Origin of the sequence: Rhizobium cauense, assembly GCF_019511525.1 — a bacterium.
Lineage (GTDB): Bacteria > Pseudomonadota > Alphaproteobacteria > Rhizobiales > Rhizobiaceae > Rhizobium > Rhizobium cauense.
Genome location: NZ_JAEUAT010000021.1, coordinates 1 through 56550 on the forward strand (window position 1 = coordinate 1; position 56550 = coordinate 56550).

The window sequence follows — 56550 nt, forward strand, 5'->3', positions numbered from 1 at the left end:
GAGCAATCTTACGGCGTTCGTCCAATCCAATCTGAGAGTAGGTGCGCTTCATTGCATCGTCCTTGCAATTGATAACCCATTGGGATCATTAGCAAGTCGCACTTCATTCTAGAACCCACCGGCTACAATACAAATGTCGGATAAGATAGGTTATGGAACAATAAGATTAATCTCAGGCGGCCGGCAGCTTCGCCATGATGACGCCTTCCCCCTCATGGAAAGGTCTTCTCTTTCAGCTTGTTACCAACCGATTCTCATGCGAACAGCGAAACTCATTCGCCCTTGACGGTCGCGAATACGACGCTCGCGTCGCTGACGATTGCAACATGCGCATAAGCCGCCTGGCCCGCCGCGACAGCATCGCCGCGCATGATAGCCGTCACGATCACGTCGTGCTCGTCATAGGATTTTGCCAGTCGGCCGGGCAAACGGAACTGCGCGCGACGAAATGGTGCCAACCGTGCACGAGTCTGGGTCACCAACTCGTAGATGTGATCATTATGCGCGCCGCGATAGAGCCGCGAATGGAACTCGGTATTGTGCGCCGCGTATTCTTCGTTCGCGCCGGCGTGGACGAGCTTTGCCGAACTCCGATGCAAAAACTCCAGTCCGCGTCTTTCGTCGATCGTCATGCGTTCAGCCGAAAGCCGCGCGCAAATGGCCTCGAGTTCCGACATGGCCTCGAACATCGAGTGAAGATAGGCTTCCGTCACATTTGCCACGGTCGCGCTGCGGTTCGGTTCGCGATCCACCAACCCCATCGCACCGAGCTCGCGCAACGCTTCACGCACCGGTGTTCGCGACACTTGGAAACGTGCCGCCAGTGAAATCTCGTCCAGTTTCTCGCCCGGCAGCAATGCTCCCGTGACGATCATATCGGCCATCGCGCGGACCATTTGTTCAACGGTCGTGCCGGCCCTTACCACTTGTCTGCGCTTGAGCTGATTCACGTTCTGCCGATTTCCCTAGATTGCATACAAATTCGTTCTGTACTCCGAGAAGTCAAATAGTTTCGTCTTTTTATTGGCTTTCAGGCGGATTTTCAGCTCTGCAGACCATCACCAAAGTCGATGTATGCCTAAATATAACCCTCTGATTATTTTTCGACCAACAGCTCACCAAAACTGCATGCAGTTTGCGCAACGCAAATCTGGTTCGATATTTTATTCAATGAAATCAGATCTATAAAACTTGGCACGCTCATTGCATACAGTTTTTTCGTGACGTTTTTCGAACCGGCCCTGGCCGCAAGGAGCATTCCGATGACCAAACTCCTTTCCATGAACCGCCGCCATTTCCTTCAGGCTTCCGCAGCCGGCGCACTCGCCCTGACGCCGGGCCTGCTGCCAGGCCGGGCCCTCGCCCAGACCGCTGTGGCTGTCGGCTTCATCTACGTCGGCCCCAAGGACGACTACGGTTACAACCAGGCGCATGCCGAAGGTGCTGCCGCACTGAAGGGGCTGCCGGGCATCACGATCGTAGAAGAGGAAAATGTCCCGGAAACCGTCGACGTCCAGAAGACCATGGAGTCGATGATCAACCTCGACGGCGCAACGTTGATCTTCCCGACCTCGTTCGGATACTTCGACCTCCATATGCTGGCAATGGCTGCGAAATACCCCGATGTCCAATTCCGTCATTGCGGCGGTCTCTGGCAGGAAGGCAAGAACCCTGCGAACACCGGTTCGTACTTCGGCTATATCTTCCAGGGTCAGTATCTCAATGGGGTTGCGGCCGGCTACACGTCGAAGAGCAAGAAGATCGGCTTTGTCGCCGCCAAGCCCATTCCGCAGGTGGTGCAGAACATCAACGCGTTCCTGCTCGGAGCACGCTCGGTCGATCCTTCAATCACCTGCCAGGTTATTTTCACGGGCGAATGGTCGCTTGCCGTCAAGGAAGCCGAAGCAACCAATGCGCTGATTGACCAGGGTGCAGATGTGATCACCTGCCATGTCGACAGCCCGAAAGTGGTCGTCGAAACGGCCGCCGGTCGCGGGGCTTTCGTCTGCGGCTATCACGCCAACCAGAGCCCGCTGGCACCTGAAAAGTATCTGACCGGCGCTGAATGGGCCTGGGGCAACGTCTACGCCGATTTCGTCAAGAAGGCTCAGGCCGGCGAAAAGCTCGGCAACTTCGTACGCGGCGGCCTCAAGGACGGTTTCGTCAAGATGAGCCCGCTTGGACCTGCGGTGCCGGCCGAGGGACGTACGAAGTTCGATGCCACGCTTGCAGAGATGAAGACCGGCAAGTTCTCGGTGTTCAAGGGACCGATCAAGGACAACAAGGGCAATGTCGTTGTCACGGCAGACAAGAGCTATGCCGAAGATGCGATCGAACTCGAGAGCATGGCCTACCTCGTGGAAGGCGTCGTCGGATCCACGGCCTGAGCCAGAGAGAGAAGCGTCATGACAGTCGAAGCGAACACGTCTGCAATAGCAATGGCTTCCCGACCATCGCCGGCGTTTAGGCCCATCCTTGAGTGGATCGCGCGGCGAGCGGAACCTGTCGTTATCAGTTTCGGCGCGATCCTGGTCGGTCTGGCGCTTTTCTCCATCTTCATCGTGCTTATCGGCAAATCGCCGATTAGCCTGTTCCAGCTGATGTACACGGGTGGATTCGGTAGCTGGTTCTCGATTCAGAACAGCCTAAGCAGGGCGGCCCCACTGCTTCTGACCGCGCTTTGCGTCGCACTGCCGGCCCGTCTGGGGCTGGTTATCATCGGCGGCGAGGGCGCGGTGGTGCTGGGTGGTGTCGCCGCCGCGGCAGCGGCGCTGCCATTCGTCGGAACGCTGCCTGCCCTCTTCGTTCTGCTTCTTATGGCGGCGGCGGCGATGATCGTCGGCGGCGTCTGGATCGGGCTGGCCGGCTTCCTTCGTCACTACAGGGGCGTCAACGAGACCATTTCATCTCTGCTTCTCGCTTATATCGCGATCGCTCTGATGAACCAGTTCGTGGAAGGGCCACTCCGCGATCCAGCAAGCCTGAACAAACCCTCCACAGCCCCCCTGCCCGCCGAATACATGCTCGGAAAGATACCCGGAATGGACGTGCATTGGGGACTCGCCATTGGCGTGATCGCATGCATTGTCTCCTGGGTGCTGATCGAAGTCACAAGCTATGGCTTTGCGGCGCGTATCGCGGGCGGCAATGTTCGCGCAGCACAGATCCAGGGGCTGCCGGTCGGCCGCCTGGTCGTCGGTTTCACTGCAATCGCCGGCAGCTTTGCCGGTCTTGCCGGAATGATCGAGGTGGCTGCAGTCCAAGGTAGCGCAAATGCCTCGCTGGCAGCGGGCTACGGCTACACGGGCGTCCTCGTTGCCTTCCTGGCGCGACACAATCCACTGGCGATTATTCCTGTCGCCATTCTGCTTGGCGGCATCGATGCGTCGGGTGGGCTGATCCAGCGCCGTATGGCGTTGCCTGACGCGACGGTTCTGGTGCTGCAAGGAACGCTCTTCGTCGTGATCCTTCTCTTCGAGACGTTCTACGGCCGCTTCAAGTTCTTCAATCCCGACCTCTGGAAAAGGAGCGCATGATGGAAGCGAGCGGCATCGGCATATGGGGCGTCCCACTCGCCATATTCGCGGGCGCGATCCGCGTTTCGACACCCTTCATCTTCGTCAGCCTCGGCGAGGCCATCACCGAGCGCTCCGGCCGCATCAATCTAGGGCTCGAAGGCACGTTGGTCTTCGGCGCCATGACCGCGTACGCGGTGGCGGTGCTCAGTGGTTCACCCTGGCTCGGTGTGCTGGCGGCCATGGGCACCGGCGCAGTTTTCGGCCTGATCCACGGATGGATCTGCAAATGGCCCAAGGTCAACGACATCGCGATCGGCATCGCCATGATGCAATTCGGTCTTGGACTTGCCTTCTTCCTTGGCAAGCCCTTCATCCAACCAGCTGCACCGCGCCTGCCGTCGATCCCGCTCGGCGCTTGGTCCGGCCTTCCCCAGGTTCAAGCGGCCCTGAACATCAATGTGCTTTTCATTCTGGGCGGCGCACTTGCCATCTTTCTGTGGTGGGCGTTCAGAAATACCAGGATCGGCCTCGTGCTGCGCGTTGTCGGTGACAGCACCGATGCGGCTCGCGCGATGGGAATAAACCCGGATCGTGTCCGTCTTCTGGCGACAGCAGTCGGCGGGTCACTGGCTGCCGTCGGCGGTGCTTACCTATCGCTCTATTATCCCGGCTCCTGGAACGAAGGGATATCTTCTGGACAGGGCCTGATGGCGGTGGCGCTGGTGATCTTCGCGCGCTGGAACCCGATCGGCTGCTTCCTGGCGGCCCTTCTCTTCGGTGGCGCAGGTGCGCTTGGCCCTGCCCTGCAATCGGTCGGCGTCACGCAGGGCTACTACCTGTTCTACGCGGCTCCCTATGTTCTGACGCTCGTCATCCTCATTGCCACATCCTCGCCTACCCGTTCGCTTGCCGGGGCCCCCGGCGCATTGTCGCTCACGAAATAAAGGATCTGCCATGAATGGTCTCGGCGGTCTCAACAAATCCGAACATGGCGTCGGCATTGGTCTTGTTCAGCTTCAGCTTCCCGTCACACTCACCAAGGACGACCTTGCGAGGCAGACGCAGGTAATTGTTGACCTCGTCGGCAAGGCCCGCCGTAACCAGGCAGGTATGGATCTTGTCGTCTTCCCGGAGTATGCGCTGCATGGCCTGTCGATGGACATCAACCCCGAGATCATGTGCTCGCTCGACGGACCTGAAGTTGCGGCCTTCAAGAACGCCTGCCGCGAGCACCGCATCTGGGGCTGCTTTTCGATCATGGAGTTCAATCCAGATGGGATGCCGTACAACTCTGGCATCGTCATCGACGATAGCGGCGAACTGAAGCTTTATTATCGGAAAATGCATCCATGGGTACCCGTCGAACCCTGGGAGCCGGGCAATTTGGGCATTCCGGTGATCGAGGGACCGAAAGGCGCGAAACTCGCACTCATCATCTGCCATGATGGGATGTTTCCCGAAATGGCGCGGGAATGTGCTTACAGGGGCGCCGAGATCATGATTCGGACGGCGGGCTATACAGCCCCGATCCGCGACAGTTGGAAGTTCACCAACCAGTCAAACGCCTTTTGCAACCTGATGGTCACGGTCAATGTCTGCATGTCCGGTTCAGACGGCACGTTCGACTCCATGGGCGAAGGCATGATCTGCAATTTTGACGGCGTGATCATCGCTCACGGCGCATCCGGGCGCCCGAACGAAATCATCACCGCTGAAGTCCGCCCTGACCTCGTGCGCGAGGCGCGACGAAACTGGGGCGTCGAGAACAACATCTACCAGCTCGGCCATCGCGGTTATGTCGCCGTGACCGGCGGCGCCGGCGATGCCCCTTACACCTACATGCACGACCTAATTGCGGGCCGCTACCGTTTGCCGTGGGAAGATGACGTCAAGGTCGTCGATGGCACGTCCTGCGGCTTCGAAAAGCCGACGCGGCTCTATGGCGAAACTTTCAAGCTTGCAGGCGAATAGGAGAAGACGATGGATACGATGGATACGATGGTCGAGACCAAGGGACACTACATCAATGCCGATCCATACGCCTGGCCCTATAACGGCGCATTGAGACCCGACAACACGGCGCTGATCATTATCGACATGCAGACCGATTTCTGTGGTCCCGGCGGCTATGTCGATCATATGGGTTATGATCTTTCGCTGGTGCGCGCTCCGATCGAGCCGATCAAGCGAGTGCTATCGGCCATGCGCGCCAAGGGCTATCACATCATCCACACCCGAGAGGGTCACCGGCCTGATCTCGCTGACCTGCCGGCGAACAAACGCTGGCGCTCGCAACGCATCAATGCTGGCATCGGTGATGCCGGCCCCTGCGGCCGCATCCTCGTTCGCGGTGAGCCGGGCTGGGATATCATCGATGAACTGAAGCCTATCGAAGGCGAGACGATCATCGACAAGCCCGGCAAGGGTTCCTTCTGCGCTACGGATCTCGAACTAATCCTTAACCAGAAGCGCGTTGAAAACATCATCCTCACGGGGATCACCACCGACGTCTGCGTTCACACAACGATGCGCGAGGCCAACGATCGCGGTTTCGAGTGCCTGCTACTCGAAGACTGCTGCGGCGCCACCGACTATGGCAACCACCTCGCCGCCATCAAGATGGTGAAGATGCAGGGCGGCGTATTCGGATCCGTGTCCAACTCGGCCACCCTGATCGAGGCGCTTCCCTGATGCCGTCGTTGCGTGCGCATGTCTTTCGCGTCCCGGCAAATAGCCCGGACGATGTCTCAGGCGTCAAAGCCTTGTTCGCCGAACGATTTAATGCATCCGAGGTGGTCGCTGTGCTCGGCAAGACCGAGGGCAACGGCTGCGTCAACGACTTCACCCGAGGCTACGCCACGCGAAGCTTCGAATTGCTGTTCCGCGATCAAAATGTCGACAGCGTCTCTATCGTCATGTCCGGTGGCACGGAAGGCGCTCTCTCCCCCCATTGGACCGTCTTCGCGCGCGAAAAGGTCGAGCAGCCCGGAGAAGGGGCGCTGGCAATCGGTGTTGCGCGCACCCCTACCCTGCCGCCGGAACAGCTCGGTCGACGCGAACAGATCCGTATGGTTGCTACAGCGGTTAAGGCGGCCATCCGGGATGCAGGGATCGAGGACGCTGCCGATGTGCACTTCGTGCAGATCAAATGCCCCTTGTTGACCTCTCAGCGGATCGCCGAGGCAGAAGCGTCTGGCAAGACGACAGCCACGCGCGATACATTGAAATCGATGGCGCTGTCACGCGGCGCGTCGGCCCTCGGCGTTGCGGTTGCACTTGGCGAGGTGGATATCGATGCCATCGCCGACGGCGACATCTGCGGCCGTTTCGATCTCTATTCCCGATGCGCATCAGCTTCCGCAGGCGTCGAACTTCTCGACCATGAGATTGTCGTGCTTGGCATGAGCGCAGGGTGGTCTGGACCTCTCGCCATCGACCACGCCGTCATGCGTGACGCGATTGACGCTGGATCTGTTCGGGCCGCCTGGGATCGACTGCCAATGGCAGGGAAACTTACGGCAGTGCTAGCGAAAGCCGAGCCGGATCCGTCCGGTCAGGTCCGCGGCAGGCGCCATACTATGTTGAACGATTCCGATATCGCCGGGACCCGTCATGCCCGCGCCTTCGTCGGCGGGGTGCTCGCCGGTGTCTTTGGCATGACCGATCTCTATGTATCGGGCGGCGCCGAACACCAGGGACCGCCGGGTGGCGGGCCGGTTGCCATCATCGTTGAAAAGGAGACCTGAAGTGAGCATCGTACGCGACACGCCTCTTCCCCAGGCTGGCAAGGCCGTTGGCATCCAGACGCTCGATATGACAATGCGGTTCGGCAGCTTCACGGCGCTCGACCACGTGTCGATCGATATCCCTGCCGGCACCTTCCATGCGCTCCTCGGCGAGAACGGCGCCGGCAAGTCAACGCTCGTCAAATGCATCATGGGCTTCTACCATCAGACTTCTGGTTCGCTCTCGGTCGATGAGCGCGAAGTGGCTATTGCATCGCCCAAGGATGCGGCAACCTATGGTCTCGGCATGGTCTATCAGCACTTCACGCTGGTGCCGTCGCTGACGGGCGCAGAAAATCTTGTCATCAGTCGCGCCGCCGTGCCGGCCGTGATCAACTGGGTGAAGGAGCGCAAGGATCTGGCAGCCTTCATGGAGCGCATGCCATTCAAGATCCCTCTGGATCGCCCAGTCAGCGAACTCGCCGCAGGCGAAAAGCAGAAGCTCGAAATCGTCAAGCAGCTCTATCTTGGCCGCAGCTTTCTCGTGCTCGACGAGCCGACCTCGGTACTAACGCCCGCCGAAGCCGACGAGATGCTCGGACTGGTGCGTGGCATGACGCAGCGTGGCGAACTGACCGTGTTGATGATCTCGCACAAATTCCATGAGGTCACGAAATTTGCCGACGCGGTTTCAATCCTGCGGCGCGGCAAGCTGGTCGGTGGCGGCAAGGTCGGTGAACTCTCGACGGCGGAGATGGCATCCATGATGATCGGCGACGTCAAGCTTGCCGAGCTCGATACACGCGTGCCAGTGTCCGAAATGTCAAAGCCGGTCCTCAAGGTGGAAAAGATCAAGGCACCTGACCGTTCCGGTCTGAAGACAATCGAGATCGAAAGCCTGACAGTTCGCTCAGGTGAGATCGTCGGAATCGCCGGCATATCAGGTAATGGCCAGAAGGAACTGACCGAGATACTGGCTGGTCAGCGGTCGACTGAGGCCGGCAGCGTGCTGGTGAATGGCGGCGCCTACGGTGCCACCCGCCCCGAGACGCGGCGCAACAACGTACGATTCATTCCGGAAGAGCCCCTGCAGAATGCCTGTGCACCAAAGATGACCGTCAGCGAGAACCTGGCCTTCCGAACATTCGACCTGAAGAAAGACGGTAAGGATGCGATCTGGCTCAACAAGGGCAAAATGAAGAAGCGGGCTCAGGACCTGATTGCTGACTTCAAGGTGAAGACCGCCTCGTCTTCGTCGCCCATCGCAGCTCTTTCAGGCGGCAATGTGCAACGCGCGGTTCTCGCGCGAGAACTTACCGGTGAGGTCGACCTTCTGATCGTTTCAAACCCCTGTTTCGGCCTGGATTTCTCGGCAGTCGCGGAGATCCGAGCACGCATCATGAAGGCCCGCAACTCCGGCGCGGCGGTGCTGCTGTTGTCGGAAGACCTCGACGAGTTGCTGGAAATGTCCGACCGGATCATGGTCATTTCGGAAGGCAAGCTCGTCTATGAAACCGCAGCGCGCGCGGCCGATATCTCAGTTATCGGCGCGCATATGGCAGGACATCACTGATGGCAAACATCAAGGCGCAACCGTTTGCTTTTCCAGCCCGGCCCGACCAATTGGCACTTGTTGTCATCGACATGCAGCGTGATTTCGCCGAGCCAGGCGGATTCGGCGCAAGCCTCGGCAACGATGTCAGCCGCATCACCAAGATTATCCCCGATGTCAAACGCCTTATACAGGGATTTCGCGAGGCCGGTCTGCCCATCATTCACACGATGGAGTGCCACAGACCAGATCTTTCCGATCTGCCGCCGGCCAAGCGCAACCGCGGTGCACCGACGCTTCGGATTGGAGATGACGGGCCCATGGGCCGAATCCTGATTGCTGGCGAAGCTGGTACGGCGATCTTGCCCGAGCTTGCCCCTGTCGACGGAGAGATCCTCATCGAAAAGCCAGGCAAGGGCGCCTTCTACGCAACCGAACTGGGTGACGTGCTCAAAGCGAAGGGTATCAGCCAGCTGGTGTTTGCCGGCGTGACGACAGAGGTTTGCGTGCAGACGACGATGCGCGAAGCCAATGATCGTGGCTATGAGTGCCTTCTCGCCGAAGACGCGACCGAGAGTTATTTTCCGGAGTTCAAGGAGGCCGCGATCGCCATGATCCGCGCCCAGGGCGCGATCGTCGGCTGGACCGCACAAGTAGACGACATATTGGAGGTGATTGGCCATGCCTGAGACAACGCGCGAGCTTTTGACGTCAGGCGGCTGGAAAGACCTGACTTTTTCTCCGTTTCGTAAGGACGTGACGATTCATTGGATTCGGCCCTTCGAGGGGGATCAGCCGGGAGTAGCCCTTTTGAAGTACGAGGCTGGCGCATCCGTACCGCGCCACCGGCATCAGGGGTTGGAGACCATTTTCGTCTTGGAAGGCACCCAATCCGATGAGGCTGGCGACTATGGGCGCGGGAGCTACATTGTGAATGCGGTCGGAACTGAACACTCCGTCTGGAGTGACACGGGCTGTGTCGTGCTGATTCAGTGGGATCGGCCCGTGAAGATACTGGAAGAGGAAATAGCATGACCGGCGCACCGGCCTTCGACATCGCGTCACTACACGCATTCTATGCCCGCGGCGGCGACGTCCACACTATCATCGACCGTGTGTTCGCGCGCCTGGAAGAGGTCAATGATCCCGGCATCTTTCTTCACCTCGCGGAACGCACGGCGCTGCTTGCCGAGTCGGATGCGCTGGGCCCGTTTGACGCGGAAGCAAAGCCGCTCTGGGGTATCCCATTTGCAGTGAAGGACAACATCGACGTTGCGGGCATGCCGACGACGGCGGCCTGCCCTGACTATGCATATGTGCCCGCAGCCGATGCAACCGTTGTTCGTCTGCTCAGGGAAGCGGGCGCGCTCGTCATCGGCAAGACCAACCTCGATCAGTTTGCTACAGGCCTTGTCGGAGTCCGTTCGCCCTATCCGATCCCTCGCAATGCGATTGACGCCAGTCTTGTGCCGGGCGGCTCCAGTTCCGGCTCGGCCGTCGCCACCGCGCACGGGATCGTCAGCTTCGCGCTCGGAACGGATACGGCCGGTTCCGGTCGCATACCGGCGGGGTTAAACAATATCGTCGGTCTGAAGCCGAGCGTCGGCGCGCTTTCGACAACGGGTGTCATACCCGCCTGCCGCACGCTCGATTGTGTCTCCATATTTGCCCTGACCGTCGACGATGCATGGCGTGTCTACAATACGGCGGCGCACTACGATGCGACGGATGCCTACTCGAAGGATATATCCGCTACCGGCTACGGTCCGCTTCCTCCGGTCCTGACGATTGGTGTGCCCGCCAAGGGGGATCGACAGTTCTTTGGCGACGCCGCCATGGAAACCTCATACAACAACGCCCTTGCAACGCTGACGGCGCTCGGCCATCGCATTGTCGAAGTACCGTTTGGCGATTTCTACAAGGTGGCCAACCTGCTCTACGAGGGAGCCTGGGTGGCTGAACGCTACGCCGCGGTGAAAGCCTTCTTCGATTCCAACGAAGCAAGCTTCCATCCGGTTACCCGCAAGATCTACGGTGGAGCAAAAGCACTCGGTGCGGCTGACGCGTTCAACGGTTTATACGCGCTTCAGGCGCTGAAGCGAGCGGTGCAGCCTGTCATCGACTCGGTCGATCTCTTCTGCGTGCCGACGGCACCCAGCCACTACACGCTGACGGACCTCGCCAATGAACCGATCCGCGAGAACTCACGGCTTGGCACCTACACCAATTTCGTCAATCTTCTCGACATGTGCGGTATTGCCGTGCCGACAGGCAAGCGCGCTGACGGACTCCCGGCAAGCGTGACACTGCTGGGGCCGTCCGGTCGAGACGGTTTGACAGCGGCTCTGGCACGAGAGATCCAGCGGGCCGCCGGGGTAAGCCTGGGAGCAACAAGCTGGTCCCTACCCTCGTTGCCTGCCACACCAACGACGACTTCCGAGGATGGAATGGTCGATCTTGTGGTCGTCGGTGCGCATCTGTCCGGCATGCAACTGAATGTGCAGTTGCGTGACCTCGATGCCGTGTTTTCGAAAGAGGCGCAAACATCGGATGCTTACCGGCTTTACGCGCTTGCCGGGCAGATCCCCGCTAAGCCCGGAATGATCCGGGTCGAACCTGGCGAAGGTGGTCGCATCGAGGTGGAGGTTTGGCGTCTGACACCGGCTTCTTTCGGGCAATTCGTAGCGGCAATACCTTCGCCTCTTGGTATCGGTTCAATTGCGCTGTCTGACGGTACCGTGGTCAAAGGCTTCCTGGTGGAGCCGGCGGCGATCAAGGGGGCGACCGATATCACCGAATACGGGGGGTGGCGCAGCTATGTCGCGGCGCAGACCGAACTGAGAACGCGAAGCGCCGGCTGATCTGGAAACAACCGAAGGCGCTTGATCACTGGTCAGGCGCTTGATGGCGATTTTCTTCGCGATCTTTGGCTTCGTGTTGAACCGAACGGTCTTCGCAGGAGGCGCAACTGACTCCAAGTTCGCTACACGCTACAACGCAGCTCAGGTCCAAACGACAATGGCCGCTCTACCCGAGCGGCCATTCCTTTTCCCGCGGAGCCGCAAATCTTGATCAGGTCCGCGCATTCCTCCGCAGATACTGGCCCTGCCCCAGAGTGCCCTCCAACGCGCCGCCGCTGACGATCGGCTTGCCCCGGAGCATGGTAAGGACTGGCCACCCCACAACCTCCAGTCCCTCATACGGCGTGTAGTCTGCATTGTGGTGAAGAATGTCGTTTGTGACCGTCACATTCTTATGAGGATCCCAGAGAGCAATGTCAGCATCAGAACCGATGGCAATCGTGCCCTTCTGCGGATAAAGCCCGTACTGTTTTGCATGGTTTGTCGACGACAGCGCCACAAAGCGATTGATGTCGATGCGCCCCTTGCTCACTCCTTCAGAAAATAGGATGGGAAGTCGCGTTTCCACTCCAGGGATACCGTTCGGAATCCACCGATAGTGCCGTTTTCCTTTCTCGTTCAGCTTGCCGCTGTCGTCGTCATATCGGAAAGGGCAATGGTCGGACGAAAAGAGCTCGAAGGTGCCGGTTTGCAACCCTTCCCAGCAAGCCTCCTGACTTTCCTTGTCGCGCGGCGGCGGTGAGCAAACGAACTTTGCGCCTTCGAGCTCCGTGGCATCAAGATCATCGGCGGTTAGAAGGAGATACTGCGGGCAGGTCTCGCCCGCGACTTTGCCGCCCCGCTTGCGTGCGCGCTCGATCTCTTCCATCGCCTGCCGGTTCGATACATGGACGATGACGATGGGCGCACCCACGATTTCTGCAAGCGAAAGCGCCCGATGGGTCGCTTCGCGCTCTGCAGCCGCCGGTCGGCTCAAGGCATGGAATTTCGGGGCGAAATCGCCGTTTTGCTCGTGCTTGCCAATGAGGTAACGGATCGCGTCTTCGTTCTCGCAGTGGACCATTACCAACGCGCCGGACCGTCTGGCACTGTCGAGCGTATCGAGGATTTGATCGTCCCTCAGACGAAGGTTTTCATAGGTCATAAAGACCTTCAACGACGTGTAGCCGTCCTCGACAAGCGCCGGCAATTCCTGACCGAGCACGTAGGGCGTTGGGTCGGTGACGACGAGGTGAAATGAAACATCGATATAGCACTCGCCCTCGGCCTTGGCATGGTAGGTCTTCAAAGACTCCCTTAGCGTTGTGCCCTTCTCCTGCATGCAGAAGGTAAGGATCGTCGTATTGCCTCCGAAAGCGGCCGAACGCGTGCCACTTGCAAAATCGTCGGCCATGACAATGCCGTCGCCAGATGGCTGGGCGAGATGGACATGACTGTCGATCCCGCCTGGCATGACATAAAGACCCGAGGCGTCGATGATTTCGCTAGCACCATCAAGCGACGCTGCAAGAGCGGTAATCTTCCCGTCGCGAATGCCAACATCGCACTTGAAGGTGTCGCTGGCGGTAACGACGGTGCCATTCTTGATAATCGTGTCGAAATCCATTCAGGCAGCGCCTCTTTTCTGATCGGCGCCATCGCTGCCGAGTATCTCGTCAAGCGCGGCGATCAGACGGTCGACCTCGCCGAGGGTGTTATAGTGAACCATGGAGACGCGCACGGCGCCGTTATATTGCGGCAGACCGACATGATCACCGAGGCGCCGCGCATGAAAATCACCAAACCGGATAGCAATCTTGTAAGCGTCCATCGCCTTGCAGATGTCTTCCGAATTGCGGCCTTCGAAAACAAAGCTGATCGTCGGTATGCGCCTTCCGTTCCTGTTCGCCGTCTCCCCGATAATGCGGCAGTCGTTGCGACTACGCAGATAGGAAAGCAGGCGATCAGTCAGGGCGTTCTCCTGCATGGTGATCGCGTCAAAGGCAGCGAGGATCAGCTCGCGTTCCGAGCCCGTTCCACCTGATTTCCTGCCTAGCTCGCACAAGTAGTCGACGATCCCCGTCACCGCGTAGGCCAGCTCGTAGTTTGGATTGCCCGGCTCCAGCTTGCCGGGCACTTTATCGCGACCGTAGAAGAAGTGATAAAGCGGATCGAGCTCCAGAAGGTGATCGTACTTCCCGTACATCATCGCGTAGTGCGGACCGTAGGTCTTGTAGAAGCTGAAGACGTAGTAATCGACGTCCATAGCTCGAACATCGACGGCGCGATGCGGAGCATAGGCCACTGCATCGACGCAGATGCGTGCACCATGAGCGTGGGTGAGAGCGGCGATCTCGGCAATCGGATTGATGGCGCCAAGGATGTTCGACACATGCGTCACACACACAAGTTTAGTTCTCGCCGTCAGCAGCGGCTTGAGGTCGGCGACATCGAGCTCGTAGGTCGTTTTATCAAGCGGCCAGAACTTGACGACCACGCCCATGTCGCGCAGGCCATCCCAGGGCCCGATGTTGGACTCATGATCCGAGATCGTCACGATGATCTCGTCACCCGCTGACAGCTGGCTGCGCATCGACCGGGCAAGATTCTGGAGCAGCACCGTCGTGGAGCCGCCGAAAACGATCTCTTCCGGCCGGGAGGCATTGACCAGATGCATCGCTGCAACCCGGCTTTCCATCAGCGCCTTGGCAGCCTGCTGAGATACCTCGTAGCTACCCCCGATCTGGACGTTCTTGTCGTAGAGAAATGTACTTATCCGCTCGACGGCGCGCTTCAGAATCTGCGAGCCGCCGGCATTGTCAAAAAACACCCAGCCATGCTCAAGCCCGGGGAACTGGCTCCGGACGAAATCGATATCGAGTTGGCGTTGCATTTCCATGGGTCCTCCGGAAGACTTGTCTTTTCTTGTCAATGGTTGAGAACGGCGCGCAGGAAGCTCTTTGTTCGTTCCTCGCGGGGACTGTCGAAGATTTCGGTTGGCGTGCCGACTTCGACAATTCTGCCGCTGTCCATGAAGATCACCCGGTCGGCGACCTGACGGGCGAAACCCATTTCATGGGTGACGACAATCATCGTCACGCCAGTACCGGCAAGCTTGCGCATGACATCCAGCACTTCGCCCACCATTTCGGGGTCAAGCGCAGAGGTCGGTTCGTCGAAGAGAAGAACGCGAGGTTCCATAGCTAGTGCGCGGGCAATCGCGACACGCTGCTGCTGGCCGCCCGACAGTTGCTCAGGATACTTGTCGGCCTGCGCGGTGATACCCACACGGGCGAGAAGTTCCCTCGCCTTTCGGGCTGCTTCCTCAGGCGGCGTGCCGCGCACGCGCATCGGAGCGATCATAATGTTCTTCAAGACGCTCAGATGCGGGAACAAATTAAACGATTGGAACACCATGCCGACTTCGGCGCGAACCTGGGCAAGATTCTTACCCCGCTCGACCTTGATGCCATCAACTTCGATCCGGCTTTGGCTCGAGAAGCTTTCGAGGTGATTGATGCAACGGATCAAGGTCGACTTGCCCGAGCCAGACGGGCCAATCACACAGACCACCTCGCCTTCGGCAATCGCCAGATCGATGCCGTGAAGTACCTGGAAATCACCGTAAAATTTGTCCAGGTTCTGAATGCTTACAATGGTCTTCACCTGCGTCTCCCCGCACTGAAGCGTTTTTCGAGATGGGCGACAACAGTCACCATCGGCCACAGGAACGCGATGTAGATGACCGCAGCGCCGATCAGCGGCGACGGGTTGGCGGCCAAGGCCTGCGCCTGTGTTGCTTGCTTCAGAAGATCGGGCATCGCCACCACGGACGCGAGCGCAGTATCCTTCATCACGTTGATGCAGTTGTTGGTCAGTGGCGGTATGACGATCTTGATCGCCTGGGGCAGAATGATCTCCGCCATCATATGGCGATAGGATAGCCCCAGCGCCTCGGAAGCCTCGAACTGCCCGCGAGGAATGGCCTCGATCCCTGCCCGAAATATCTCCGCGGTATACGCCGTGGAGACCATCATGAGTGCACTGACCGCCGAAACGAAGGGCGAAAGCCGGATGCCCACGAACGGCAGGGCATAGTAGATGACGATCAGCAGCACGAGCAGCGGGATGGACCGGAAGATGTCGATATAGATCTTCGCCAAGGTCTGCGCCCATAGCGGGCCGTATAAGCGGAGCAACGCAAGGACCAGGCCACCGATAAGACCACCAACGATGCTCACGACGCCCAGCTCAAGCGTCACCCAAAGTCCGGAAAGCAGGAGCGGAAACGACCGTTCCAGCACTGCCAGATTGAAGAAAGTCGAGAATATATCCATGAAAGCACCAGGCTGGCGTTACGGGGCGGACGGCAGGCCCCTCGGCCTGTCGTCCGTAACCTCGGCCAACCGACTTATTTTGCCGCAGGCATGTCTGCGACCTTGACCGTGGAGGTCGTATCTTCGGCCTTCGCGCCGAACCAGGTCTCGTGCAGTTTGGCGATAAAGCCCTCACCCTTCAGTTTCGTGATCACGTCGTTGACCTCCTTTGCGAGAGGGTCACCCTTGTTGAACATGATCGAATACTTCTCACCAGTGGGGATGCGTTCGACCACCTTAATCTCGGGCTTGTCCTTGACGTAGTACTGCAGCGCCGGGATGTCGCTGATGTAGCCATCAACACGACCTGCAGCGAGATCGAGCATAGCCGGCTGAAGACCCTCGAAGCGGCGGATCTCGCCGAGACTGTATTTGGCAGTGTTATTGGTTGCCCACATGTCGCCGGTCGAGCCCGTATCGACGCCCACGACCTTGCCACCCATCCCGCTCAGATCCTTGACGCCACTTGCCGCCATGACGGTCAGCGATTGATCGCTATCGTAGTAAGGCTGAGCGAAGCTCACCGACTCCAAGCGCTTTTCCGTTATGGTGATCGACGAAACCGCCATGTTGATGCGGCCCGACTGCACGGCCGAGAAAAGCCCATTGAACGGGATGTTTACGAACTCCACGGACTTATTGAGACGCTTTGCAATCTCAGTGACGAGATCGACTTCGAATCCGACGGTCTTGCCGGTTTCGTCCTGAAACTCCCACGGAACATTGCCAATATTGGCGCCAACGGTCAGGTCGGCAGCGTTAGTGGCCATACCCACCAACGCCATAGCACCTGAAAGCATGACAGTCTTCAAAATCGAAAAACGACGCATTTAGGTTCCCCTTGTTTTGTAGTGCGCATTTTTGCTATTGGTCTAACCGGTCTGACCAGTCAGGCCAAATCAAGCACGGTCTATTGAATTATGCAAGCGACTGATGATTAAAATGCGATACGAACCAACGCGGGCCTCATTCCGCTGAAAGACGACAGCATGCTGAACAGGACACTGGTGCCGCAATCGGCGGCGCGGCTGATACAGGACATGATCCAGCGCGGTGAACTGGCGGCCGGCCAGAAGATCCCTTCCCAGCGCGAATTCTCGACAAAGCTCGGCATCAGTCGTGCCTCGCTGCGCGAAGCATTGCTGACACTGGAAACGCTCGGCTTGATAAAAACGGAAGCCGGACGCGGGACCTTCGTCGCCGACCGCGCCAGCGCCTCCAAGAATGACATGGCGCCTTGGCGCTACTCGGACAGCTACTCGGTTTTCGATGTCTTCCAGACACGCATCATGCTTGAAGGAAGCATCGCCTCATTGGCCGCCGGCCGCCTAACCGGCAACCAGCTGCAGGCGATGGAAGCGGCGACGAAACAGATGGAAGAATGCTGGGCGAAGCAGGATCTGCTCGCAAATGTCGAGGCAGACCTTGAGTTTCATGCGATCGTCGCATCGGCATGCAGCAATGCCATGATGCGCGCTCTTTACGACGTAATCCGTGCGCAACTGACGGAGACACAGCGCCAGCCAATCCCGATCACCGAGCCGGCGCGCATGCAGGCTTCCATCGCTGAGCACCGCCGGATCATCTCGGCCCTTCGTGACAATGATCCGGAGCGTGCCCGCAAGGAAATGGAAACTCACGTTCTGAATACCGCGCGCTGTGCGGGCCTCAATCCCTGAGACACCCAACCAAGTCAAACCTGCGCGGACATGCCACCAGGCCGAGCCTCAGCGCTTCGCCTTGGCAGCGACAGCATCAGGCTTGACCAGCTTCAGTCCCCTCGTTTTTTCATAGCCATGGATCTCCTTCACATCGAGCTTGCGCATGAAGTCGATCGTTTCCTGCGTCAGCACCTGTCCCGGCACCATGATTGGAAATCCCGGCGGATAGGGAATGACGAAGTTGGCAGAGACCATCTCCGGCCCTTCGCGCAATCTTCGATCGCATTCGGCACCGTTCAGCGGTACGTACTCGCAAAGCGAAGCATCGTAGGCATTGAAGAAGGCGCTCCGCATGTCGCCCTCAGGTGTCGTGCGGCCCGCATCGCTGCGGTACAACTCGTGGAAATGGCTGAAGTTGGGAAGGTCGGGCACGTCGGTCATCAATGACTTGACGCGCGCCTCGAAAGCGGCGCGCTCGGCTTCGCCACCGTCGGCGAGGCGTTTCTCGATATCATGGCAGATCTCGACGAGAACCCTGATGAGATGGGCAACGTCGCTGCGCGTGTTGTTGATATTCGACTGCAGCAAAACGCTGTTGCGCGAGGTCTTGTTGAGCTGAATATTGTACTGGTTTGCCAGAAGTCCCTTGAACTGCGTCCCGTCGAAGCCGGCGGTGCCGCAAACCAGCGTCATGCGTGTTGGATCGAGGTAGAACTCGTCCTCCCGCATCGCCTTGACGGCTGTCGCCCAACTTGAGTCCGGCGCGAGATAGTCCTTGAAGCCCGACTGACGATAGGCCGCTGGGATCATTTGGTCAGCGCCAAGGATGCGGAAGTACTTCGACACCAATTCGTGTTCGTTAACCGCCTGTCGGATCTTGAGCGCGATCTCGATTGCGTTCATCACCAGGCCATACCCTTCGAGCTCCATCTGTCGACGGGCAACATCTAGACTGGCGATGAGTTGCTGGTTTGGGCTGGTCGATGCGTGTGTGAAGACTGCTTCGTGGAACTGGGCCTCGACCGTGTGAAAGTCCACGTCCTTGACCAGCAGCATGGAGCCCTGACGGATGGCCGACATCGATTTGTGTGTAGAATTGGTCTGGTAAACCCGGAGACGCACGGAGCGCGGGTCGGGAATGAGCCGGGTTGAGAGCAGCGTTTCGTCTGATGGATTGTCGCCAAGCGCGGCACGTTGTTTCTCATAGGCCGCAACGGAGGCGGGATCCCGCAGCCAATCCTCGATGTCGGCAGCAGCCCCCATGGCCGTGCGCGGGCGTAGAAATGGCGAGAAACGGGCAAAGCCCGACCACGCCTCGTCCCATAGGAAGAGAATGTCTGGCTTGATGGCGAGGCACTCCTCCATCACCCGCCTGACATTGTACATGTGTCCGTCGAAGGTGCAGTTTGTGAGGTCAAGCAGCTTCAGCCGACCGAGCCTCCCCTCCGCGCGAAGCGCCAGCAATGCCCGCTTGATGGTAGCAAGCGGGACGGCGCCGTACATCGAGTATTCCGTCATCGGGAAGGCTTCGACGTAGTAGGGCTGCGCCCCGGTGAGAACCATTCCGTAGTGATGGGACTTGTGGCAGTTGCGATCGACCACGGCGATGTCGCCCGGCGCCAACAGTGCCTGAACCGCCATCTTGTTGGATGTGGACGTTCCGTTGGTGACGAAAAACACGTGGTCTGCACCAAAGGCACGCGCCGCCATCTCCTGCGAACGCTTGATGTTCCCCGTAGGCTCCAGCAGGCTGTCGAGGCCCCCTGTCGTGGCGCTGCTTTCCGCCAGAAACAGATTGAGGCCGTAAAATTCCCCCATGTCACGGATCCAGTCGGATTTGAAGACCGACTTGCCACGAGCGATCGGCAGTGCGTGGAAAGTGCCGATCGGCCGGCGCGCGTATTTCTTCAGATTGTCGAAGAACGGTGTTTCAAAGCGCGCCTGCACCCCTTCCAGAACGGCCAGGTGCAATTCGAGCAGTTCTTCGACGGCATAAAAAATGCGGCGGATGGCATCGGCGGCCGGGTCGCCGGCAATCTTCTCGACCTGGCGGTCGGAGAGCAGATAGACATCGAGTTCGGGGCGGATTCGGCGCAAGGCGCGAGCCAAGCGCAGCGCCGACATGTCAGGACTGTCCGATTCTCCGAGCGGGTCCAGAACCGATCGAAGCACCGGCGCATCGTGCCGCGAACGGTAAGGGAAACCTTCTGCGAGGACGACTGAAATGATGTCAGGGTTTAGAGCTGCGGCACAAATGGCATCCTCGAAGGAACCGACAATGACGGGCTCGTAGACAAAGGCATCTTCCGGGCGGCGCAGCCTGCGGATCTCTCTAGCAAAAGCGGGCCAGCGTGCTGCCGGCTGGCTGTTGACGAAGAGCACTTCGAAATAGGGGCGGTGTCCGCCCACCTCGCCGGTCGCCGGCGGCATGATGTCCGCAACCTCGTTCGGCGACAGCTCTTCATGGGCATCCCATTCCGCCGCGCGGCCGCGATAGGCATGCGTCAGCAGTCCGTTCGAGATACGCCGTGTCAGTTGTGCGGCTCCTCCCGCATCGTTGGTCGCGATGCGCTCGCTGAGCGCGGTCATCAATCGCGACCCAGGATAGGCGTGGTATTCTTCCATGGCCTCCAGGTTTGCCAGCGCTGCCTCCAGTGCCGGCCTGCTCCCGCCTTTGGTCGCCCAGGCATCGGCAAGCGTCGTAATGGCGCGCCAGCTATCGGCACGTGACGAGTGCAGGAGCCGAAAGTGATCGATATGTGCGCTCTTCGTTGGCATCGCGATCTCCAAACGCTGGTTTACGATTCCGTCTCGGCCGATACAGCCGCCGTCCTGCTCGCTTGGTCGCGGCGGGTGATCTGCAGATGCGTATGCCCGCAGCTTCAATTTCCGGATAGGTGCGGGCGTGCTGACCAAACCAGTCGACCATCGGAACCTCTCACACTTCATTGCGGGAGAATGAAGCGACCCGGCCCTGAAGCGCACTCAGGCAATGCTCTTTAACGAGCCCCCTCCAACCCGCATGGCCCATTGGCGACCGGGCTTTTCGATAAAGGTTGATCAACAACCGTCGCTTGCGAAGTAAAATACCGTATTATACCGTGCGGGACCTGTATATTACTCCCCTCTCATATCCATCGGCCCCATTGCAGCTATGATTAAATGGAGGGCATGCGATCGAGCCAGGAGCGTCAGGCGAATGCAGGGTCTCTGTGTTATTTCGCAAGGATTGCTGCTTTGCCGCCGCCCTGAAGGCGCCGCCAAGTGTGGCGATCTTGGAGGCTTCGCAGGCAATGCCGCTAGGACGTAGCGCTGACCGTCAGGCGCTTTCGAGTTCCGTCAGTTCGACCTCAAAGCTCATCTGGTCATAGGCCGGAACAACGTGATCCGGCGTTTCGGCCATGACAGTGTCGTAGTCGAGCGGCGTATGCATATGAGTCAGGATGGCTTGCTTCGGTTTGAGCCGGTCGATCCAGTCGAGAGATTGCTCCAGCGACAAATGGCTCGGGTGGTAACGGTACTGCAGCGCGTCGATGATGAGGACATCCAGATCCTCAAGTTTTGCAACAGTTTCAGGCGGAAAGTCGCTGATATCGCTACAATAAGCGACATTTCCAATCCGAACGCCAAGCGAATTTATGTCGCCATGTTGTTGCAGGTGCGGCCGGATCGAGATGGTCCCACCTGCACCGCTGATCCGAACCGGGACGTCGAGGCTTTCGATGACTTTTGCTTCGACGATCGGAGGATAATTGCTGCCGGGTGGCGTTTCAATGCAGTAGCCGAACCCTTGTCGAATGCGGTCCATGGTCTCCGGCACAGCATAGATCGGAACGCGCTGCTGCGCCCCGTAGAAATAGCCGCGCAGGTCGTCGAGACCGTGGATGTGGTCTGCATGGGCATGAGTATAGAGAACGGCGTCAATATGAGTGACGCGTGCGGCAATCATCTGCTCGCGAAAGTCCGGCCCGGTATCTATGACAACGGTCGTCACGCCGCCGTTGTCATCGTATTGCTGCACCATGAAGGCCGCGCGAGTACGCCGGTTCTTCGGGTTGGACGGGTCGCAGGCACCCCAATCACCGGTGATGCGCGGCACGCCTGGCGACGACGAACAGCCGAGAATGGTGAAACGCCGCCTGTAGCCCACGCTGTCAGATCCTTGGCATCTTGGAGAAAACGCGAAACGCGTTCTCAGTCGTGATCCGCGCCATTTCGGCATAGCTCAGGCCGAGTGCTTCGGCCAGAACCTCGGCCGTGTTCACCACGTAGGATGGTTCGTTACGCTTGCCGCGCCAACGCTTCGGCGCAAGGTACGGCGCGTCGGTCTCGACCAGCAGGCGGTCGTGCGGGATCGTCTTGGCAATATCGCGCAGTTGCTGGGACTTCGGAAAAGTCAGAATGCCGGAAAAAGAGACGTAGCCACCAAGTTCGACGCCAACTCTTGCGAGTTCCGCGCCCGACGAAAAACAGTGAAGGATAAAGGGAAATGCTCCCCGGCTGGTCTCCTCGGTGAGGATCGCTGCCATGTCTTCATCCGCGCTACGGCTGTGAATTATAAGGGGAAGCTGCGTCTCGCGCGATGCATCGATGTGACGCCGCAGTCCCGTCTTCTGGTCCTCCGGCTTCTGCGTGTCATAGAAGTAGTCGAGACCCGCCTCGCCGATCGCCACGATTTTCTCGTGCGCCTTGGCCAGGCGAACCAGTTCATCCGCCTGGATGTCGAGTTCGTCGCCGGCGTTGTTCGGATGCGTGCCGACGGAGCAGAAGACCGACGGATACTTCTCCGTGATCGCCAGCAACGCCTCCAGCTTGCGCACACGCGTCGAGATCGTCACCATCTGCTTGACGCCAGCGTCGTGAGCACGCTTGACGATCTCGTCGCGCTCCTCTTCGAAGTCGGCGAAATCCAGATGGCAATGCGTATCGATCAGCATGACGTCCTCACGCTTCCGGCGCGACGTAGCGCGGGAAGACGGGCTTCGGCGCTTCGAGGGGTGTACCGGCGATAAGACGACCGCCCTCGCCCAGTGCTGCGAAGTCACGCTTGTCGGCAGGAGCCGCGACGAGATCCAGGAGCTTGCCGGCCGACTCAGGCACGAATGGCTGCAGCAGAATCGCGATCTGGCGGACGACCTCGGCTGTCACATAGAGCACGGTGCCCATGCGCGCGGGATCGGTCTTCTTCAGAGCCCACGGCTCCTGGCCGGCGAAATAGCGATCAGTTTCGGAAACGACCGCAATGATCGAGGCAAGAGCACGATGGATGAGCTGCTTGCCCATATCGTCCCGTGTCGAAGCGAGCAGCGCGTCGGCCTGAGCCAACATCGCCTTGTCCTCGTCCGTCAGCGGACCGCATTCGGGGATCTTGCCGTCACAGTTCTTGACGATCATCGACAGCGAGCGGCTGGCGAGGTTTCCGATGCCGTTGGCAAGGTCAGAGTTGATGCGCGTGCCGATGGCCTCTTCGCTGTAGCTGCCGTCCTGACCGAAGGAAACTTCGCGCAGGAAGAAGTAGCGTACCTGATCGAGGCCGAAATGGTTCACCAGATTGACCGGATCGACCACGTTACCGAGCGACTTCGACATCTTCTCGCCCTTGTTGAGCAGGAAGCCATGCGCGAAGACACGCTTGGGAAGCGGCAGCTTCGCCGACATCAGGAAGGCCGGCCAGTAGACCGCATGAAAGCGGATGATGTCCTTGCCGATGATGTGAACGTCGGCTGGCCAATACTTGGCCCGGGGACCATTCTTGTCTTCGATATAGCCGGTCGCGGTGATGTAGTTGGTCAGGGCGTCGACCCACACGTACATCACGTGGTCAGGGTCGTTCGGTACCTTGATGCCCCAATCGAACGTCGTGCGCGAGATCGAGAGATCCTTGAGCCCCGACTTCACGAACGAGATAACTTCGTTGCGGCGTTCCGCAGGGCCGATGAAATCCGGGTTGGCTTCGTAGTGCGCGAGCAGCTTGTCCTGGTATTCGGACAGCTTGAAGAAGTAGCTCGCCTCTTCCACCCACTCGACCGGCGTGCCTTGCGGGCCATAGCGCACACCATCGGGGCGTAGCTCGGTTTCGTTTTCCTGATAGTAGGCCTCGTCACGCACCGAGTACCAGCCGGCATAGGAATCCTTGTAGATATCGCCACTGTCGGCCATCAGGTTCCAGATGTCGCGCGAAGCCTCATGATGGCGCTCCTGCGTCGTGCGAATGAAGTCGTCGTTCGAGGCGTTGAGAAGCGTCGCCATCGATTGGAATTCGCCGGAATTTCGATCGGCAAGCTCCTGAGGCGAAATGCCTTCGGCTCTAGCCGTCTGCTGCATCTTCTGACCGTGCTCATCCGTACCTGTCAGGAAGAAGACATCCTTACCATCGAGGCGCTGGTAGCGCGCCATCGCGTCCGTCGCGATCAGCTCGTAGGCGTGGCCGATGTGCGGCTTGCCGTTCGGGTAGGAAATCGCGGTGGTGATATAGAAGGGTGTCTTGTCTGTCATGGCGGCCATTCGTGTCCGGCTTACTCTATAAAATTTGTCAGCCGCTCTTAGCGCATGTCATGGCGAAGCGAAACACCAAGTTTCAAAGGCTCCGGCGATTTGCGAAACGTGGGCCCGCTGCACTTGACTCGATTTCAGTCAGAATCTACCCAAGGCAAACTCGAAGGTGAGGCCGCATCGACGTGAGATCTCCAGCACTCAGCAGCATCATGCCAAGCGCAGGCTCGGGGCCGGCTGCTTGACCATCCTTTCCAATTTCGACCCTCTCTACTCCTTATCAGGACTTCTCGTCGGCGCTCTCGTCGGCATTACGGGTGTTGGTGGCGGATCGCTGATGACGCCCCTGCTGGTGCTTGCCTTTGGGGTTCATCCCGCTACCGCGGTCGGAACCGATTTGCTCTACGCGGCCGTCACCAAGACGGCCGGAACAGCCGTCCACGGCATGCACGGACGCGTCAATTGGCGCATCGTGGGCTGTCTTGCCGCCGGCAGCGTGCCGGCAGCCCTGCTGACCCTCTGGCTCATGGCGGGCGTCGACCGCAAGAGCGTCGATATCGCACACACAATTACGACCGCACTCGGCTGGTTGCTGGTGATGACGGCCTTCATGTTGATCTTTCGCAAGCAGGTGCTTGCGTTCGCGATGCGCTCGATCGGCGAACGCGCCCCGCCGAAGCCGGCGACGGTCGCCGTGTGGACGACTGTCCTCGGCTTGATACTCGGCACGCTGGTGACGCTGACGTCGGTCGGCGCGGGAGCGCTCGGTGTCACCGCACTGCTCGTGCTTTACCCCCGGCTCGATGTTCGCGAGATCGTCGGCTCAGACATCGTCCACGCCGTTCCCCTGACGCTGATTGGCGGCATGGGATACTGGATGATCGGAGAGATCAACTGGGGAATGCTCTTCGCCCTTCTGGTCGGCTCCGTCCCAGGAATCATTGCCGGCAGCCTGATTGCGCCGAAGCTTCACGAGCGGACAATCCGCATCGTGCTGGCGCTGACGCTCGCCGTCGTCGCATGGAAGTTGCTTGCGACCTGATCAGGGACCCGGTTGCTTGATGTCTCCGAGGATGCTGAGGATCGTTTGCTTGCGATCGAGATTGTAAGCATCCGAAACGGTCAGTCGCTCGCCGATGTCAGAGTGTAGACGAGCAAGCCGCTCGGCGACTGCAACCTGCCCCGCAATGGCCGCAGCACGAGCTTTCCGCATCAGGTCTTCGCCGACATGGCTGGCAAAGAACTCAAAAATCGTGTCGCTATCCTTGCCGGAAAGCGCGTCCGCCAGCCGGTGCATGGCGCGGCGAGCAGATGCCCCCTGCCCTTGCAGGACTTCGTTGTAGGCCGCGATGATCTCGCCGCCGCCGTAGTTCACCAGCTTCAGTGCCTCGCCAACGCTGCCGTTCGCTGCCACCAGCAGACCGGGATCGCTGGCATCTATGCCGAGATTGGAGAGCGCCGCACCAAGGGCGCTGTCTTCCAGCGGCGAAAGCTTCAACGGCAGGCAGCGCGAACGAATGGTCGGCAGCAGCTTGCCCGGCGCATGCGAAATCAGGAGGAACAAGGCGCGCTTGGGCGGCTCCTCCAAGATCTTCAAAATTGCATTCGCGGCATTTCGGTTCATGTCATCGGCAGGATCGATAATGACGATACGCCAATTTCCGGTTCCCGACGTCTGCGAGAAGAAACGCCCTGCCCGCCTCACCTCGTCGACAGTGATGGCAGACTTGACCTTTCCGGTCTTCTCGTCGACGGGACGTGTCAGGTGAAGCAGATTATGAGACGCGCCCGACGCGATCTGGCGGCTGACCGATGAGGCTGGATCAGGGTCGCCCAGAAACTCCGGCGCACTCCCCGGATCGGGATGCGTCAGAACATGGTTCGCAAAACGAAACGCCAGCGTCGCCTTGCCGATCCCTGGCGGCCCCTCGATCAAGATCGCGTGGTGCCCCTTACCCGAGCGATACGACTGGGCGAGAAACGCTTCAGCGCCTTCGTGGCCAAACAGTTTGATGTTTTCGGCTGGCCAGATGGCGCCGTCCAGCAACCCCGGTCGTTCGTCACTCATGAGCTGCTTCCGCCAGCTTGGCCGAAGTCCGCCCCTGCAATTGCCGAAGAACCGCCTCTAGAACCTCCGCTGCAATAACCTCTTCGCTCCGCATTGCATCAATGACGTGGCAGCGATCAGGTTCTCGGGCGGCGATGTCGAGAAACGCTTCACGGCGCTTCTCGTGCGTTTCGAGCTCCTCCTTCTCGAAGCGGTCGGGGCCTACGTCGCCTGCGGCTCCGCGTCTGCGTGCGCGTTCCAGGCCAGCCAGCGCCGGCAGATCAAGAATGAGCGTGCAATCGGGGACAATGCCATTGACGGCCACGCGCTGCAGCGCCTCGATGAACTCCGATTCAAGATTACCCGTTACGCCCTGATAGACGCGTGACGAATCCATGAACCGATCGCAAAGGACGATCTTGCCACTCGCCAAAGCGGGTCGGATGACCTCCTCGACGTGGTCATTGCGAGCCGCTGCAAACAGGATTGCCTCCATACGCGTGCCAAATGCCTCGGCGGCACCCGACAGAAGCACATGACGCACGGCTTCAGCGCCCGGCGACCCGCCCGGTTCTCTCGTCAACAAGACGTCATGACCGCGAGCACGGAGCGCCTCGGCCAGGCGGCGGATCTGCGTCGACTTGCCCGCGCCCTCCCCGCCTTCAAACGTAACAAACAACCCAGTACCGGATGGCAATGACTACTTCCTGCATTACGGCGCTCGTCCGCGCCACCGCCGTACATCTAGCGGAACGCGGCGAAAAGCGAAACCGCCCGGCGAACAACTCTATCACCCCGAATGGCGAATATGGCGATCACGTGGGCTCGGGCTTATCCCACAGCCACGAAAACAGCAACGTCTCTCCCAGCTCCATCAGGGCATCTACAGCGCGGCTGCTCAAGGAGCCGACTGCAACGGTCTCCTTCGTATAGAGCGGCACCTCCCGCAACAGGCGACCTCCGGCAGTGATCCGCAGCGTCCCAATTTCGCGGCCAGCCTCGACCGGAGCCATCAGCGGCCAGCGATAGACAATGCGTGCGGACAGCCGCTCGGGATTGTTGATCGGGATATAGACGCTCACTGGCGTTTTCGCCACGAGATCGACGCGCCGCGGCATTCCGCCGTAGATGCTGGCCTGACCGACCACTTCGGAGTCGGCAAAAATCTGACGGCTTTCGAATGCGGTCAGCCCCCATTCCAGCACACGCTTGGCCTCTTCCGTCCGCTCCTTGTCCGAGGCAATGCCACCGAGCGCCATAAAAATCCGCCGGCCGTCTCGTTCGGCTGAAGCGACAATGGAATAGCCTTCGCCTTCGGCAAAGCCTGTGGCCAGGCCATCAACCCCCATGCCGAAACCGAGCAAGGGGTTACGGTTGCGCTGGAAGATCTTGTTCCACTCGAAATCCGGCTGAGCGAAGTACGCATAAAGGCTCGGATAGGACTTCTGCAGTTCGGCGGCCATCGTTACCATGTCAAGCGCGGTCGTCTTGCTCTTGCCATCCGGCAACCCGGTCGAATTTCCGAAAAGGGACCGCTCCATGCCGAGCGTTTTGGCGCGCCGCGTCATGGCTGCCGCAAAGGCCGGCTCGCCACCGCTCATGCCTTCGGCGAGAATGATGCAGCTGTCGTTCGCGCCCTGAATGGCAATACCCTTGATCAGATCCTCGACGCGGACATTCGATTTGAGCGCCGCAAACATTGTTGCCGTCCTCGACGGAGCGCCGCCGGTTCGCCACGCATATTCGGAAACGGGATATTGCGTATCGAGTGTGATCTGGTTCTTTGAGAGCGCGTCGAAGACCAGGTCGACCGTCATCAGCTTCGCGAGCGAAGCCGGTGAGAAGGTTTGGTTCTCGTTCTTGGCCAGAAGCACCGTACCGGTGGATGCTTCGATCATGTAGGCCTGGGCAGCCTTGGTCACAAATGAAGTGCTGGCATCATTGCTTGCGGCAGCGGCGCCCGTTGCAAGCGACAGGAAGCAAACACAGACACGAACAAAACGCTTTAACACCGAAAACCCCACAGCCCGGCTGACCTAGGCGATGCTAACGACACACCGAAACCGGCGCAATGGCCGCCGCTACTTGCCGCGCGCTGCTGCCGCCTTTTGTCGCTTGAACGATGCCAGGATCGAGTCCTCGGTCAGCCCGTCGTTGCGAACCATGACCGCATCGAAAGCGAGCTCGACAGTAACGGTTTTCACGCCCTCTTCCTGATACCCCATCGCCAGAGAGCGCTGACCTCCATAGGGACGCTCATAAGGGAAAGGTCCGTACTCCGGCAAAACGACCACCTGCCCAGCGGCCGACCCGCCCAATGGCATCGTACCACCAAACGAAGACGGCGCGGGCATCGGCGTTGGAACGGGCGCGGCATTGTAGCTCGCGCTCGGCGTCGAGCCGGCATAGGACGTCGCCGACACCGGCACAGGCACGCTCTCGGGTTCGGGCGTGAACCCGCCAAAACTCTGCAACTGGTCAGCCGTTATGCGCTTGCTGTTGGACGCCACCATGACGCCGGTCGCGATCTGGCCACCGCCTGGATTGATGCCCGGAATGCGACTGCCTTTCGGCACATAGGAGGCCATCAGATAGGGCATGTCGTGGCCATCCATGCGGGCGCGACCGACATACTCAACGCGAACCTTGCCGGTGCCGCTGTGCTGCAGATCAAGCATATCAGCAGTCTTGTTTGACAGATCGATAATGCGCCCCTCGTGATAAGGACCACGGTCGTTGACACGCACGATGATCGACGACCCATTTTCCGTATTCGTCACACGGGCGTAGCTCGGCAGCGGGAACGTCGGATGGGCGGCAGAAAGGTGCATCTGGTCATAGACTTCGCCGTTTGCAGTCAACCGACCATGGAAGGCGGAGCCGTACCAGGACGCGATGCCGACCTTGCTGTATGAGAAATCTTCCTTCGGGTAGTACCATTTACCCTTCACCACATACGGGTTTCCGACGATATACCGGCCACCACCCTTCGGAATATTGTTGCCGGTGGCAACACGCGGGCTAGCCTTGACGCCGTATTCCTTCTCCGAGAAATACTCCTTGCCGTGAGTTCGCTTTGTGGGCGCAGGCGCGGTACCGCAAGCCGTAACCGTTACGCAAATGAGCGACAGCCCAACCCATCGCATTCCCGTTGCGAATGACGCCGCCCTGTACTCTCGTTTCATATGTCCCACGCCACTCAAGACCGTTATGGTTAAGAAATCCGCCCGAACCGGGCCAGACACCCCTAATCCCACCAACCTAACGAGACTTTAATCATGTGGCTTTCATGGCAAATTTGCGAAACATTTCGTCATGATAGAGACAATTCTAATTAACATGGTTAATAAGTCACTAATTTAAGATTCGTAGCCGCAGGCTCTCCGCCGTCTCTTTCTGATGCACGAAGCACTCCAACGTTGCCGTTTCGAAACACCGACAGAACCCAGTTGACGCTGCTACCGAACGGCTTTAAAGGCAGCGTTGCTGGTGGCAATTGCTAAAGGCAGCAGCATGAGGAGGCCGCGACGAAAGCGGCGTCAAATCAACTGCATGGAAGAGTGTCCGAGTGGTTTAAGGAACCGGTCTTGAAAACCGGCGTGCGGGAAACCGTACCGTGGGTTCGAATCCCACCTCTTCCGCCATCTGCTCGCTCCAGCCCGCTCCACTTAAGAGTAAGCCAGGCTCCCGCCCCTCGATATCCTGAGCCTCCCGCGCCATTGCGTCCAGCATATGGCGAGGTCCTGCTCAATCGGTGACTGGAAGACGAGAAAGAACAGACGTCTTATCGGCCCATCAGTAGCTGCAAGAGAGCGCGTTGGTCGGTCTGAAGCCCTGACTGCAGGCGGGGTTAACCGAATGCCGTGGCTGGTATTGGAAATCAGCGCGATTTGAAGGCTGCTGGGTCGTGCAAGCCGAAACAAACGCGGCAAGCCAAATCAGCATTGCGGCGGATACCATGGGAGCCAGAAATCTGCTCATACTTGCCTCCTCGCATAGGGCACTACGTGGAGACAATCTACCGCTCCGACATCTGCCGGGCGAGCCCCCTACTTCGCAATCTGGCGAGCGACGCTTGGCACGAGTGTCCGTGGGAAATTTGAGGCTCGCGCAATGGAGCCCTTCTCGGCCAGAAAGAGCGGCCGCGATTTCACCTGACGAACGACCATGAAAGACAGGTACTTTCCGCTTGGACCTAAGTCCATTCAATCGTACGACCTTCGGGTGATGCCAGATCACATGGCGCCCCGTATGCTACAAGCATCCTCATTCCCAAAGGATACGATGCAGCCCGGATACGGCGGACGGACCCTCCGTCGTATCCGGGAACACCCGGCTATGTGTTGATCTGGCCTGCTGTCATCCCGCACGTCAGAAGGAGAGACAGTTTTGGACGACGCCAACCCCGCTTTCCTCGCTTTCCGGTACTCTGATGGTACCTGGACGGTCATGGTTGTCAGCGAGGATGGGATCTCTGAGATTCAGGAAATGACGGCCGCCAAGCTGATCGAAATAATCAAGACTCTCGAGACCATTGACGAATCGAGAGAGAAGGACTGGTGGAATGTCCTCCACTAAAGCGCGCTGAAATTCTGTCCGGGTCCCGGATTGGCGAGGAAGCGGAATAACGTCGCAGCTATTAGCCCTTAGCTTGTTGGCCACCTAGTCACAGCCACCCGGACAGCACTTACTACCCTCTACTTAGTGACGGGGCCAGAAACGCTCGAACAGACGCTTGAGTTCAAGACCGATCAAAATCGCGACAGCCGGAAACACCACCTGTAGACTGTAGTAGACGAGCCGAAGAAAATTGGGATCGGGAGCGCCCCACAGGTTACCCGCGCTTGAGATCCCGAGATCTATATACTGTTCGATCCATCGAAAGACCGCATCGGCGACCTCCTCTGGGCCCGCTCCGATCTTGTCAAAGGCACGTGTAACAAAGGGCACAATCCAGGCATTGAACAACAGGCTGCCGGCCGCGCCGCAGACGCCACCCTGCCAGAAACTGCTAGTATTTGTCCCATTCGTCATGGGAGCCAGCATGCTCCTGCAATCGGACCGTGTGAAGTCATCCGTTCGATATCATCGAGACTGGCGATATCCTCTCCAAATCGGAGTTCGTCTACAGTGCGCTTCTCCTCGGATGAGCAGCGCGCCGGATCGACATCTAGTTCCATGTCGTATCCCACAGATATCCGCCGGCGGGCTACTCCGCCCTCTGGGCAACAGTCGCAAGGCACTCAAAAACGGCCTGCTAGCTGACCTTCGAAAGTCAGGCGGCACCAGTCTGACGTGGCAGCGCTCGCACTGCCTCCGTCAATAACTGCAGGAGCGACCGTTACTAGGTCGGAAGCCATCCTCGCAGGCTCGATTCATCGAATCTCCCGGTACGTAGCCTGACGCCGAGCCCATTGAATTCTGTGGGGTCGAGCATGCGGACGCCAACGCCGAAAAGCCGACGATCGTTCCTGCTACGAAAAGTGCGCGAAATCTGTCCATATTTGCTTCTCCCTTGCGGGCGGTTCATGCAGTACGGCAATCTATCATGCAAAAACGGTTGCGCGCCAGCCTATTGAGCACGCCTGAATGTCCTCCAAGCTTTCGGCCGCGCGATCGACGACCGTTTTGGAGGCGTCGAATGGTTCGTCGCCTCCAACTTCCGCGCTGAAGTCCGCGTCGCACGCGGCTAAGGGACTACGCCTGCGGTTGCTTGGTCTTGCGCAGGTATGGGAGCACGGTGTCAAACGAGCCGAAGCGGGCAACCGCATCCTCGTTCGAGACGGCGGCCGTGATGATGACGTCCTCGCCCTGCTGCCAGTTTGCCGGCGTCGCAACCTGATGCTTCGCCGTCAACTGGATGGAGTCGATCGCGCGGAGGATCTCGTTGAAGTTTCTCCCCGTCGTCATCGGGTAGGTCAAGATGAGCTTGATCTTCTTGTCGGGGCCAACAATGAAGACAGAACGAACGGTCGCGTTATCGGCAGGCGTGCGTCCCTCCGACGTGTCGCCGGCGCCAGCCGGAAGCATGTCGTAAAGCTTGGCGACATTCAGATCCTTATCGCCGATCAGCGGATATTCGACATCGAACCCGGTTGCCGTGCTGATGTCACTCTTCCACTTGCTATGGCTTTCAACCGGATCCACCGAAATACCGATGATCTTGGCGCCACGCTTGCGGAATTCCGGCTCCAGCCCTGCCATCGCGCCGAGTTCGGTTGTGCAAACCGGCGTGAAATTCTTCGGATGCGAAAACAGCACTGCCCAGCCATCGCCGATCCATTCGTGGAACCGGATGGGACCTTGGGTAGTGTCAGCGGTGAAATCAGGTGCAATATCATTAATACGGAGGCTCATGAGCGGTGACCCTTTTGTTGAAAAAATGGTGTTGGTTATTTCACTGACGGAGGAACTGTTTAGTCTTTTTCGGCCGTTGTTCAAGTAATGCGCCGAAAATGGTCACCCCACGAATAGCCGCAATGCTCACCTGGTGGCCTCTGCAGCATGCGCTTGCCTGACCACGGCTCGACACCGTCTATCGATCGTCGTCCCTCGAACCAGTTTCCGCTACACCGACGTCTACCAGGCGGACGACACCCCTCTCCCAAGGGAAGGCTTCTTTTGCGGTATCTTTTCGAGATGACGCGTTCTTGCCTTCAGCGTTTCGAAGACACGATAACCACCCGGCCAGCGGCCGTAGCCGCTGGCGACGTTGATATGGCCGGCGAGCCCTGCATTGCGGAGCTCACTGCCCCAGAGACGCGCAAAAAGCGTCAGGCGATCGAGCGACATGTAGTGATCGTTGAGGCTACCGACTATCATGCTGGGGAACGGGAGTTCGGCCGTTGGCATCGTGCCGAAGGCAATCCTGCCGGGATGCAGCTTCTCCGTCGCAGGAAGGTCGCACGGCGCCACCAATAGCGCGCCCCTCACGCGCGCCGCCGCGGGTCGCCCGGCGAGACTGGCTGCCAGCAGGCATCCAAGACTGTGAGCGACGACATAGGCTTCCCCGACATCGTCGAGCACGCTCTCGAGCCTGTCCCGCCAGCTGTTCAGGTGCGGTCGATCCCAGCTATCCTGCTGAACAAGACGGCTTTCAGGATGATCCTGCAGCCAGGCGCTTTGCCAATGCGCATCCTCTGATCCAAAGAGCCCGGGGAGAACAAGTACCGGCGTCATCATCAATCCCTATCGCATCGCGTGGATGAGCCACTAGCCTAGAAGCCCGAGAGTAATCGCAAAGAGCATCCCGAAGGCGAGGACCGTAGCGGTAGAAGCGGCTACATCTGCCGCAACGTTTGCAAGCCTCCTTGGTGCGATCACGCGACGATCATCCAAAACAGCCATGGCAGTCCCTCAGTACCAAGGCCCGGGAGACGGGTTCCAATAGTAGACTTCGTAGTCGCGAGCCGTTGGCTCGCCATCGCCATCTATCTCGATCCGCAGCCGGTCTGCTCCATGTTGTGGGGCGAACGGGCCAACGCGAAAGACCGACCAAAACCAAAGAAAAAGAGACTGCGTCATCGGTTTTCTCCTGTGCTTGCCTATCAGATCGAGTGATTGCGTCTCGCGTTCGAAAGCAGCTCCGCGGCGCTGGCGACCGGGCCGAACAGCATCAGCAGACGATTTTGCTCGCGTGCCGTTAGCCGATAGCGGCGAGCGAAGTCGAAGACGCTCCAGAGTTCGCTGCCGATGGACGATTGCTCCGTGCTACCCATGTCCCACACCCCCTATGATCTCACTCGGCTGCCTGGAGTGTCGCCCGCGATGGAACGAAGGAGAATGCGGCGAGTTCGTCGACTACCGCGCCGATCCGACCGGCTAGAGCCTCCGACGTGACCCGGTAGTCAGCAAAATCACGATCCGAGGCATAGACGGCAGTCGGCAACGTGTGAGCCATGAAAAAGCCGAACAACGGTCGGAGTTGATGCTCGACGATCAGAGCGTGGCGATCGCCGCCTCCGGTTGCGGAAATAATGATCGGCTTTGAGCGAAGTTCGCTCGGCTCGATGAGATCGATCAGATGCTTGAACAGGCCCGGGTACGATCCCTTGTATGTCGGCGAGCCGACGACGAGGACGTCGGCATTGACAATATCGTCGAGAACTTGGCTGGCCTGTTCATCAAGTTCGCTGCGCCAGAGAGCGGTACTTAACGATGGGCCAATGTCCTTGAGATCGTAAATCTTCGTGGAAAAGCCATAGCTTTCTGCGGCGAGCCCCGCGATGTGCTCGACCAAAGAGTAGGTCTTGGACGGACGGTTGAAACTACCGGCAATGCCCACCAATCGCAACGACATGTCATCTCTCCTTCAAATGTCGCATCAAATATTGTCTATAAAATTGGTGAACAAAAGAAACGACGTTCCGTTGTGACGCGGAACAGTGAAATTCGATCCCCTCAAATCGCTGGAGTCTGGCTTCGGCACCGCCGACCATCGGCGGCACCGCGCATTGGTTCGGCAAGCCCGACGTTCAGTGCTGGGATGACCGCCAAAACTTCGGCCATCGACCACGCGAAATTTGTTGGAACCTTTGGTCGAACTGTCCGTTTGTTAACTGCAGCGCTTGAAATCCGTGCTGCCGGACCAGCATCGCCTATGTAGGTCCGTAAAAAAGGCCCGGTGGATTATATCCCGCCGGGCTTTTTTATTGTGCCCCTGTCGACCGGATCTCGCTCACATAGGTTTGGAGAAATTGTGGTTCGTTTTGAACAACTTGCGGCCTCGTGCATTACATATCGTCTTCAACTAGGAACCACGCCAATGACAACTACTGCCAAAATCGCTGCTGCCGTGTGTGTACTGCTTGCGTTGAGTTCGTGTGCAAATACGATCAAGGGAATTGGGCGCGATGCAGCCAATACCGTCGACGCGACCCAGAATGCCGGCAATCGCGTCGGAAACGCTGCCTCCCGCTAAACTGGTGATGGCCCGTCGCTTGTCGTGACCGATACTTCTCGGCTGAAGCCTGCCACGCCTTTCCCTGGCGGGCTCCTCACGCGAGAGCTCGATTTGACGTATCAAGCTGTTACGTCAAATCCGCTCGATATCGCGCCTGTCGACCTTGAAATTGCGCCTCCGAGAACAAAGATTTCTCCGATGCGATGGAGGCCAAGCCATGTCGAATTACAGAGAAGAAAGACGCTTTCAATGTAAGGACGACGGAGGAAAGACCTACGTCGTCATCCAGCAGATCAGGATTTCCGGCCAGAACACAGCTGCTCCCAAGACCGACTATATGACGGCGGACGGCGAGATCGTGAATCGGCTAGATGAGGACCACTTCCTCCTCTTGATCGACGGCCAGATACTGCACATTCCTCATCTTTCAGACGCGGATCACTAGTCTCGGCTCGGTTCCGCGCCGACCGTCCCTAGCGGTCTGGCGGACGCATCGCGTTGCCGAAGTCGCGTGCATTCATCTGCACGCAACCTTTGCCGGCAGCCAATAGGAACGCTCGATCGAGTCGGAGTTTTCCCGACCATCCCTCGCATGACTGGAAGATGAACGTCGGTTTCAGTACGCATTCATTCGCGCTGTCTAATCTGCGGGTCCAACGGCGCCTTGGGCGTTAGATCAGCAGATGCAGAATGGAGACCGACCATGAGAAAGCTAATTGTTACGGCCGTGGGCCTAGCGACGCTACTCGTGAGCGCGCCGGCTTTCGCGGACGGCATATACTTCGAATTCGGCTCCGGGCCGCGCTACTATGACGATCCGCCGCCGCGCTACTACAGGCAGGCGCCGCGCTACGCATATGACGATGACTACTACAATTACGATCGTCCGCGTTATGCCTATCGGCAGAGATGCTGGCAGGAAGCATATCAGAAGAAGCGCCATCATCACTACATCACGAAGTACAGGACCGTTTGCCGCGACCGATGATGTGGTGTGATCTCCCTGACCTGTACTTGTGATGGCGTGCCGCATGGCGCGCGCCATGCCTTTTTCGCCACGCGCTCGACTGTCAGAGCGCAAAAAGGTGATTGGCTCCGGCGCCTGGGCTGCGATAGGACTTCGCGAATGATTGCCTGCGCTGGAGCCACTAAGTGTCGATTGCCGATATTTCCCTATTGAGCGCCCTTCTTGCCGGCGCGTTATCGTTTCTGTCTCCCTGCGTACTGCCTCTCGTTCCGCCCTATCTTTGCTATATGGCCGGCATTTCCGTCGAACAGTTTCGCGGCGGCAGCGCGGTTGCCGTTGCCCCGAATGCCCGCCGGGGCGTGTTGTTTTCGGCACTTTTCTTCACCCTCGGCTTTGCGACCGTTTTCGTGGCCCTTGGCGCCGGCGCCTCGAGCATCGGAATGGCGCTTCGTCAGCATCTCGATCTCCTGGCCAAGATCGGTGGGCTGATCATCATCGTTATGGGGCTGAATTTCCTGGGCGTCTTCCGAATCGGGCTCCTGGCGCGTGAAGCGCGCTTCCAGGGTAGCGGAAAGCCCGCAACGTTGACGGGTGCCTATGTCATGGGCCTTGCTTTCGCTTTCGGCTGGACGCCTTGCATCGGCCCCGTACTCGGCGCGATCCTCGGCGTGGCAGCTTCGCGAGAAACGGTGGGCTCAGGTGCCGGCTTGCTAGCCGTCTATTCGCTCGGCCTTGCCGTTCCGTTCTGGATTGCCGCCGGCTTCTCCGGCGCTTTCATGGGTTTCCTGACACGCTTCCGGAAGCATCTCGGAACGGTCGAGAAGGTGATGGGCGCCTTTCTGGTCCTGACTGGCCTTGCTTTCATGTTCGGTTTCGTCAGTGACGTCGCAATCTGGTTCCAGCAGACCTTTCCAATCCTGATGAAAATCGGCTAAGCCGAACCTGCCCCGCAGAAATTTGCATTGGAATAACAGTTGTCCGATATCGTCAGTTTGCTTCTGCCGTTCTTCGGCTTGATCCTCATTGGCTATATCGCAGGCAAGGTGACGAAGCAGCCTGCCGATGCACTCGGCTGGATGAACACCTTCATCATCTATGCCGCCCTGCCCGCGCTGTTCTTCAAGCTCGTCTCGCGGACACCCTTCGAGGATCTCACGCGCATCGATTTCATTGCCACCGATCTCGCAGCAACCTATTCGATCTTCGTTGTTCTATTTGCGATCGGTCGATGGGTCAGACGAAACTCGCTGGCAGACTGCACGATCCAATCGTTTGCCGGAGCTTATGGCAATATCGGCTACATGGGGCCCGGCCTTGCCTTGCTCGCGCTCGGTGAAGATGCTGCTGTTCCGGTCGCGCTCATCGTCTGCCTCGAGAATGCGCTGCATTTTGTCGTTGCGCCGGCGCTGATGGCGGCGGCGGGCGGTGATCGACGCTCAGCCAGTCGCCTGGCCATCGACATAGCGCGGAAGGTGGCGTTTCACCCCTTTATCCTCTCGACGGCGCTTGGCTTCATTGCGGCCGGCTTCCATATCGATCAGCCCCTCGCCTTCCAACGCTTCGTCGACTACCTCTCGCAGGCTGCGGCTCCTTGCGCGTTGTTTGCGATGGGCGTCACGCTTGCTCTGAGGCCGTTGAAGCGCGTACCGGCCGAGATCGGCTATATCGTTCCGGCCAAGCTTATCGTACACCCGATTGTCGTCTATCTCGCGCTCACGACCGTCGGCGGCTTCGATCCGATCTGGGTCTACGCCGCCGTCCTGCTGGCAGCACTGCCGACGGCCACCAACGTCTTCGTTATCGGGCAGCAATACGGCGTCTGGCAGGAACGCGCCTCGGCGACGATTCTGATCACGACGACACTGTCAGTCGTGACAGTCTCGGCTGTGCTGATTGCAATCAAGTCAGGCTTTCTTCCTGCCTAGCTTGTCCTTGATGGCACCCGGAATGTCGCGCAAGCCGCGCCCAGGTTCGATGCCCTCGCGCATGACGATGCTGCGCAGCGGCGGCAGTGCCGACAGGATATGCAGGCCGGCAGCACGCATCATCTGAACGGGCAGGAAATCGGACAAGAGCGAGCGGTTGAGAAGATCGACGCTTGCCGTGCGGGTCATGATATCCGCACGACGCTTGCGATCGAACTGGTCGCCGGCATCGGCAGCGATCGGCAGTTCCGGCCGCGTGCAGAGGATATCCGAGAGCGCCATCACATCGCGCAGGCTAAGATTGAGCCCCTGTGCGCCGATCGGTGGGAAGACATGCGAGGCTTCGCCGATCAGGGCAATTCGCCCCTTGCCGGAGCGATGGGCCATCATGCCTGACAGAGGCCAGAGCTGCAGGCCCTCTTCGACCGTCACCTTGCCGAGCAACGACTGCATTCGCTCCTCAACGACATTGCTCAGTTCAACGAGCGAAAGTTCATTGCGGGCCACTGCATCCGAGGGGTTCTGGACCCATACGAGGCTGGAGCGGTTGCCCGGCAGCGGCACCTGGGTGAAAGGGCCGCTTTCCGTATGGAATTCCGTCGAGATATTCTCGTGCGGCAGCGAATGCTCGAAGTTCAGCACCATGGCCGATTGCGGATAGGACCAGGTCTTCACATCGATTCCGGCTGTTTCGCGCAGCTTCGACTTGCGCCCATCGGCGCCAACCGCGAACGACGCCGAGAGTGCTTCGCCATCGGCGAGCGTGACGGTCACCGAATCGTCAGCGATATCGATCACGTCGGCAAACGAGCTGAAGCGCGTGATGTTGCCCTCAGCGGCGATCGCAGCCTCCAGCACCTCCATCAGCGCTTTGTTCGGGAAATTGTAGCCGAAGGCCTCAAGATCGAGTTCAACGGAACGGAAGGTGGTGATCGGTGCCCGCAACAGTCGATTCGTGCCGTCGATGATCCGCATCGTCGAAAGCGGAGCAGCCGCCGGGCGCAGCTTTTCCCAAAGCGTCAATCTGTCGAGGAAACGGATCGACTGATCCATAAGGGCGGTCGTGCGCCTGTCCTGGCTTGGTGACGGCGGCGCAACAAGAGCCACGTTGCGTCCGCCGCGAGCCAAGGCAATAGCGGCGATCATGCCGGCAAGGCCACCACCGATCACCGCGATTTCAAAAGTCTTCATTGCACCGTTCCGTCAATTCTCTGACGGCGATCCGGTGCTTACGCGGCCGGCTTCGCCTGACGGCGCCAACTATAGCCCTTGCCGGCCTCCGCGTCACGCACAGCCGGTTGATAATGATGCGGAATCCCCGGCAGGCGATGCTCCGTGAGACGCTTTATCGCAGTCTCGTTGGTGACAGCGAAGCTGTCGATGCCGACACGCTGCATCAGCGGAATCTGGTCGATCAGCACATCACCGACGGCGCGCAGTTCGTTCGTGAACCCAAGGCGCTCGCGCAGCAAGGATGCGTGGCTGAAGGCTCGGCCGTCGTTGAACGCCGGAAAAGCAACAGCGACAATCTCCAGGCGATAGAGGTAGGGCTCGAGCTTGCGAACATCGTCAGCCGGCTTGATCAGCACGCCGAAGCCGACCTCGTTGCTCTCGTCGGCCTTGGCGATCAACTCGTCCAGGGTAAGAAGGGGCTTTTGCCCCTCGCCTGCCTTCACCTCTTCCGTCTCGATCACCCAGGGATCGTTCTCGACGAAGCCTGTTTCTCTCCAGATCTTGGTCATCGTCCTCTCCTTACGCCGCTTCCGCTGCCGAACCATACAGCGCGTCCTTGAACGGCTGCGGACCAACGCGGCGATAGGCATCGAGGAAGATCTCCGACGGATCCTTGCGGATTGCCAGATATGTGTTGACGATCGTTTCGATCGCGTCCGTCACCTTGTCGGGTTCGAAGCCGCGACCGATGATCTCGCCGATCGAAGTATGCTCGTCGCCAGAACCGCCGAGCGTGATCTGGTAGAGTTCCGCGCCCTTCTTTTCGACGCCAAGCAGGCCGATATGACCGACATGGTGATGGCCGCAGGCATTGATGCAGCCGGAGATCTTGATCTTCAGTTCGCCGATTTCAGCCTGACGATCCGGATCGCCGAAGCGCTTCGAAATCTCCTGTGCGACCGGAATGGAACGCGCATTGGCAAGCGCGCAGTAGTCCAGCCCGGGACAGGCAATGATATCGGTGATGAGACCAGCATTGGCTTCGGCGAGACCGATGGCAACCAGACCGCGATATACAGCCTCGAGATCGGCAAGCGCCACATGCGGCAGGATCAGATTCTGCTCGTGGCTGACGCGGATTTCATCGAAGGCATATTCCTCGGCGATATCGGCAACCGCATCCATCTGGCTATCCGAAGAATCGCCCGGAATGCCACCGATCGGCTTCAGCGAGATCGTCACCATGCCGTAGTCTGGATTCTTGTGCGGTTGTACGTTCTGCTGCACCCAACGTGCGAATGCCGGATCAGCCTTCTTCCAGCGGGCAAGGTTTTCCCAGCCTTCGGCGCGCTCAGGCAGAGCCGGCGGCGCGAAGTAGGCGGTGATGGCCTCGACGTCAGCCTCCGGCAGCTTCAGTTCGGTGTCCTTGAGTTCCGCGAACTCGGCCTCGACCTGACGCGCTAGTTCCTCCGCGCCCGTTTCGTGAACGAGGATCTTGATGCGGGCCTTGTACTTGTTGTCGCGACGGCCATGCAGGTTATACACGCGCATGATCGCGGTCGTGTAGGACAGCAGGTCTTCTTCCGGCAGGAAGTCGCGGATCAGCTTGGCGATCATCGGTGTGCGACCCTGGCCGCCGCCGACATATACCGCAAACCCGATTTCACCCTTCTCGTTCTTTTTCAGATGCAGGCCGATGTCGTGGACCTGGATCGCAGCGCGGTCACGCTCGGCGCCGGTGACGGCGATCTTGAACTTGCGCGGCAGGAACGAGAATTCCGGATGCACCGAGGACCACTGGCGCAGAATCTCGGCGTATGGACGCGGATCCGCAACCTCATCCGCGGCAGCGCCGGCGAAATGGTCAGCCGTGACGTTACGGATACAGTTACCCGAGGTCTGCATCGCGTGCATTTCGACGGTTGCAAGCTCCGCCAGAACATCCGGCATGTCCGAAAGCTTCGGCCAGTTGAACTGCAGGTTCTGGCGGGTCGTGAAATGGCCATAGCCACGGTCGTACTTGCGGGCGATATGAGCAAGCATACGCATCTGGCGCGAGCTCAGTGTGCCGTAGGGAATGGCGATGCGCAGCATGTAGGCGTGAAGCTGCAGATAGACGCCGTTCATCAGGCGCAGCGGCTTGAAAGCATCCTCGGCGAGCTCGCCGGAAAGGCGGCGCTGCACCTGGTCGCGAAACTGCTCGACGCGCTCGGCGACAAAAGCGTGGTCAAATTCGTCGTAACGATACATCTGCTTCCTCAGACTGCAATGAATGCGGGGTCGGCAGGCTTGTAGCCCGGCGCGTATTCCATGGTCGGACCCTGGGCACGAATGCGCTCACGAAGGCGCAACGGCCAGAGCACGCCATCGGTTTCCTGAACCTCGACAACGGCGACATCCACCACTTGGTTGTCGGCATAGGACTTCTTGCCGATCGCTTCCAACGCCACGACGGCCTCGGCATGGCGAGCGACAAGCGCCTCCTGCAGGGAGGTGACCCATTCGCCGTTGGCGTTCAGCCAGACTGCGACGCCATCCGTCAGCCGGTTGGCGGTCAGCACCTTGTCTACCATGTTCAGCTCCTTGCAAATTCCTCGGACCGGGCGCGTTCGCGCACAAGCGGTTCCGACAGCTCGAAATTGGCGCCTGCGACAGCATCGCCGATAATCACCATGACCGGTCCGGTCAACTCGTCACGATGCTGCAGGTCGGGAAGATCCCGCAGAATACCGTGCAACAACCGGCGATCGGAACGGCTGGCATTCTCGATGACGGCAACAGTCGTTTCCGCGGGCAGGCCTGCCTGCATCAAACGTGCGGCCACTGATGCAGCAACCGTGCGGCCCATGTAGACGGCGATCGTCGCGCCTGACACAGCAAGGCTTGCCCAATCCGGCAAGACATCGCCTGTCAGATCGTGGCCGGTCGTGAAGACCAGCGAAGAGGCAACGCCGCGCAGCGTCAGCGGCAGCTCGAAATCGGCGGCCGCGGCAAAGGCCGAGGTGATACCAGGCACGACTTCATACGAAATACCCGCCATTCGCAGCGCCGCCATTTCCTCGCCTGCCCGGCCATAGACAAGCGGATCGCCAGACTTCAGGCGAACCACGCGCTTGCCTTCGCGACCGAGGTGCACGAGTAGATCATTGATCTCTTCCTGCGACTTCGAATGGCATCCCTTGCGTTTGCCGACCGACAGTCGCTCGGCGTCACGACGGCCCATGTCTACAATTTCCTGGGGCACCAGCGCATCATAGACAATCACATCCGCTTCCATCATCACGCGCTGGGCGCGCAGCGTCAGCAGATCAACAGCACCCGGACCAGCGCCGACAAGCCAGACATGACCTTCGATCTTTTCCGCCGCTTGCAGCAGACCGTTGGCCACGCGCCGCGCCTGCGGCAGATTTTCGTTGGCAACAGCATCGGCAACTGCACCGGAGAAGAACCGACGCCAGAACAGGCGGCGCGCCGCCCCCTTCGGCACGAGATGTTCGGCGGCCTTGCGATAGCTGACCGCAAGATCCGCGAGACGACCGAGCGATGGCGCAAGCAACTGGTCGATCTGCGCGCGGATCATCTGTGCGAGCACCGGTCCAGCGCCTTCCGTGCCGATCGCGACAGCTACCGGTGCGCGGTTGACAAGAGCGGGCGTGAAGAAATCGCAATAATCGGGCTGATCGACCGCGTTGGCGGGGACCTTCTCGGCACGCGCCGCCCCGACGATGGCGCGATCCTGCGCCGAGTCGCCGGTCGCCGCAAAGACGAGCGTTGCCCCACGGACCTGCTCGACGGCAAAAGCTGCACGCACCGTCTCGATCCGATTGGCGACCAGGTAAGCATGGTAATCGGCCTCAGGACGATCGGCATAAGCCACCACCCTCGCCTGCGTGTTCAGGAGCAGACGAACCTTGGCAAAGGCCTCGTCGCCATTGCCAAAAACGGCCGCGATCTTGCCTTCAACACGGAAGAAAGCAGGAAATACCGACAGTTGATCAGTCTTGAGAGGCATCGTCAATCCATTTCGAGGTTGCCGGAATATGCACTCTCTGCCCAGGCAAATGAAGAAACAGAAATTCCAAAGCCGGCACAGGCACGTATTCTTTTACTCGGGCTCCCGATGATTTGAGTAAAAGTCACCGGTGCGGCCCTCCGAGCACACTCGAGCCTCTCGCAGCGCAGCAGAAAGCCTGTGACAAATCGGGTGCCTCGACCTTATCGGTATTTGCCTCCACTCCCGCTGGCGGTAAGGTGCGGCCTTCAAGGAGAAAGCCATGTCCGACAAGACCATCGCCGCCCGCCTGCTCAACGTTATGGAACAGGACATTCTGCCTATGACTGAACGTGGGGTTGCCGCCGGCAACAAGGTCTTCGGCGCTGCGATCCTACGCAAGTCCGACCTCTCGCTTGTCGTTGCAGAGACCAATAATGAGCTCGAAAACCCGCTCTGGCATGGCGAGGTGCACACACTGAAGCGCTTCTACGAGCTGGGTGAGAAACCAGCCACGAAGGACCTGGTCTTTCTGTCGACGCACGAACCCTGCACCATGTGCATGTCGGCCATCACCTGGGCGGGATTCGACAATTTCTACTATTTCTTCAGCCATGAAGATTCGCGCGACGCCTTCGCCATTCCGCACGACCTGAAGATCCTCAAGGAAGTCTTCGGTCTGGAACCGGGCGGCTATCGACGCAGCAACGCGTTCTGGAACAGTTTCGCGATTGCCGATCTTGTCGAGACCGAGGATGACCGTCAGAAAGCCGAGTTGAAGGCGCAGACAGCACGCATCAAGGCGCGCTACGACGCACTCTCCGACAGCTATCAGGCATCCAAGAGCGACAACGACATTCCGCTGAATTGAGTGACCATGGAAGCCTCCAAAGACATTTCTCGCCTGATCGAGATCATGGCCGCGCTGCGCAATACGGAAACCGGTTGCCCTTGGGACATCGTCCAGACCTTTGAGACGATCAAGCCCTACACGATCGAGGAGGCGTATGAAGTCTCCGACGCGATCGAGCGCAACGACATGGACGACCTCTGCGACGAGTTGGGCGACCTGCTGCTGCAGGTCGTGTTCCATGCGCGCATGGCGGAGGAAGCCGGCGAATTCTCCTTCGGCGATGTCGTCGAGGCAATCACCCGCAAGATGATCCGCCGCCATCCGCATGTCTTCGCCCGCTCCGATGCCGACACGCCAGATGCCGTCAAGAAACAGTGGGATGACATCAAGCAGGCAGAAAAGCGCGAACGAGCCGAACGGCGAGCCAAGCGCGGGGTCAACGAGGACTTCAAGGCTGGCTTCCTCGGATCGGTCCAGCGGAGCTTCCCTGCCCTGACCGAAGCGTTGAAGCTGCAAGAGCGCGCAGCGAAGGTGGGGTTCGACTGGTCCGCTCCCGAACCGATCCTCGACAAGATCGAGGAAGAAATCGGCGAACTGCGGGTTGCGCTGGCAGAAGGCGATCAGGCGAAGGTCACCGACGAGCTTGGCGACCTCATCTTCGCGGTCGTCAATATCGGTCGGCATGTCAACGCCGATCCGGAACAGGCGCTTCGCGGAACAAACACAAAATTCAGACGCCGTTTCAATCACATCGAGACAGTTCTTGATGCAGAAGGTGAGACTCTGGAAGCAGCGAGCCTGGAGCGGATGGAAGAGATTTGGCAAGCGGCAAAAGCGATCGAGCGACAGCTCGGATAAGGCACCTCGCCTGAACCGCCGCTAGCAGGCGCCACTGTCGGTGTTCGGACAACGGAAGCCAGGACAGAAACGTTCCTAGCGCTCCCAATCTTCCCTGGCTGCCTTCGGCCCGTTGCCCAGGCGACGTTCCAACTCGACAGCCTCGTTCTCCGAGAGGCGTAAGTCGAGCGTGATGGAGCCGTCCTCATTGTCTTCGCGACTGTCGACGATTGCGTGATCGTAGAGCCAAGGCAGCAGCGCGAGCTTGTCGACCGGCAGGCGCACGGTCGCCTCCGTCAGCACGCCGGAGAGCCTGCGGCTGATCTCGCTCATCAGTGTATCGATGCCCTCGCCCGTGATCGCGGACACAGCAACGACGTTCTCGGCGCCATTGGCCTTTTGCGCGATCGCGTCGTGCGCTTCCGGCTCCAGACGATCGATCTTGTTCCAGATCTCGATGATGCGTTTGTCGCCTTCGGCTTCGTCGATGCCGAGGTCCTTGAGGATACGGAGCACGTCTGCGCTCTGAGCCTGGTTGTCGGCGTCGGACATGTCACGGACATGAAGGATAAGGTCCGCTTCCAGAACCTCTTCCAGCGTGGCGCGAAACGCCGCGACGAGGTGAGTCGGAAGATCCGAAATGAATCCAACGGTGTCGGATAGGATCACCGTGCGGCCATGTGGCAGCTTCATGCGGCGAAGTGTCGGATCGAGCGTCGCAAAGAGCATGTCTTCCGCAAGCACGCCTGCGCCGGTTATACGGTTGAACAGGGTCGATTTGCCAGCGTTCGTATAACCGACCAGCGCCACGATCGGGTGCGGCACCTTCTTGCGCTTGGCCCGGTGGAGTTGGCGGGTACGCACTACCTGCTCCAACTCGCGCTCGAGCTTGATGATACGGTCCTGCAGCAGACGGCGGTCAGCTTCGATCTGGGTTTCACCCGGACCACCCATGAAGCCGCCACCACCGCGCTGACGTTCAAGGTGGGTCCAGCTGCGAACCAGACGACCCTTTTGATAGTTGAGGTGCGCGAGGTCGACCTGCAGCGTGCCTTCCTTGGTGGAAGCGCGACGGCCGAAAATCTCGAGAATGAGGCCGGTACGGTCGATGACCTTGGCGTTCCATTCCTTTTCGAGATTGCGTTGCTGCACCGGCGTCAGCGGATGATCGACGATAATGAGACCTGAGTCGTTCGCATCCAGCGCCGCCTTGATCTCTTCGATCTTGCCAGTGCCCATCAGCGTGGCCGGACGCGGATCGTTCACCGGAACGATGGCGCCGTGAACAACATCGAGATCAATCGCCTCGGCGAGGCCTGTCGCCTCTTCGAGGCGACTTTCAGGGGTACGTGTGACCGAGGGGGTGGGAGCAACATCAGCCGCACCGCGCCCTCGACGCGCCTGTTTGAGGACAGGCACGATAACGGTCGCACGCATGTCATCCCGGTGCTTGGCTGCTTCCGGGATGATCGAATCGTTCTTGGTATCACGTGTCGAGATAATTGCAGGTCCTGTTAGGAAGCAGCTTCTTCGCTCTCAAACATCTGCATCGGCTGGCCGGGCATAATGGTCGAGATTGCGTGCTTATACACAAGTTGCGAATGGCCGTCACGGCGAAGCAGGACACAGAAGTTGTCGAAGGACGTTACTACGCCCGTCAGCTTAACGCCGTTTATCAGAAAAATTGTCAGTGAAATCTTTTGCTTGCGAACAGTATTGAGAAATAAGTCCTGCAGATTCTGAGAACGTTCCGCCATCGCGCCGCTTCTTTCTTTATTGCCGGCTTCGTTGTGCCGGTGAAATACTAATCAACCTCGCCTGCAGGCAGCTGACAACCCTCATCCCCTCTGCCCAGAAAGCCTTGGTATCAAATCGCAATCTTTTCCGCAACGTCGAAAAAGGCTTCCCTAATTTTCTGCGAGATACTGCCCGGATGACCGTTCGCAATCGGCTGACCGTCGATGGAGACAACAGGAAAGCAGATGCTCGTTGCAGCCGTAATGAAGACTTCGCGCGCTGCGAGCATCTCGGCGACCGAGAACTTCCGCTCTTCGATCGTCAGTCCCAATTTGGCGCCGACATCGATCAGCGTCGTGCGGGTAATGCCTCGCAGAATGCCATGCTCTGCCGGGCGCGTGATCAGCGTACCGTCTCGGTCAACCATCCAGACGTTGGTGGCAGCGCCCTCCTTCACCAAACCCTCGGCGTCGACATAGATCGCCTCTTGCGCCCCGGCTTCCTTTGCCTGTTGCCGTGCCAGTGCGTTCGGCAGCAAGCCGACCGATTTGATATCGACGCGGTCCCATCGGTTATCAGGGACCGTAATTGCCTTGATGCCGGTCGCGTTCTTCTTCGCAATAACAGAAGGGTCAGTGCTCTTGGCGGTGATCACAAGTGAAGGCGGCGTTCCCTCCGCAGGAAACACGTGATCGCGCCGCGCCACACCACGCGTGACCTGCATGTAGAAGAGGCCATTGCGGACCCGATTGCGGCGCAATGTTTCGCGAATCACGCCAGTCAGGGCGGCTCTGCTCATTGGCCAGGCGATTCGAAGTTCGCCGAGTGATCGGTCCAGCCGGTTCAGATGGCGCGTGAGGTCGACGATATATCCATGCCTGATCTCACAGACCTCGTAAACGCCATCCGCGAACTGATAGCCGCGGTCCTCGATATGGACCATCGCGTTCGAGTGATTGACATAGCGGCCGTTCACATAGGCTATTCGGGGCATGGAGAACCTGCTTGTGGGGGAATAAGCGGGAGGCGGTGGACGGCGCTATGGCGCCGCCCGGTATCAGACGCCAAGCGACTTGAGCTTGCGGTGCAATGCCGAGCGCTCCATGCCGACGAACTCGGCTGTACGCGAGATGTTACCGCCAAAGCGGTTGATCTGTGCGATCAGGTAGTCCTTCTCGAACATTTCGCGCGCTTCGCGAAGCGGCAGCGTCATGATGTGGTAGTCGTTCTTGGCCGAGACCTTGGGCAGCATGTCGCCGAGATCGGTCGGCAGCATTTCGGCCGTGATCGGCGCGTCCGGACCGTCAGAACGCGCGAGGATCATCAGCCGCTCAATGTTGTTGCGCAGCTGACGGATATTGCCCGGCCAATCATGCGCCTGCAGCACGGCCATCGCATCGTCGCCGATGCGGCGCGGACGTATCCCAGCCTGCTCGGAAATCTGCCGCATCAGCTGATCGACCAGGAACGGGATGTCCTCGCGGCGTTCTGCCAATGCCGGCACGCGCACGGGTACGACGGCAAGACGATGATAGAGATCCTCACGGAACCAACCCTCGGCGATGCGGCTTTCCAGGTTGTAGGCCGTCGACGAAACGATGCGCACATCGACCTTCACCCGCTTGGAGCCGCCGACGCGCTCGAACTGCTGGTCCACGAGAACACGCAGGATCTTGTTTTGCGTCTCACGCGGCATTTCGCCGACTTCGTCGAGGTAAAGAATGCCTCGGTGCGCTTCCTCCAACGCGCCGATCTTGCGCGCCTGGCCGGGTCCACCTTCAGTTCCGAACAGAGCGATCTCCATCCGGTCAGGCGTGATGTTCGCCGCATTCAACGCCACGAAGGGGCCGTTCGCACGCGTCGACTTCTTGTGGATCATGCGCGCGACCAACTCCTTGCCGGAGCCTGACGAACCAAAGATCATGATGCGGCTATTGGTCGGCGAGACCTTTTCGATCGTCTGACGCAGCTGCGAGACGGCAACGGACGTGCCGATGAGTTCGACCGGGTCGCCGGCCTTGCGCTTGAGTTCGGAGACTTCCCGCTTCAGCTTCGAGTTCTCGAGCGCCCGCTCCGCGATCAGAATCAGCCGGTCGGCCTTGAACGGCTTCTCAATGAAATCGAAGGCGCCTCGCTTGATGGCGGAAACCGCCGTCTCGATGTTTCCGTGGCCGGAAATCATAACGACGGGAATATCCGGATGGCGCGTCTTGATTTCGTCCAGCAGCGAGAGCCCATCGAGCTTGCTGCCCTGCATCCAGATGTCAAGGAAGATCAGCCGCGGCGCACGATCGGAGATCGCAGCCAACGCACTGTCGCTGTCATGCGCCGTGCGGGTCTCGTGTCCTTCATCAGAAAGGATACCGGAGACGATCTCGCGGATGTCGTGCTCGTCATCGACGACCAGAATATCAGAGGCCATAAACACTTTCCTTGTCACTTGCGGCCGGGGCGGAAGGCGTAGCTTCCAAACGTGGCAGATGCACGCGGATCATGGCCCCTCGCCCCTGGTCGAAATCGGCGGGCGCATCATGCAGTTCGAGCTGCCCACCATGTTCTTCAATAATCTTCTTGACGATTGCCAAGCCGAGGCCGGTGCCCTTCTCGCGCATCGTCATGTAGGGTTCCAGAATGCTGTGGCGGTTCTCCACGGGGAGCCCCCGTCCGTTGTCGATCACGTCGACGGTAAAGCGGTCGCGTACCGGATCGAGCGAAGCTCGAACGAGGATCTTGCGCTCGTCGCGCTCGCCGCTCGGCACGGCCTCGATTGCCTCGACAGCATTCTTGATTAGGTTACCGAACGCTTGACCGAGCATGCGGCTGTCGAACTGCCCCTCCAGCGGCTGGTCACCCAGTTCCTGTTGGAAAGCAACATGGCTGTTGCCCATCTCTCGCAGGAACACCGCATCATGCAGGATCTTGCGAAGATCGCTCGGTTCCTTGATCGGCTTCGGCATCCGGGCAAATGACGAGAACTCATCGACCATGCGACCGATGTCTCCGACCTGCCGGATGATCGTTTCGGTGCACTGGTCGAAGACGCTGCGATCATCCTGATTGATCTGTTTGCCGTAGCGGCGCTGAATGCGCTCTGCCGACAGCTGGATGGGCGTCAACGGGTTCTTGATCTCATGGGCAATACGGCGGGCGACGTCGCCCCATGCGGTCGAGCGCTGGGCGATCACGAGGTCAGTGATGTCATCAAGCGTGATCACGTAGGATTCGCTCATGTCGCGGACTTCCTCGCGCGTGACCTGCACGCTGAGAGTCCGCACGGTCCCTGCCCGGACAAGGGCGATCTGCTTGCGGAAATCGCCACGATAACGGGAGGCCGCTTCCGTCAGCACCTGATCGACTTCAGGCGCGATCTCGGAGAGCTGCTTGCCCAGCATCTCGGATGCCGGCAGTGCCATCAGCGCTTCGGCCGAGCTGTTGACGATCGTCACCCTACGGTCTTGCTCAACGCCGATCACCGAGGCCGTGACGCCAGAGAGAACCGCCTCTATGAAGCGTCGGCGATCGTCCACTTCGTCCTTGGCCTCGAGGATTTCGTCGCGTTGCGTGCGAATTTCCGAAATCATCTTGTTGAAGGTTCGCGAGAGGCTCGCGACATCGCCATCCACCGCGTGCACCGGAACGACGATATCCATATTGCCCGATGCCACGCTGTCCGCCGCTGTAATCAGCAGCCGGATCGGCCGCACGATGCGGTCGGCAACGGCGATAGCCGTCCAGATCGCAGCCAGTAGAACGATCAGGGCAAAGCCGATGTAGAGAACGGCGAAGGCGATCTGCAGCGAGAAGCGGCCAGCCTCCATGGACTTATATTCTGTAGCGTTCTCCTCCATCAGACGCATGGCGCCCATGACCTTCGGGTCCACCGCGCGAACCGTGTAGAGGAACGCGCCGTCGATCGCTTCAAGCTTGATGATCGCGCCTACCAGGTTGGTGATACCGGGCGGGATCAAGGTCGGTTGGCCGGCGGCAGCCTTGTTCAATGCATCTTGCGGAATTGCCGGCAAGGGCTTCTCGGTCTTGATATCGGCTTGCACGATAACCGAGCCATCCGGCTGGACGAGGAAAGCGCCCAGAAGACCACGTCCGCGTGCCTGCCTTGTCATCAGATCGGAAAAGCCTGTCCGATCGAGATTGAACAGGGCTCGATTGCGTTCGAGATCATTCGCCATCGAAATGGTCTGGCCCTGCAGGTAGCTCGCATTCTCCATCATGTAGGCCTGCCCGATATTGCGAGAGGAACTGACGATGGATTGCGTGCGAAGTGCGAACCACCGGTCGAGACCGGCATTCAGCGTAATACTGGCGAAGATGGCGACAAGGATCGCCGGCGTGATCGCGACGATCGAGAAAAGTACGACGATGCGGATGTGTAGCCGCGCTGCCGCGCGACCGCGCTTGCGTGCCTTGAACAGCCGCGAAACCTCGCGCGCGATGAGCGCCATGAGGCCGAGAACGAAGAACGAGTTTACGACGACCGACGTGACGACGACGTGATAGCTCGGCGCGATCGGTGTAAGCCCGAGCAGGACAAACAGAGTCAGAGTGGCGCACAGCAGGGCACCGCCAGCCAGAATCAATCCAGGCAGGGCAAACAGCGCTCGGCGATCGGTCACAGCTGTGACAGCTTCGCCTTCCGCCGCTGGCGGCATTGCATCCTGCTCCATTCGCTTAATTCTCCTGGCGGCAGGCAATCGCCTCCGCCGCTCCCCGCGGACCGGGGCAAAAGCCGCCAGCCTGCCATATCGACGCAACGGCGAATACCGTCAGGTCTACAGACAGCAGCGAAACCACGAACCCCATGCGTGACTTCTAAGCAACGCAATGTGGCGAAAATGCAACGTGCCCAGTCACATTGTCAAGCGGTGCGGGAGCTCCTGTACACGGATACTCCAAGCTCGCGGATCTTCTTGCGCAGCGTATTGCGGTTGAGACCCAACAGGTCGGCCGCCTTGATCTGATTGCCGCGCGTCGCTGTAAGTGCAGCCAGAATCAGCGGATACTCCATTTCGGTCAATATGCGATCGTAAAGCCCTGGGGGCGGCAGGCCATCGCCGAATCCTGCGAAGTATGTTCGCATATTTTCCTCGACAGCCTGAGCGATCGTCATGTTGCCGTTGCGGATCGGTCCCTTGTCGATCGGACTGTCGGGCACATCCGATCGAAGCTCGGATTCGATGATTTCGCGCGTAATGACATCCTGTGGATAGAGCGCCATGAGCCGGCGAATGAGATTCTCAAGCTCACGTACGTTGCCGGGCCAGGCGTAGGCTTTCATCAGGTCGAGCGCTTCCTGATCGAACCGCTTCGAACCGAGTCCTTCCTTCTCCGCCTGCTGGACGAAGTGGCGGACCAGATCCGGAATATCCTCAGCACGGTCACGCAACGGCGGCAAGCGCAGCGGAACGACATTCAGGCGATAATAAAGGTCTTCACGGAACAGGCCCTGATTGATCGCCTGCTTGAGGTCTTTGTTGGTGGCAGCGACGATACGCACGTCGGTACGGATCGGCGTCCGGCCGCCAACGGTCGTGTATTCGCCCTGCTGCAGCACGCGCAGGAGGCGCGTCTGCGCGTCCATCGGCATGTCACCGATTTCGTCGAGAAACAGCGTACCGCCCTCAGCTTGTTCAAAACGGCCGGTGGAGCGTGTCTGAGCGCCGGTGAACGCGCCCTTCTCGTGACCAAACAACTCGGACTCGATCAGGTCGCGCGGGATCGCAGCCATATTGATCGCGACGAAGGGTCCGTTGCGACGCTTGCCATAGTCGTGCAGCGCCCGCGCCACCAGCTCCTTGCCGGTGCCGGACTCGCCGGTGATCATGAGCGTCAGATCAGTCTGCATCAGACGTGCGAGAACGCGGTAGATTTCCTGCATCGCCGCCGAACGGCCAACGAGCGGCATGCCATCCTGCATGTCCTCGTCGAGCTTGGCAGGCTTGCGCTTCGGCTCGGCCAGCGCCCGACCGATGATGCCGATCAGTTCGGTCAGGTCAAACGGCTTCGGCAGATAATCATAGGCACCTTTCTCCGAGGCTTTGATCGCCGTCATGAAGGTGTTCTGCGCGCTCATCACGAGCACGGGCAAATCCGGGCGTGCTTTCTTGATGCGCGGCAACAGGTCGAACGCATTTTCGTCGGGCATCACGACATCGGTTACGACAAGATCGCCCTCGCCCGCCGACACCCAACGCCAGAGCGTTGCTGCGTTGGAGGTAATGCGCACGTCATAGCCGGCGCGGCTCAGAGCCTGATTAAGCACGGTACGAATTGCCGCATCATCATCCGCGACGAGGATCGTTGCTGTCATCGAGTAGGTCCTGTGGGAGTTGTGGTCGTTGCGTCTTCCATCGATGCGTCCTTGGAGGCCGGCATCAAGACGCGGAATGTTGTGCGGTTGTTCTGACTGTCGCATTCGATTATGCCGCCATGGTCACCGATAATCTTGGCGACCAGCGCCAGGCCGAGGCCGCTGCCGTTCGTCTTTGTAGTGATGAACGGATCGAACAGATGCGGCAGAAGATCCGCCGGAACGCCTGGCCCGTTGTCCTGAACGCAGAATTCGAGCGGCAGCGAAATCTTCTCGCGCGTTCCCGCGACCGACAAGCGAATGCCCGAGCGGTAAGCGGTCGTCAGAACGATTTCGCCATCCGGGCGATCGCCAATAGCTTCCGCTGCATTCTTCACCAGATTGAGGAACACCTGAACAAGCTGATCGCGGTTCGCGTAGACCGACGGCAAAGAAGGATCGTAATTCTCGGTAATGCGCAGGTGCCGCGCGAAACCGGCTTTCGCCACAGCCTTCACGTGATCAAGCACCGAGTGGATATTGACGGGAACACGGTCGACGGGCCGCTCATCCGAGAAGACCTCCATCCGGTCCACCAGCGACACGATCCGATCCGTTTCGTCGCAGATCAGCCGCGTCAAAGCCCGGTCGTCGTCGACAACCGATTGCTCCAGCAACTGTGCCGCACCGCGAATACCTGAAAGCGGATTCTTGATCTCATGCGCCAGCATGGAGGCAAGACCTGTAACCGAGCGGGCGGCCGCGCGATGTGTCAGCTGGCGGTCAATCTTGTCCGCCATCGACCGCTCCTGGAAGACAATCACGACGGAGCCCGGATCGCTGACCACAGGCGCAACGTACAAATCGACGAGCTTGTCCTGTCCGAGACGCGGCGAACTCAGGTCGACGCGATATTCGTTGATTGGCGCCCGCCTTTCGCGAACCTGATCGATCAAGGCCAGCAACGGGCTGCCGAACGGGATGAAGGTCGAGATCTTGTACCGCGCAAGATGGGCTGCGCTGGCACCAAAAAAGGCCTCGGCCTCCCAATTGGCGAAGGCGATGAGGCCAGCCTCATTCACCATTACGACAGGATTCTGGATCGCGTTGAGCACAGCGGTCGCAACGGCGCTACCGCCGCTGTCGACGGACGATGGCACGTCATTCGTCATGCAGCCTCCCGGGTCTGCGTATCCGACGCCGCAGCCATCAAAGCATCATAAAACCTCGCGGCAACCTCCCCAGCCTCACGCGCGGTCATGACTGCCGCCTTCTCATGCACCGAAATCTGAGGCGCGAAGCGATCGAGATACCAGGCGAGGTGTTTCCTTGCGTGACGGACAGCGACCGCTTCGCCATAGAACTCGAGCATCATGCGGTAGTGTTCGGCGGCAATGTCGGGGATCTCCCATGTCTTGGGCCCAGGGTGACCAGCCAACACGCCTGCATGCCACGGCCTACCCTGACAGCCTCTTCCAATCATGACCGCATCGGCCCCGGATCGACGTAGGATCTCATGGGCGTCTTCAACGCTCTCGACATCGCCGTTTGCCACCAGCGGGACAGTGACGGCATCTCGCACGGCCCGGATTGCATCCCAGTCGGCACGCCCCTCATAAAATTGCATACGAGTGCGACCATGGATCGTAATCAGCTGGACGCCGGCCTCCTCGGCGCGACGTGCAATCTGAGGCGCGTTGATCGAATTTTCGTCCCAACCGAGCCGCATTTTCAGGGTCACGGGAACGTCAACGGCGTTGACTGTCGCTTCTATCAAACTCAGTGCGTGATCGGGATCGCGCATCAGCGCGGAACCTGAATAGCCGCCCGTAACCTTTTTTGCCGGGCAGCCCATGTTGATGTCGATAATGTCGGCGCCGTGATCGGCCGAGATTTTCGCTGCTTCGGCCATCCAATGCGCTTCACGGCCGGCGAGCTGGACCATATGCGGCTCAAAGCCTGCGCTCTCAAGGCGCGCCCATGATTCGGCCGTGCTGTTCACGAGCTCACGGCTTGCGACCATTTCGGTTACGACAAGCCCGGCGCCATAGCGCCATGCCAACTGCCGGAAAGGCATATCCGTTACGCCGGACATCGGCGCCAGGACAACGCGGTTCCTGACTTCGACCGGTCCGATCCGCAACGGTGCTGCAAGGTCTGTATCTGACAATCTGATTATCTTTCAGGCACGCCAAATGCGTGCACTATTTTTAGACAGGTTTGTATGACTTGCCAAGGGGGCTGCGCGCGAATTGACATTTTTCGGGCAAATGCTGGAATTCCGTGCGCCAAGCCGCTAAGCACCGGCGCAAGATCAGCGCTCTGAGGATTTATGCCGCAAATGCATCAAAAGCAACCAGTAATGGCAGGCATCGTCATCGTAGCTGCCGGGCGTGGCGAGCGCGCGGGCGCATCCGAAGAAGGTCCGAAGCAATATCGCGCAATCGGCGGCAGGCCGGTGATTACCCATACATTGGAGAAATTTGCGAGTTGGCAGCTTGCTCGCCACATCGTCGTAGTGATCCACGCCGATGACGAGGCGCTTTTTGCCAAGGCAGTTGGTCAGCTCACGCAGAGCGCGCAAATCGATGTCGTGCATGGCGGGCCGACAAGGCAACAATCCGTGCTCGCGGGCCTGCGCCATCTAAGCGGCAAGAACCTCTCGCACGTGTTGATCCATGACGCCGTCCGGCCTTTCTTCGACCATGCGCTTCTTGATCGCATCGCTGATCTGCTCTCGGATGGCATACCAGCGGTCCTGCCTGCAATGCCGGTCGCTGATACGTTGAAGCGGGCGGATAGCGACGGAACGGTGCTCGATACCGTTTCCCGCGCTCATCTTTACGCCGCGCAAACACCCCAGTCGTTCGCCTTCGAACCGATCTTGGCGGCTCACGAGAGAGCAGCCGCCGCAGAACTGACGGAGTTCACCGACGATGCGGCCATTGCCGAATGGGCCGGCATGCCGGTACGGATCGTTGAGGGGCTGGCGGACAATGTGAAACTGACAGTCAGACGGGATATCACAATGGCAGACAGCAGGCTTTCAGGACAGGCACTTCCTGACGTGCGGACCGGCAACGGTTATGATGTTCATCAACTGGAGCCTGGCGACGGCGTGACACTCTGCGGTGTGTTCATTCCCCACGACCAAAAGCTGAAGGGCCACTCCGACGCGGACGTGGCGCTGCACGCATTGACGGACGCGCTGCTTGCAACGTGCGGCGCCGGCGATATCGGCGACCATTTCCCACCTTCGGATCCGCAGTGGAAGGGCGCGCCGTCGCGCATCTTCATCGAGCATGCCGCAAAGATCGTACGCGAACGCGGCGGCACCATCATGAATGCCGACGTGTCGCTGATCGCCGAGGCGCCGAAGGTCGGACCGCATCGCGATGAGATGCGCGCCAAGCTGTCGGAGTTTCTCGGCATCACCATCGACCGCTGCTCGGTGAAGGCGACAACGAACGAGAAGATCGGCTTTGTCGGCCGGCGCGAAGGTATTGCCGCGATTGCCACCGCCACCGTCGTCTACCGGAGCGCTTGAAGTGAGCATCTTCCCCGACGACATCATCGCACAGGCAGAGGCAATCATTCGCGACTTCACAGCCGCTGGGTTGATGGTCTCGACGGCCGAATCCTGCACCGGC

The 56550-nt window shown here is 59.3% G+C and carries 57 protein-coding genes and 1 tRNA gene (1 of these 58 only partly in view); 23 read left to right on the forward strand and 35 right to left on the reverse strand.

Annotation, left to right across the window (positions count from 1 at the left end; genetic code table 11):
• Nucleotides 1–272: 272 nt before the first annotated feature.
• Nucleotides 273–950 carry a GntR family transcriptional regulator gene (locus JNB88_RS27745; protein WP_220358277.1) on the reverse strand — a complete coding sequence of 226 codons (678 nt, stop codon included), beginning with the start codon at nucleotides 948–950 and terminating at the stop codon, nucleotides 273–275.
• A 312-nt stretch (nucleotides 951–1262) separates the two neighbouring features.
• Between JNB88_RS27745 and JNB88_RS27750 the strand changes: the two genes are divergently transcribed.
• The 10 genes from JNB88_RS27750 to atzF are packed head-to-tail and all read left to right on the forward strand — an operon-like array spanning nucleotide 1263 to nucleotide 11656.
• Nucleotides 1263–2387: a BMP family ABC transporter substrate-binding protein gene (locus JNB88_RS27750; protein ID WP_220358278.1), complete on the forward strand. Its 1125-nt coding sequence runs from the start codon at nucleotides 1263–1265 to the stop codon at nucleotides 2385–2387.
• Between the two features lie 18 nt (nucleotides 2388–2405).
• Nucleotides 2406–3536 (forward strand): ABC transporter permease, encoded by a 1131-nt coding sequence (locus JNB88_RS27755; RefSeq protein WP_220358279.1) that lies wholly within the window; start codon nucleotides 2406–2408, stop codon nucleotides 3534–3536.
• Nucleotides 3536–4462 (forward strand): ABC transporter permease, encoded by a 927-nt coding sequence (locus tag JNB88_RS27760; RefSeq protein WP_220358362.1) that lies wholly within the window; start codon nucleotides 3536–3538, stop codon nucleotides 4460–4462. Before JNB88_RS27755 ends, JNB88_RS27760 begins: the two co-directional genes overlap by 1 nt.
• A 10-nt stretch (nucleotides 4463–4472) precedes the next feature.
• Nucleotides 4473–5489 carry a formamidase gene (locus tag JNB88_RS27765; protein ID WP_220358280.1) on the forward strand — a complete coding sequence of 339 codons (1017 nt, stop codon included), beginning with the start codon at nucleotides 4473–4475 and terminating at the stop codon, nucleotides 5487–5489.
• 18 nt (nucleotides 5490–5507) lie between these two features.
• Complete coding sequence (biuH, locus tag JNB88_RS27770) at nucleotides 5508–6209, forward strand: biuret amidohydrolase (RefSeq protein ID WP_220358363.1); 702 nt, start codon at nucleotides 5508–5510, stop codon at nucleotides 6207–6209.
• Complete coding sequence (atzD, locus tag JNB88_RS27775) at nucleotides 6209–7264, forward strand: cyanuric acid amidohydrolase (protein ID WP_220358281.1); 1056 nt, start codon at nucleotides 6209–6211, stop codon at nucleotides 7262–7264. The genes biuH and atzD overlap by 1 nt, the downstream gene beginning before the upstream one ends.
• A gap of 1 nt (nucleotide 7265) precedes the next feature.
• Nucleotides 7266–8816: an ABC transporter ATP-binding protein gene (locus JNB88_RS27780; RefSeq protein WP_220358282.1), complete on the forward strand. Its 1551-nt coding sequence runs from the start codon at nucleotides 7266–7268 to the stop codon at nucleotides 8814–8816.
• Nucleotides 8816–9484 (forward strand): cysteine hydrolase family protein, encoded by a 669-nt coding sequence (locus JNB88_RS27785; RefSeq protein WP_220358283.1) that lies wholly within the window; start codon nucleotides 8816–8818, stop codon nucleotides 9482–9484. The genes JNB88_RS27780 and JNB88_RS27785 overlap by 1 nt, the downstream gene beginning before the upstream one ends.
• On the forward strand, nucleotides 9477–9830 hold the full coding sequence (locus JNB88_RS27790) for a cupin domain-containing protein (RefSeq protein ID WP_220358284.1): 354 nt from the start codon (nucleotides 9477–9479) through the stop codon (nucleotides 9828–9830). Before JNB88_RS27785 ends, JNB88_RS27790 begins: the two co-directional genes overlap by 8 nt.
• The gene (gene atzF / locus JNB88_RS27795) at nucleotides 9827–11656 is read left to right on the forward strand and encodes an allophanate hydrolase (RefSeq protein WP_220358285.1); all 1830 of its coding nucleotides are present in this window, start codon (nucleotides 9827–9829) and stop codon (nucleotides 11654–11656) included. Before JNB88_RS27790 ends, atzF begins: the two co-directional genes overlap by 4 nt.
• A gap of 211 nt (nucleotides 11657–11867) precedes the next feature.
• Here atzF and hydA read toward each other — a convergent pair whose 3' ends face one another.
• The 5 genes from hydA to JNB88_RS27820 form a co-directional block, all read right to left on the reverse strand.
• Complete coding sequence (gene hydA / locus JNB88_RS27800; protein WP_220358286.1) at nucleotides 11868–13262, reverse strand: dihydropyrimidinase; 1395 nt, start codon at nucleotides 13260–13262, stop codon at nucleotides 11868–11870.
• Nucleotides 13263–14534 (reverse strand): cysteine desulfurase-like protein, encoded by a 1272-nt coding sequence (locus JNB88_RS27805; RefSeq protein WP_220358287.1) that lies wholly within the window; start codon nucleotides 14532–14534, stop codon nucleotides 13263–13265.
• Nucleotides 14535–14563: 29 nt separating this feature from the next.
• On the reverse strand, nucleotides 14564–15301 hold the full coding sequence (locus tag JNB88_RS27810; RefSeq protein WP_338111055.1) for an amino acid ABC transporter ATP-binding protein: 738 nt from the start codon (nucleotides 15299–15301) through the stop codon (nucleotides 14564–14566).
• Nucleotides 15298–15972, reverse strand: a complete 675-nt coding sequence (locus JNB88_RS27815) for an amino acid ABC transporter permease (RefSeq protein WP_037127823.1) — start codon at nucleotides 15970–15972, stop codon at nucleotides 15298–15300. Before JNB88_RS27815 ends, JNB88_RS27810 begins: the two co-directional genes overlap by 4 nt.
• 74 nt (nucleotides 15973–16046) lie before the next feature.
• Nucleotides 16047–16841, reverse strand: a complete 795-nt coding sequence (locus tag JNB88_RS27820; protein WP_220358288.1) for a transporter substrate-binding domain-containing protein — start codon at nucleotides 16839–16841, stop codon at nucleotides 16047–16049.
• 159 nt (nucleotides 16842–17000) lie between these two features.
• Here JNB88_RS27820 and JNB88_RS27825 point away from each other — a divergent pair, with 159 nt between their 5' ends.
• On the forward strand, nucleotides 17001–17690 hold the full coding sequence (locus tag JNB88_RS27825; protein ID WP_220358289.1) for a FadR/GntR family transcriptional regulator: 690 nt from the start codon (nucleotides 17001–17003) through the stop codon (nucleotides 17688–17690).
• Between the two features lie 48 nt (nucleotides 17691–17738).
• Here JNB88_RS27825 and JNB88_RS27830 read toward each other — a convergent pair whose 3' ends face one another.
• The 4 genes from JNB88_RS27830 to metG all read right to left on the reverse strand — a co-directional run bounded on the left by JNB88_RS27830 (nucleotide 17739) and on the right by metG (nucleotide 24167).
• On the reverse strand, nucleotides 17739–20450 hold the full coding sequence (locus JNB88_RS27830; RefSeq protein ID WP_220358290.1) for an aminotransferase class I/II-fold pyridoxal phosphate-dependent enzyme: 2712 nt from the start codon (nucleotides 20448–20450) through the stop codon (nucleotides 17739–17741).
• 541 nt (nucleotides 20451–20991) lie between these two features.
• On the reverse strand, nucleotides 20992–21822 hold the full coding sequence (locus tag JNB88_RS27835; RefSeq protein ID WP_220358291.1) for an MBL fold metallo-hydrolase: 831 nt from the start codon (nucleotides 21820–21822) through the stop codon (nucleotides 20992–20994).
• 4 nt (nucleotides 21823–21826) lie between these two features.
• Nucleotides 21827–22609, reverse strand: a complete 783-nt coding sequence (locus tag JNB88_RS27840; RefSeq protein ID WP_220358292.1) for a TatD family hydrolase — start codon at nucleotides 22607–22609, stop codon at nucleotides 21827–21829.
• 7 nt (nucleotides 22610–22616) lie between these two features.
• Nucleotides 22617–24167 (reverse strand): methionine--tRNA ligase, encoded by a 1551-nt coding sequence (gene metG / locus JNB88_RS27845; protein ID WP_037128196.1) that lies wholly within the window; start codon nucleotides 24165–24167, stop codon nucleotides 22617–22619.
• A 238-nt stretch (nucleotides 24168–24405) separates the two neighbouring features.
• Between metG and JNB88_RS27850 the strand changes: the two genes are divergently transcribed.
• Complete coding sequence (locus JNB88_RS27850) at nucleotides 24406–25206, forward strand: sulfite exporter TauE/SafE family protein (RefSeq protein ID WP_220358293.1); 801 nt, start codon at nucleotides 24406–24408, stop codon at nucleotides 25204–25206.
• Here JNB88_RS27850 and JNB88_RS27855 read toward each other — a convergent pair whose 3' ends face one another.
• The 4 genes from JNB88_RS27855 to JNB88_RS27870 all read right to left on the reverse strand — a co-directional run bounded on the left by JNB88_RS27855 (nucleotide 25207) and on the right by JNB88_RS27870 (nucleotide 29396).
• A complete protein-coding gene (locus JNB88_RS27855) occupies nucleotides 25207–26232 on the reverse strand; it encodes a DNA polymerase III subunit delta' (protein WP_220358294.1) in 1026 nt (341 codons plus the stop codon).
• Nucleotides 26225–26908, reverse strand: a complete 684-nt coding sequence (gene tmk, locus JNB88_RS27860) for a dTMP kinase (protein WP_220358295.1) — start codon at nucleotides 26906–26908, stop codon at nucleotides 26225–26227. The genes JNB88_RS27855 and tmk overlap by 8 nt, the downstream gene beginning before the upstream one ends.
• 118 nt (nucleotides 26909–27026) lie before the next feature.
• Nucleotides 27027–28223, reverse strand: a complete 1197-nt coding sequence (locus tag JNB88_RS27865; protein ID WP_220358296.1) for a D-alanyl-D-alanine carboxypeptidase family protein — start codon at nucleotides 28221–28223, stop codon at nucleotides 27027–27029.
• 69 nt (nucleotides 28224–28292) lie between these two features.
• Entirely contained in the window at nucleotides 28293–29396 is a 1104-nt protein-coding gene (locus tag JNB88_RS27870; RefSeq protein WP_220358297.1) for a septal ring lytic transglycosylase RlpA family protein, read from the reverse strand.
• Nucleotides 29397–29765: 369 nt separating this feature from the next.
• Here JNB88_RS27870 and JNB88_RS27875 point away from each other — a divergent pair.
• Nucleotides 29766–29855, forward strand: a tRNA-Ser gene (locus JNB88_RS27875).
• Nucleotides 29856–30600: 745 nt separating this feature from the next.
• Nucleotides 30601–30789, forward strand: a complete 189-nt coding sequence (locus JNB88_RS27880) for a hypothetical protein (protein WP_220358298.1) — start codon at nucleotides 30601–30603, stop codon at nucleotides 30787–30789.
• Between the two features lie 123 nt (nucleotides 30790–30912).
• Here JNB88_RS27880 and JNB88_RS27885 read toward each other — a convergent pair whose 3' ends face one another.
• The 7 genes from JNB88_RS27885 to msuE all read right to left on the reverse strand — a co-directional run bounded on the left by JNB88_RS27885 (nucleotide 30913) and on the right by msuE (nucleotide 34510).
• Nucleotides 30913–31245, reverse strand: a complete 333-nt coding sequence (locus tag JNB88_RS27885) for a hypothetical protein (protein WP_220358299.1) — start codon at nucleotides 31243–31245, stop codon at nucleotides 30913–30915.
• Nucleotides 31246–31530: 285 nt separating this feature from the next.
• The gene (locus JNB88_RS33885; protein ID WP_081930695.1) at nucleotides 31531–31713 is read right to left on the reverse strand and encodes a hypothetical protein; all 183 of its coding nucleotides are present in this window, start codon (nucleotides 31711–31713) and stop codon (nucleotides 31531–31533) included.
• A 195-nt stretch (nucleotides 31714–31908) separates the two neighbouring features.
• Nucleotides 31909–32568, reverse strand: coding sequence for a peroxiredoxin (locus JNB88_RS27890; protein ID WP_037127801.1), 660 nt, complete (start codon nucleotides 32566–32568; stop codon nucleotides 31909–31911).
• Nucleotides 32569–32790: 222 nt separating this feature from the next.
• Nucleotides 32791–33390, reverse strand: a complete 600-nt coding sequence (locus JNB88_RS27895) for an RBBP9/YdeN family alpha/beta hydrolase (RefSeq protein WP_220358300.1) — start codon at nucleotides 33388–33390, stop codon at nucleotides 32791–32793.
• A 177-nt stretch (nucleotides 33391–33567) separates the two neighbouring features.
• Nucleotides 33568–33735: a hypothetical protein gene (locus tag JNB88_RS27900; RefSeq protein WP_220358301.1), complete on the reverse strand. Its 168-nt coding sequence runs from the start codon at nucleotides 33733–33735 to the stop codon at nucleotides 33568–33570.
• Nucleotides 33736–33758: 23 nt separating this feature from the next.
• Nucleotides 33759–33929, reverse strand: coding sequence for a hypothetical protein (locus tag JNB88_RS27905; RefSeq protein WP_197066583.1), 171 nt, complete (start codon nucleotides 33927–33929; stop codon nucleotides 33759–33761).
• 20 nt (nucleotides 33930–33949) lie between these two features.
• Nucleotides 33950–34510: an FMN reductase gene (msuE, locus tag JNB88_RS27910; protein WP_220358302.1), complete on the reverse strand. Its 561-nt coding sequence runs from the start codon at nucleotides 34508–34510 to the stop codon at nucleotides 33950–33952.
• 465 nt (nucleotides 34511–34975) lie between these two features.
• On the opposite strand from msuE, the gene JNB88_RS27915 reads away from it, so the two are divergent.
• The 5 genes from JNB88_RS27915 to JNB88_RS27935 all read left to right on the forward strand — a co-directional run bounded on the left by JNB88_RS27915 (nucleotide 34976) and on the right by JNB88_RS27935 (nucleotide 38005).
• Nucleotides 34976–35131, forward strand: a complete 156-nt coding sequence (locus JNB88_RS27915; protein WP_037127797.1) for an entericidin domain-containing protein — start codon at nucleotides 34976–34978, stop codon at nucleotides 35129–35131.
• 199 nt (nucleotides 35132–35330) lie between these two features.
• Complete coding sequence (locus JNB88_RS27920) at nucleotides 35331–35558, forward strand: hypothetical protein (RefSeq protein WP_220358303.1); 228 nt, start codon at nucleotides 35331–35333, stop codon at nucleotides 35556–35558.
• Between the two features lie 258 nt (nucleotides 35559–35816).
• Entirely contained in the window at nucleotides 35817–36101 is a 285-nt protein-coding gene (locus tag JNB88_RS27925) for a hypothetical protein (RefSeq protein WP_220358304.1), read from the forward strand.
• 164 nt (nucleotides 36102–36265) lie between these two features.
• Entirely contained in the window at nucleotides 36266–37015 is a 750-nt protein-coding gene (locus tag JNB88_RS27930) for a cytochrome c biogenesis CcdA family protein (protein WP_220358305.1), read from the forward strand.
• Nucleotides 37016–37054: 39 nt separating this feature from the next.
• Nucleotides 37055–38005, forward strand: a complete 951-nt coding sequence (locus JNB88_RS27935; protein WP_220358306.1) for an AEC family transporter — start codon at nucleotides 37055–37057, stop codon at nucleotides 38003–38005.
• On the opposite strand, the gene JNB88_RS27940 is transcribed toward JNB88_RS27935, so the two are convergent.
• Genes JNB88_RS27940 through cysG form a run of 5 tightly spaced genes read right to left on the reverse strand, consistent with a single transcriptional unit; the run spans nucleotide 37985 to nucleotide 43190 of the window.
• Nucleotides 37985–39196: a UbiH/UbiF family hydroxylase gene (locus tag JNB88_RS27940; RefSeq protein WP_220358307.1), complete on the reverse strand. Its 1212-nt coding sequence runs from the start codon at nucleotides 39194–39196 to the stop codon at nucleotides 37985–37987. The genes JNB88_RS27935 and JNB88_RS27940 overlap by 21 nt on opposite strands.
• Nucleotides 39197–39234: 38 nt before the next feature.
• Nucleotides 39235–39747: a DUF934 domain-containing protein gene (locus JNB88_RS27945; protein WP_220358308.1), complete on the reverse strand. Its 513-nt coding sequence runs from the start codon at nucleotides 39745–39747 to the stop codon at nucleotides 39235–39237.
• A gap of 10 nt (nucleotides 39748–39757) precedes the next feature.
• Complete coding sequence (locus tag JNB88_RS27950; protein WP_220358309.1) at nucleotides 39758–41428, reverse strand: nitrite/sulfite reductase; 1671 nt, start codon at nucleotides 41426–41428, stop codon at nucleotides 39758–39760.
• Between the two features lie 8 nt (nucleotides 41429–41436).
• Nucleotides 41437–41751: a DUF2849 domain-containing protein gene (locus JNB88_RS27955; RefSeq protein WP_220358310.1), complete on the reverse strand. Its 315-nt coding sequence runs from the start codon at nucleotides 41749–41751 to the stop codon at nucleotides 41437–41439.
• A gap of 2 nt (nucleotides 41752–41753) precedes the next feature.
• Nucleotides 41754–43190, reverse strand: coding sequence for a siroheme synthase CysG (cysG, locus tag JNB88_RS27960; RefSeq protein WP_220358311.1), 1437 nt, complete (start codon nucleotides 43188–43190; stop codon nucleotides 41754–41756).
• A gap of 262 nt (nucleotides 43191–43452) precedes the next feature.
• Here cysG and JNB88_RS27965 point away from each other — a divergent pair, with 262 nt between their 5' ends.
• On the forward strand, nucleotides 43453–44040 hold the full coding sequence (locus tag JNB88_RS27965) for a deaminase (RefSeq protein ID WP_220358312.1): 588 nt from the start codon (nucleotides 43453–43455) through the stop codon (nucleotides 44038–44040).
• A gap of 6 nt (nucleotides 44041–44046) precedes the next feature.
• A complete protein-coding gene (gene mazG / locus JNB88_RS27970; protein ID WP_220358313.1) occupies nucleotides 44047–44880 on the forward strand; it encodes a nucleoside triphosphate pyrophosphohydrolase in 834 nt (277 codons plus the stop codon).
• Between the two features lie 75 nt (nucleotides 44881–44955).
• Here mazG and hflX read toward each other — a convergent pair whose 3' ends face one another.
• The 9 genes from hflX to dusB all read right to left on the reverse strand — a co-directional run bounded on the left by hflX (nucleotide 44956) and on the right by dusB (nucleotide 54995).
• On the reverse strand, nucleotides 44956–46296 hold the full coding sequence (gene hflX, locus JNB88_RS27975; protein WP_220358314.1) for a GTPase HflX: 1341 nt from the start codon (nucleotides 46294–46296) through the stop codon (nucleotides 44956–44958).
• A 77-nt stretch (nucleotides 46297–46373) separates the two neighbouring features.
• Nucleotides 46374–46616: an RNA chaperone Hfq gene (gene hfq / locus JNB88_RS27980; RefSeq protein ID WP_003539403.1), complete on the reverse strand. Its 243-nt coding sequence runs from the start codon at nucleotides 46614–46616 to the stop codon at nucleotides 46374–46376.
• A gap of 110 nt (nucleotides 46617–46726) precedes the next feature.
• Nucleotides 46727–47590 (reverse strand): D-amino-acid transaminase, encoded by an 864-nt coding sequence (locus JNB88_RS27985; protein WP_220358315.1) that lies wholly within the window; start codon nucleotides 47588–47590, stop codon nucleotides 46727–46729.
• 63 nt (nucleotides 47591–47653) lie between these two features.
• A complete protein-coding gene (gene ntrX, locus JNB88_RS27990; RefSeq protein ID WP_220358316.1) occupies nucleotides 47654–49018 on the reverse strand; it encodes a nitrogen assimilation response regulator NtrX in 1365 nt (454 codons plus the stop codon).
• Nucleotides 49008–51278 carry a sensor histidine kinase NtrY-like gene (locus JNB88_RS27995; RefSeq protein ID WP_220358317.1) on the reverse strand — a complete coding sequence of 757 codons (2271 nt, stop codon included), beginning with the start codon at nucleotides 51276–51278 and terminating at the stop codon, nucleotides 49008–49010. Before JNB88_RS27995 ends, ntrX begins: the two co-directional genes overlap by 11 nt.
• A gap of 4 nt (nucleotides 51279–51282) precedes the next feature.
• A complete protein-coding gene (locus JNB88_RS34230; RefSeq protein ID WP_262928094.1) occupies nucleotides 51283–51414 on the reverse strand; it encodes a hypothetical protein in 132 nt (43 codons plus the stop codon).
• A gap of 55 nt (nucleotides 51415–51469) precedes the next feature.
• Complete coding sequence (gene ntrC, locus JNB88_RS28000) at nucleotides 51470–52921, reverse strand: nitrogen regulation protein NR(I) (protein WP_037127756.1); 1452 nt, start codon at nucleotides 52919–52921, stop codon at nucleotides 51470–51472.
• Nucleotides 52918–54072: a two-component system sensor histidine kinase NtrB gene (locus JNB88_RS28005; protein WP_220358318.1), complete on the reverse strand. Its 1155-nt coding sequence runs from the start codon at nucleotides 54070–54072 to the stop codon at nucleotides 52918–52920. The genes ntrC and JNB88_RS28005 overlap by 4 nt, the downstream gene beginning before the upstream one ends.
• On the reverse strand, nucleotides 54069–54995 hold the full coding sequence (gene dusB / locus JNB88_RS28010) for a tRNA dihydrouridine synthase DusB (RefSeq protein ID WP_262928095.1): 927 nt from the start codon (nucleotides 54993–54995) through the stop codon (nucleotides 54069–54071). Before dusB ends, JNB88_RS28005 begins: the two co-directional genes overlap by 4 nt.
• Nucleotides 54996–55232: 237 nt before the next feature.
• Between dusB and JNB88_RS28015 the strand changes: the two genes are divergently transcribed.
• Nucleotides 55233–56447 carry a bifunctional 2-C-methyl-D-erythritol 4-phosphate cytidylyltransferase/2-C-methyl-D-erythritol 2,4-cyclodiphosphate synthase gene (locus JNB88_RS28015; RefSeq protein ID WP_220358320.1) on the forward strand — a complete coding sequence of 405 codons (1215 nt, stop codon included), beginning with the start codon at nucleotides 55233–55235 and terminating at the stop codon, nucleotides 56445–56447.
• A gap of 1 nt (nucleotide 56448) precedes the next feature.
• Nucleotides 56449–56550, forward strand: partial view of a CinA family protein gene (locus tag JNB88_RS28020; protein WP_220358321.1) — the beginning only. The gene runs 399 nt beyond the window's last position; only the first 102 of its 501 coding nucleotides appear in the window; the start codon lies at nucleotides 56449–56451; its stop codon lies off the right edge, out of view.

What these genes read in the sequence shown, in the direction of transcription:
- JNB88_RS27750 (WP_220358278.1), top strand. Translation starts at nt 1,263, where the DNA reads ATGACCAAACTCCTTTCCATGAACCGCCGCCATTTCCTTCAGGCTTCC.
- JNB88_RS27755 (WP_220358279.1), top strand. Translation starts at nt 2,406, where the DNA reads ATGACAGTCGAAGCGAACACGTCTGCAATAGCAATGGCTTCCCGACCA.
- JNB88_RS27760 (WP_220358362.1), top strand. Translation starts at nt 3,536, where the DNA reads ATGGAAGCGAGCGGCATCGGCATATGGGGCGTCCCACTCGCCATATTC.
- JNB88_RS27765 (WP_220358280.1), top strand. Translation starts at nt 4,473, where the DNA reads ATGAATGGTCTCGGCGGTCTCAACAAATCCGAACATGGCGTCGGCATT.
- biuH (WP_220358363.1), top strand. Translation starts at nt 5,508, where the DNA reads ATGGATACGATGGTCGAGACCAAGGGACACTACATCAATGCCGATCCA.
- atzD (WP_220358281.1), top strand. Translation starts at nt 6,209, where the DNA reads ATGCCGTCGTTGCGTGCGCATGTCTTTCGCGTCCCGGCAAATAGCCCG.
- JNB88_RS27785 (WP_220358283.1), top strand. Translation starts at nt 8,816, where the DNA reads ATGGCAAACATCAAGGCGCAACCGTTTGCTTTTCCAGCCCGGCCCGAC.
- JNB88_RS27790 (WP_220358284.1), top strand. Translation starts at nt 9,477, where the DNA reads ATGCCTGAGACAACGCGCGAGCTTTTGACGTCAGGCGGCTGGAAAGAC.
- atzF (WP_220358285.1), top strand. Translation starts at nt 9,827, where the DNA reads ATGACCGGCGCACCGGCCTTCGACATCGCGTCACTACACGCATTCTAT.
- hydA (WP_220358286.1), bottom strand. Translation starts at nt 13,262, where the DNA reads ATGGATTTCGACACGATTATCAAGAATGGCACCGTCGTTACCGCCAGC.
- JNB88_RS27805 (WP_220358287.1), bottom strand. Translation starts at nt 14,534, where the DNA reads ATGGAAATGCAACGCCAACTCGATATCGATTTCGTCCGGAGCCAGTTC.
- JNB88_RS27815 (WP_037127823.1), bottom strand. Translation starts at nt 15,972, where the DNA reads ATGGATATATTCTCGACTTTCTTCAATCTGGCAGTGCTGGAACGGTCG.
- JNB88_RS27820 (WP_220358288.1), bottom strand. Translation starts at nt 16,841, where the DNA reads ATGCGTCGTTTTTCGATTTTGAAGACTGTCATGCTTTCAGGTGCTATG.
- JNB88_RS27825 (WP_220358289.1), top strand. Translation starts at nt 17,001, where the DNA reads ATGCTGAACAGGACACTGGTGCCGCAATCGGCGGCGCGGCTGATACAG.
- JNB88_RS27830 (WP_220358290.1), bottom strand. Translation starts at nt 20,450, where the DNA reads ATGCCAACGAAGAGCGCACATATCGATCACTTTCGGCTCCTGCACTCG.
- JNB88_RS27840 (WP_220358292.1), bottom strand. Translation starts at nt 22,609, where the DNA reads ATGCTGATCGATACGCATTGCCATCTGGATTTCGCCGACTTCGAAGAG.
- metG (WP_037128196.1), bottom strand. Translation starts at nt 24,167, where the DNA reads ATGACAGACAAGACACCCTTCTATATCACCACCGCGATTTCCTACCCG.
- JNB88_RS27855 (WP_220358294.1), bottom strand. Translation starts at nt 26,232, where the DNA reads ATGAGTGACGAACGACCGGGGTTGCTGGACGGCGCCATCTGGCCAGCC.
- JNB88_RS27870 (WP_220358297.1), bottom strand. Translation starts at nt 29,396, where the DNA reads ATGAAACGAGAGTACAGGGCGGCGTCATTCGCAACGGGAATGCGATGG.
- JNB88_RS27885 (WP_220358299.1), bottom strand. Translation starts at nt 31,245, where the DNA reads ATGACGAATGGGACAAATACTAGCAGTTTCTGGCAGGGTGGCGTCTGC.
- JNB88_RS33885 (WP_081930695.1), bottom strand. Translation starts at nt 31,713, where the DNA reads ATGGACAGATTTCGCGCACTTTTCGTAGCAGGAACGATCGTCGGCTTT.
- JNB88_RS27890 (WP_037127801.1), bottom strand. Translation starts at nt 32,568, where the DNA reads ATGAGCCTCCGTATTAATGATATTGCACCTGATTTCACCGCTGACACT.
- JNB88_RS27895 (WP_220358300.1), bottom strand. Translation starts at nt 33,390, where the DNA reads ATGACGCCGGTACTTGTTCTCCCCGGGCTCTTTGGATCAGAGGATGCG.
- JNB88_RS27900 (WP_220358301.1), bottom strand. Translation starts at nt 33,735, where the DNA reads ATGACGCAGTCTCTTTTTCTTTGGTTTTGGTCGGTCTTTCGCGTTGGC.
- JNB88_RS27905 (WP_197066583.1), bottom strand. Translation starts at nt 33,929, where the DNA reads ATGGGTAGCACGGAGCAATCGTCCATCGGCAGCGAACTCTGGAGCGTC.
- msuE (WP_220358302.1), bottom strand. Translation starts at nt 34,510, where the DNA reads ATGTCGTTGCGATTGGTGGGCATTGCCGGTAGTTTCAACCGTCCGTCC.
- JNB88_RS27915 (WP_037127797.1), top strand. Translation starts at nt 34,976, where the DNA reads ATGACAACTACTGCCAAAATCGCTGCTGCCGTGTGTGTACTGCTTGCG.
- JNB88_RS27920 (WP_220358303.1), top strand. Translation starts at nt 35,331, where the DNA reads ATGTCGAATTACAGAGAAGAAAGACGCTTTCAATGTAAGGACGACGGA.
- JNB88_RS27925 (WP_220358304.1), top strand. Translation starts at nt 35,817, where the DNA reads ATGAGAAAGCTAATTGTTACGGCCGTGGGCCTAGCGACGCTACTCGTG.
- JNB88_RS27940 (WP_220358307.1), bottom strand. Translation starts at nt 39,196, where the DNA reads ATGAAGACTTTTGAAATCGCGGTGATCGGTGGTGGCCTTGCCGGCATG.
- JNB88_RS27945 (WP_220358308.1), bottom strand. Translation starts at nt 39,747, where the DNA reads ATGACCAAGATCTGGAGAGAAACAGGCTTCGTCGAGAACGATCCCTGG.
- JNB88_RS27950 (WP_220358309.1), bottom strand. Translation starts at nt 41,428, where the DNA reads ATGTATCGTTACGACGAATTTGACCACGCTTTTGTCGCCGAGCGCGTC.
- JNB88_RS27955 (WP_220358310.1), bottom strand. Translation starts at nt 41,751, where the DNA reads ATGGTAGACAAGGTGCTGACCGCCAACCGGCTGACGGATGGCGTCGCA.
- cysG (WP_220358311.1), bottom strand. Translation starts at nt 43,190, where the DNA reads ATGCCTCTCAAGACTGATCAACTGTCGGTATTTCCTGCTTTCTTCCGT.
- JNB88_RS27965 (WP_220358312.1), top strand. Translation starts at nt 43,453, where the DNA reads ATGTCCGACAAGACCATCGCCGCCCGCCTGCTCAACGTTATGGAACAG.
- mazG (WP_220358313.1), top strand. Translation starts at nt 44,047, where the DNA reads ATGGAAGCCTCCAAAGACATTTCTCGCCTGATCGAGATCATGGCCGCG.
- hflX (WP_220358314.1), bottom strand. Translation starts at nt 46,296, where the DNA reads ATGCGTGCGACCGTTATCGTGCCTGTCCTCAAACAGGCGCGTCGAGGG.
- hfq (WP_003539403.1), bottom strand. Translation starts at nt 46,616, where the DNA reads ATGGCGGAACGTTCTCAGAATCTGCAGGACTTATTTCTCAATACTGTT.
- JNB88_RS27985 (WP_220358315.1), bottom strand. Translation starts at nt 47,590, where the DNA reads ATGCCCCGAATAGCCTATGTGAACGGCCGCTATGTCAATCACTCGAAC.
- ntrX (WP_220358316.1), bottom strand. Translation starts at nt 49,018, where the DNA reads ATGGCCTCTGATATTCTGGTCGTCGATGACGAGCACGACATCCGCGAG.
- JNB88_RS27995 (WP_220358317.1), bottom strand. Translation starts at nt 51,278, where the DNA reads ATGGAGCAGGATGCAATGCCGCCAGCGGCGGAAGGCGAAGCTGTCACA.
- JNB88_RS34230 (WP_262928094.1), bottom strand. Translation starts at nt 51,414, where the DNA reads ATGGGGTTCGTGGTTTCGCTGCTGTCTGTAGACCTGACGGTATTCGCC.
- ntrC (WP_037127756.1), bottom strand. Translation starts at nt 52,921, where the DNA reads ATGACAGCAACGATCCTCGTCGCGGATGATGATGCGGCAATTCGTACC.
- JNB88_RS28005 (WP_220358318.1), bottom strand. Translation starts at nt 54,072, where the DNA reads ATGACGAATGACGTGCCATCGTCCGTCGACAGCGGCGGTAGCGCCGTT.
- dusB (WP_262928095.1), bottom strand. Translation starts at nt 54,995, where the DNA reads ATGTCCGGCGTAACGGATATGCCTTTCCGGCAGTTGGCATGGCGCTAT.
- JNB88_RS28015 (WP_220358320.1), top strand. Translation starts at nt 55,233, where the DNA reads ATGCCGCAAATGCATCAAAAGCAACCAGTAATGGCAGGCATCGTCATC.